Below are 55,647 nucleotides of genomic sequence, written 5' to 3' on the forward strand. Positions count from 1 at the left end.
ACCCGGGCCCACTACGGACCCGCCGCCCCGCGGGTTGTCGGCCCCCCTGTGGCCCCCCCGCAGCGCCCCAATCCCCCCCGGGGGGGGGGCCCCGGGGGGGCCGCGCCGCCGAGGGGCCTCAGGCGTCCAGCGTCCCCACGTGGTGGACGCGGACGAGGTTGGTGGAGCCGGCCAGGCCGGGGGGTGAGCCGGCGGTGATGACGACGATGTCGCCCTTCTGGCAGCGGCCGAGGGAGAGGAGGGCCGCGTCGACCTGTTCGACCATCTGGTCGGTGGTCGGGGCGAACGGGCCGAGGAAGGTCTCCACGCCCCAGGTGAGGGCGAGTTGGCTGCGTACGGCCGGTTCGTAGGTGAAGGCGAGGACGGGGATGGGCGAGCGGTAGCGGGTGAGCCGGCGGGCGGTGTCGCCGGACTGGGTGAAGGCGATCAGGTACTTGGCGTGCAGGAAGTCGCCGATCTCGGCGGCCGCGCGGGCGACGGCGCCGCCCTGGGTGCGCGGCTTGTTGCCGGTGGTGAGCGGCGGGAGGCCGGCGGCCAGGATGTCGTTCTCGGCGGCCTCGACGATCCGGGCCATGGTCTTGACCGTCTCGACGGGGTACTTGCCGACGGAGGTCTCGCCGGAGAGCATCACCGCGTCCGTCCCGTCGAGGACGGCGTTGGCGACGTCGGAGGCCTCGGCGCGGGTCGGCCGGGAGGTGTTGATCATCGAGTCGAGCATCTGGGTGGCGACGATGACCGGCTTGGCGTTGCGGCGGGCGAGCTTGATGGCGCGCTTCTGGACCAGCGGGACCTGTTCGAGGGGCATCTCCACGCCCAGGTCGCCGCGGGCCACCATGATCCCGTCGAAGGCGTCGACGACGGACTCCAGGTTGTCCACCGCCTGCGGCTTCTCGATCTTGGCGATGACCGGGACGTGCCGCCCCTCCTCCGCCATGATCCGGTGGACGTCCTCGATGTCCCGTCCGCTGCGGACGAACGAGAGCGCGATGAGGTCGGCCCCGGTCCGCAGTGCCCACCGCAGGTCGGCGACGTCCTTGTCGCTGAGTGCGGGGACGGAGACGGAGACGCCGGGGAGGTTGAGGCCCTTGTGGTCGGAGACCAGGCCGCCTTCGATGACGAGGCACCGTACGTGCGGCCCGTCGACGGCGACGACCTCCAGGGTGACCCGGCCGTCGTCGACCAGGATGCGCTCCCCGCGGCCGACGTCCCCGGCGAGCCCGGAGTAGGTGGTTCCGCAGCGGTCCTTGTCCCCCACGACGTCCTTGTCGGTGGAGATGGTGAACTCGTCGCCGCGTTCGAGAAGTACCGGCCCGTGGGCGAAGGTGTCGAGCCGGATCTTCGGGCCTTGAAGGTCGACGAGGACGCCGACGCTGCGGCCGGTCTCGTCGGCGGCCTTGCGGACGCGGCGGTAGCGTTCCTCGTGCTCGGCGTGCAGGCCGTGGCTGAGGTTCAGTCGGGCGATGTCCATCCCGGCGTCGACCAGGGATTTGATCTGGTCGTACGAGTCGGTGGCGGGCCCGAGGGTACAGACGATTTTTGCTCGGCGCATAGTGCTGAGACTAGGCATTACCGACGCGTAACCTCGACGCGGGTCCGGACTGCGGGATGACCGTTGCCGTAAGGCGAGTTGAACAATCTGACACATCCTCGGACCGCTGTGCGAACACCCTTCCCCACGCCCCTCCCGCGCTCCCTCCGCACGCCTCCCGCGCCGCCCGCCGCCGCGATGCCGATGCGATTCCGTGAAGGCCTGTTCACCCCTGGTTCATCGCCGCTTCCGCCCCCGCTCCCCGCCCGGCGGGACGCTCGTCACCCCCGGGTCGCGGCCCGGGCGTCCGGGCCACCACCCGGACGAAGGAGCGGGCGAGGGGGAGGCGTTCGGTATGCGACGCGCACTGGGGGTGGTCGCGGCCCTGGTCCTGCTGGGCGGGGTCGGCTACGCGCTGATCGACCACAACGGACCGGACACCAAGACGGTCACCGTCACCGGCCTGATCGGCTCGGAGAAGCGCGCCTTCTTCGAGAACGACGAGGTCAAGGCCGAGTTGGCCAAGCAGGGCCTGCTGGTCCGGGCGGACTCGACCGGCTCCTGGACGATGAGCGACCAGGCGGCCAAGACCCCGGGGCTGGACTTCGCCTTCCCGGCGAGCGCGGCACCGGCCCGGGAGATCCAGCGCATCTGGAAGCTGCAGGACTCCCCGCTGGTGCCGTTCTACTCGCCGCTGGTGATCGTGGCCCACCCGTCGGTGGCCGAGGTCCTGCAGAACAACAAGCTGGCCGAGCTGGACCCCGTCAGCGGCGTCTGGACCTTCCGGATGGACGAGTACGTCAACGCCCTGAAGGGCGGCCGCAGATGGGAGGGCCTGTCCGGCGCCGACAAGCACCCCGAGCTGTCCGGCCAGCTCTTCGTGACCACCACCGACCCGGAGAGTTCGTCCTCCGGCGCGATGTACCTCGCGCTGCTCTCCTACGTCGCCAACAACCACCAGGTGGTGTCGGACGACGCCGGCGTCGCCGCCGTCAAGGACGTCCTGCACACCGCGAACGCGCTGCAGGGCATCCAGAAGAGCAGCAGCGACGAGCCGTTCCGGGACTTCGGCGCGGGGATCGGCAACCCGCTGATCTTCGCGTACGAGTCGCAGGCCGCCACCCTGGCGCTGCAGAACAAGCCGACCGGGGACATGGTGGTGCTGTACCCGGACACCACGGTCTACTCGGACCACACCCTCGTGGCCCACACCGACAGCGGCCGCAAGCTCGCCGACGTCCTCCAGAACGACGAGGTGCTGCGCAACCTGGAGGCCCGGTTCGGCCTGCGGCCGCAGGCCAAGCCGGAGGCCTTCGCGAACCTGATGCGGGAAAAGAAACCGACCTTCGCACCCGATCTGACCGCCGCCAGGATCAAGCAGGCGACCCTGCCCTCGCTGGACAACCTGCAGAAGCTGACCGCCGCGGCGAAGGGGACCAAGTGACCAACCCGACGAAACGCCGCGGCTGGCTCACGGCCGCGCTGGCCGCCGTGCTCGCCGCGGCCACCGCCTGCACCTCCACCGGCGGCGGCGACCCCGCCCCGAAGCCCACCGACCCGCCCGCCGAGACGGCCCGCCCCGGGGTGCTGCGCGTCCTGGCCGGCAGTGAACTCCAGGACCTGGCACCGGTCCTGGAGGACGCCCGGAAGGCCACCGGGGTGACCGTGCAGTTCTCCTGGACGGGCACCCTGGACGGCGCGGACACCGTCGCCTCGGGCCGGGCCGACGGCAAGTACGACGCCGTGTGGTTCCCGTCCAACCAGTACCTGCGGCTCGATCCGGCCGGGAAGTCCAAGCTGGTCTCGGAGACCCCGGTGATGGTGTCGCCGGTGGCGATCGGCGTGCGCTCCTCGGCGCTCGGCGAACTCGGCTGGGGCGACGGCTCGAAGGTCACCTGGGCGCAGGTCGGCGCCGCGGCCTCGGCCGGCAAGCTGCCGTACGGGATGGCCGACCCGTCCCGCTCCAACTCGGGCTTCTCCACCCTCGTCGCGGTGGCCTCGGCCTTCTCCGGCGCGGGCGCTGCGCTGACCGACGCGGACGTGCAGAAGGCCGCCCCGCAGCTGAAGGAGTTCTTCAAGGGCCAGAAGCTGACCTCGGGTTCGTCCGGCTGGCTGGCGCAGGCGTACACCCGGGCCGAGTCGGGCGTGGTGGGCGCGCTGGTGAACTACGAGTCGGTGCTGCTGTCGCTGAACCGGACGCTGTCGCCGCAGCAGCAGCTGACCGTGGTGCGGCCGGTGGACGGCGTGGTGTCGGCGGACTACCCGCTCTCGCTGATGTCCTCCGCCGCGCAGGAGCAGCGCGACTCCTTCCAGCGGCTGACCGCGTACCTGCTCAAGGAGGACGTGCAGAAACGCATCTCCGAGGTGACGCTGCGCCGCCCGGTGACGGCGGGCGCGGCCCCGGCCGCCGGGCTGCCCGCGGACCGCCGCCGGGAGCTGCCGTTCCCGGGCACCAGGGCGGTCGCGGACGGCCTGCTGGCCTCGTACCAGAACGAGCTGCGCCGCCCGTCCCGGACGGTGTACGTGCTGGACACCTCGGGCTCGATGGAGGGCTCGCGGATCGCCGCGCTGAAGAGCGCGCTGGGCCGGCTGACCGGGTCGGACGACACCCGCGGGGTGCGCCGCTTCCGGGACCGCGAGGAGATCACGCTGCTCTCCTTCGCCTCCGCGGTGAAGTGGACCAGGACCCACGTGGTGCCGGCCACCGGCGGCAGTCCGGGCCCGGAGGCGGAGCTGGCCTCGATCGACGCGGACGTGCAGTCGCTGGCCGCCTCCGGCGGGACGGCGGTGTACTCCTCGCTGGAGGAGGCGTACCGGGTGATCGAGCGCCAGCAGGCCGCGGCCGGCGACGACCGGTTCACCTCGATCGTGCTGATGACCGACGGGGAGAGCAACGCCGGTGCGACGGACGGCGACTTCAAGCGCTTCCACGACGCGCTGCCGGCCGGGGAGAAGGCGATCCCGGTGTTCCCGATCAGGTTCGGGGAGGCGGCGGTGAACCAGCTCCAGGGGATCGCGGACCTGAGCGGCGGCAAGCTGTTCGACGGGACGGGCTCGCTGGACGGGGTGTTCGAGGAGATCCGTGGCTACCAGTAACGGGTTCGGCCCCCGGGCGCTGCGCTACCTGGAGTCGGCCCGCAACCTGGTCGGCTGCGCGGGCGGCGCGGTCGGCCTGGGGCTGCACTTCGCCGGGCTGGGCGGGGTCTGGTGGCCGGGGGTCGTGGCGGGACTGTACGGGGTGGGCGCGCTGCTGACGCCCGCCCCGAAGCCCCGGCCGCCGCTCCCGCCGCGGCCGGAGCCGCAGCCGCTGCCGCCCGAGGTCTCCGCTCCTCCGGCCCCCAAGCCGGAGCCGGTCCCCGCACCGGAGCCCGCCCCCGCGCCCGACCCGGAGCTGGTGGCGCTGGCCGCCTACCTGGACACCGTGCCGCTGCCGCCCTCCGCCGGGGTGGACGGCCTGCTGGCGGCGCTGCGCGCGGCCGGCCCGGGCCCGGTGGCGGAGCGGATCGTCCGGGACCGGCTGCCGGTCGCGGTGGCCGGCTACCTGCGGGCGCGGACCTGGCAGCCCTGGGCGGGGCCGGACGATCCGGACCCGGCGGTCCAGCTGGGCCGCGAGGTCGACCGGTTGGCGGGCGAGCTGGCCTGACCGGGCGTCGGCCGGCCCGCGCCCTTCGCACCTCCGCCCCTCAGGCCTCCGCGCCTCCGTACCACCCCACGTCTCCCCCACGCCCGTCACGAACGAGTCGCCAAGATCTCACCTCCTGGACAGGTCAGGGGGCTATTCAGCACCCCGGCTCGCACGGCACACTTCTACGCGCGTCCCTCTACGCGCGTCGACGCGTGCACGCACACTTTTGTTCACGAACACCAGTTGACGGTCCATCCGCCGTCGTCCCACTCGGGAGAGTCGTCCATGACCCTGAACCGCCGTGACTTCGTCACCCGGTCCGCCGCCACCGCCGCCGGCGCAGCCCTGGCCGGCGGTGCCGCCCTGGCCGCCGCCCCCTCCGCCGCGGCCGCCCAGCCGGACGCGGCGGCCGCCAAGGGCCAGCAGCGCAAGCCGCGCACGCAGGCCTTCACCGTCATGGGCACCACCGACCTGCACGGCCGGGTGCTCAACTGGGACTACTTCACCGACGCCGAGTACACCGACAAGGCCCACAACGCGGTCGGCCTCGCCAAGATCTCCACGCTGGCCAACCAGGTGCGCGAGGAGAAGGGCTGGGACCGCTGCCTGCTCATCGACTCCGGCGACACCATCCAGGGCACCCAGCTGTCCTACTACTACGCCCGGATCGAGTCGATCGACACCGAGGCCAACACCGTGCCGGACCACCCGATGGCCGTCGCCATGAACCTCATGGAGTACGACGCCGCCGCGCTCGGCAACCACGAGTTCAACTACGGCATCCCGCTCCTGAAGGCCTACGAGGAGCAGCTGGAGTTCCCGTTGCTGGGCGCCAACGCGCTGAACGCGAAGAACGAGAAGCCGGCCTTCAAGCCGTACGTGATCAAGGAGCTGCGCCTGGGCGGCGGCCGTCCGGTGCGGGTCGGCATCCTCGGCCTGACCAACCCGGGCATCGCGATCTGGGACAAGGCCAACGTCAGCGGCAAGATGGTCTTCCCGGGCATCGTGGAGACCGCCGCCACCTGGGTGCCGAAGATGAAGGCCGCGGGCGCGGACGTCATCGTGGTCTCGGCGCACTCCGGCTGCGACGAGGCGACCACCTGGGGCGACCAGCTGCCGTGGGCCGAGAACGTCTCGGTCGCGCTGGCGGAGACCGTCCCGGACATCGACGCGGTACTGGTGGGCCACGCCCACAAGGAGGTCCCGCAGCGCCTGGTCGTCAACAAGAAGACCGGCCGCACGGTCGTCCTCTCCGAGCCGCTCTGCTACGGCCAGCGGCTGACCTGCTTCGACTTCGAGGTCGAGTTCACCGGCGGCGCCTGGAAGGTCGCCTCGGTCTCCTCCCGGCTGCTGAACTCCAACACCGTGCCGGAGAACCCGGAGATCACCGACGCGATCGCCGGGCAGCACAAGAAGGTCGTCGCGTACGTCAACCAGAACATCGGCACCAGCAAGATCGCGCTGTCGATCGCCGACGCCCCCTTCAAGGCCACCCCGATCATCGACCTGATCGGCCGGGTCCAGGCCGACGCCGTCAAGGCCGCGCTGGCGGGCGGGCAGTACGCCAACCTCCCGGTGCTGGCCCAGGCCGCCCCGTTCAACCGCACCGCCCTGATCCCGTCCGGCCAGGTGAAGCTGCGCGACGCCGCGGGCCTCTACATCTACGAGAACACCCTGGAGGCCCGCATCCTGACGGGCGCCCAGCTCAAGGACTACCTGGAGTACTCGGTCAAGTACTACAACCAGCTCGCCCCGGGCGCCCCGGTCGACAAGGACAAGCTGACCGGCGCCGAGGCCACCCCGGACTACAACTACGACTCGCTCTACGGCCTGAGCTACGACATCGACATCGCCCAGCCGAAGGGCTCGCGGATCGTCAACCTGTCCTTCCAGGGCAAGCCGATCGACCCGGCCGCCGAGTTCGTCCTGGCCGTCAACAACTACCGCGCCAACGGCGGCGGCAACTTCCCGCACGTCGCCAAGGCCAAGGTGGTCTGGGCGAACTCCGACGAGATCCGCAACACCATGATCGCGTGGGTGAAGGCCAAGGGCGTCATCGACCCCGCCGACTTCTTCACCGACTCCTGGCGCCTGGTCCGCGCCGGCCAGCCGGTCTTCTGACCGACGCCCCGATCGAAAGGCCGTCGCCCCGTCCGGCGACGGCCTTTCGGCCTGCCCGGTGGAAGAATGGCGCCATGAGCGAGTTCCAGGTCCCCGAGCGCCACGCGAGGCTGCTGGCCTACGCGGAGAGCCTGACGCCTCCGGCCGGGTGGAAGATCGAGATCTCCGGCGACGAGATCATCATGACGGCCGGCCCCTCGGTGATCCACCAGCGCAACCTGCTGCTCATCCGCAGGCAGTTCGAGGCCCACGAGCCCACCGACCTGATGCCGAGCGAGAACACCGACCTCGCCTCCCCGAACGTCGGCAAGCTCCGCAACCCCGACCTGACCTACATCCCCCTCTCGGCGCTGGAGGAGGGCGGCAACCAGGTCCCCGCCGAGCAGGCGGCCATCGCGGTGGAGATCGTCTCCCCGTCGAACCCGGAGAACGACCTGGTCGGCAAGGTCCGCGACTACCCACTGATGGCCATCCCGCTGTACCTGCTGATCGACCCGCGCGAGGGCGACCTGACGCTCTACGCCGAGCCGTCCGACAGCGGCTACCGCTGGCGCTGGAACGGCAAGTTCGGCGACCCGGTCCCGCTCCCGGCCCCCTTCGGCTTCGAGCTCGCCACCGACGCCCTGCTCCGCTACCCCGCCTGACGCGAGGGCCTCCCGGCGGCAGCCGCCGGGAGGCCCTCGCGTCCGAACCGCGGGTCAGAAGGGGAAGACCGCGCGCTCGTGCTGGACGGAGATCCACTTCAGGGTGGTGAAGGCGTCCACCGTGGACTCGCCGTTGAGGCGGCCGACGCCGGAGTTCTTCTCGCCGCCGAAGGGCACGCCCGGCTCGTCGGCTATGGTGCCGCCGTTGACGTGGATCATGCCGGTCTCGATCCGCTGGGCGAGCTTCACGCCGCGCTCGGTGTTCCCGGTGTGCACCGCGCCGCTGAGGCCGAAGGGCGTGGCGTTGGCGAGCCGGACGGCCTCGTCCTCGCCGTCGAAGGGCACCAGCAGGACGACCGGGCCGAAGAGTTCGGTCCGCAGGATCGGCGCGTCCTCGGCGAGGCCGGTGAGGACCACCGGCTCCATCAGGCTGCCGACCGTGTCGCCGCGCAGCAGCGCGGTGGCGCCGGCCGCGACGGCCTGGTCGACCTGGGCGCGCAGGCCGTCGGCCTGGACGGGGTTGATCAGCGGGCCGATGTGGGTGGCCGGGTCCCGCGGGTCGCCGACGGTGAGCGAGGCGACCTTGGCGACGAACTTCTCGGTGAACTCGGCCTCGACGGACCGGTCCACCAGCACCCGGTTGGCGGCCATGCAGACCTGCCCCTGGTGGACGAAGCGGCTGAACACCGCGGCGTCCACGGCGTGGTCCACGTCGGCGTCGTCCAGCACGATCAGCGCGCTGTTGCCGCCGAGTTCCAGGACGGTGCGCTTGAAGTGCCCGGCGGCGACGGTGGCGACGTGCCGGCCGACCTTGTCGGAGCCGGTGAAGGAGATCACCTTGGGCACCGGGTGCTCCAGGAAGCTGTCGCCGATCTCGGCGATGTCGGTGATCACCACGTTCAGCAGGCCGGGCGGGAGCCCCGCGTCCTCGAAGAGCTTGGCGATCAGCCCGCCGCCGACCACCGGGGTCTCCTGGTGCGGCTTGAGGACGACGCCGTTGCCGAGCGCGAGCGCCGGGGCGACGGCCTTGAGCGCCAGGAACAGCGGGAAGTTGAACGGGCTGATCACGCCGACCACGCCGACCGGCAGCCGGTAGAGGCGGTTCTCCCGGCCCTGGGCGGGCGAGGTCAGCAGCCGGCCCTCGGGGGCCACCGACTGGTGCAGGCAGTCCCGCAGGACGTCCTTGACCAGCGACAGTTCGAAGCCCGCCTTCAGCGCGGTGCCGCCGAGTTCCGCCATGATCGCCTGGACGATCTCCGGCTCCCACTCCTCCAGCAGCCGCAGCGCGCGCTCGAAGACCGTCCGCCGCTGGTAGGGGTTGGTGGCGGCCCACTGCTTCTGGGCTCGCTCGGCGGCGCGGTAGGCCAGGTCGACCTCGGCGACGGTGGCGACGGTGATGGTGGCGAGCTTGTCGCCGGTGTAGGGGTCGACGTCGACGATGTCCCAGGAGCCGCTGCCGCTGCGCCACTCACCATCGATGTACTGCAGGGCCAACTCGGAGAAGTACGACATCTGATCCCTCTCATGCACCCGACCTGATGGGGGATCATCGTACTGACGTCTTACAGTTCCTGGCGCACGGAATGGAGCAGGTCGCGGGTCAGTGCCGGGCTCAGGCTGTCGGCGACCAGGTCGTCCATCGCGTGCCGGTACTCGGCCACCTCGGCGGGCTTGTCGAGGTAGAGCGCGGTGGTGAACTGCTCCAGGTACACCACGTCCGACAGTTCGGCCTCGGCGAAGCCCAGGACGGTGAACGCGCCGCTCTCGGCGCTCAGCCCGGCGTTGCCCAGCGGCAGCACCTGGAGCCGGACGTTGGGCAGTTCGCTCAACTCCAGCAGCCGGTCCAGCTGGCCGCGCATCAGCTCCGCACCGCCCCAGGGCCGGCGCAGCGCGGCCTCGTCCAGTACCGCGACCAGCCGCGGCGCCCGCTCGCCGGTCAGCACCGCCTGCCGCTTGAGCCGTACGTCGACCCGGCGCTCGATCTCCTCCGGCCCGGTGGTGTGGCAGCCGGCGGTGACCACGGCCCGGGCGTAGTCGGCGGTCTGGAGCAGCCCGTGGACGAACTGGACCTCGTAGCTGCGGATCTCGGCCGCGGCCTCCTCCAGTCCCAGGTAGTTCTGGAACCAGCCGGGCAGGACGTCCCCGTACTCGTGCCACCAGGAGCTGGCGTTGGCGTCGCGCAGCAGTCCGAGGACGGTGGCCCGCTCCTGTTCGACCTCGACCCCGTACAGGGTGAGCAGGTCGGCGACGTCGCGCTCCTTGAAGCCGACCCGGCCGAGCTCCATGCGGCTGATCTTGGACTCGGAGGCCCGGATCGAGTACCCGGCCTCCTCCCGGCTGACGCCTCTGGCCTCGCGGAGCTTGCGCAGCTGGGTACCGAGCAGCAGGCGCCGTACCGTGGCGCCCCCGCCTGCCTGAGTCGTGCCCATCGACGTCATCCTCCGCGCTCGCCCAGCCCCCCGGCCGTCGGCCGCAGTCTGCCACCTGGCACCGACGAACAACAGCCCACTGTCCCGGAACCCGCCGGGCGCCGAACAACTCCGGCCGTTTGTCCGAGAGTTGCCGCGGCCCGGGGAGGGCTCAGGGGCCGCCGCGGGGGTACGCGACGGCGCCCGCCCTCCAACTGGTCGGGGAAGAGGGCAGGCGCCAGGAGACCGCGTTGGCCCGGCGACTCTGACGGGGGCAGCGGGTTGAGCTCCCGGCGATGCGGCGCCGGGGGTTCGGGGTGGGCCGGTCGGAGCGTCCGGGGCCCGTCAGACCACCAGGGGGCGGTCGGTGGGCCGGATCGGCGCGGGAAGCGGGGTCTTGCCGCCGAGGTACTTGTCCACCGCCGCGGCGGCCGAGCGGCCTTCCGCGATGGCCCAGACGATCAGCGACTGGCCACGGCCGGCGTCTCCGCAGACGTACACGCCATCGACATTGGTGGCGAACCGGCCATCGCGGGCAATGTTACCGCGCGCGTCGAGGTCCGCTCCCAGCTGCTCGACCAGCCCGTTGCGCACGTCCGTCCCGGTGAAGCCCATGGCCAGGGTGACCAGCTGGGCCGGGATGGCCCGCTCGGTGCCGGGGACCTGCTCGAAGCGGCCGTCCCTGAACTCCACCTCGACGAGGTGCAGCTCCTGGACGTTGCCGTCCTCGTCGCCGCTGAAGTGGGTGGTGCTGACCGAGTAGATCCGCTCGCCGCCCTCCTCGTGCGCGGAGGTGACCTTGTACGTCATCGGCATGGTCGGCCACGGCTGGTGCCCGGGCCGGTCCTCGCCGGGCCGCGGCATGATCTCCAGCTGGGTGACGGAGGCCGCCCCCTGCCGGTGGGCGGTGCCGACGCAGTCCGCGCCGGTGTCGCCGCCGCCGATCACGACCACGTGCTTGCCCTTGGCGCTGATCGGGGACTCCACGAAGTCGCCCTCCTGCACCTTGTTGGCCAGCGGCAGGTACTCCATGGCCTGGTGGACGCCCTTGAGCTCGCGCCCGGGCACCGGCAGGTCGCGGGCGGTGGTGGCGCCGGCCGCGACGACCACGGCGTCGAAGCGCTCGCGCAGCTGCTGCCCGGTGATGTCCTCGCCGACGTGCACGCCGGTGCGGAACCGGGTGCCCTCCGCCCGCATCTGCTCGATGCGGCGGTTGATGTGGCGCTTCTCCATCTTGAACTCGGGGATGCCGTAGCGCAGCAGTCCGCCGATCCGGTCGGCCCGCTCGTACACGACGACGGTGTGCCCGGCGCGGGTGAGCTGCTGGGCGGCGGCGAGGCCGGCCGGGCCGGAGCCGACGACGGCGACGGTCTTGCCGGAGAGCCGCTCCGGGACCTGCGGGGTGACCCCGCCGCGGTCCCAGGCCTTGTCGATGATGGTGACCTCGACGTTCTTGATGGTCACCGCGTCCTGGTTGATGCCGAGGACGCACGCGGACTCGCACGGGGCCGGGCACAGACGGCCGGTGAACTCCGGGAAGTTGTTGGTGGCGTGCAGCCGCTCGATCGCGCCGACGAAGTCGTCCCGGTAGGCCAGGTCGTTCCACTCGGGGATGAGGTTCCCGAGCGGGCAGCCGTTGTGGCAGAACGGGATGCCGCAGTCCATGCAGCGGCCGGCCTGCTTGGTGATGATCGGCAGGAGGCTGCGCTCGACGTAGACCTCGTTCCAGTCCCGCAGACGGACGTCCACGGGGCGGCGCTCGGCCAGCTGCTTGGGCGTGGTCAGGAAGCCCTTGGGGTCAGCCATTAGCCGCCTCCATCATCTTGCGAGTGGTCTCGGCCTCGGAGAGGCCATCGCGCTCAGCGGCGTCCTTGGCGGCGAGCACTGCCTTGTAGTCGGTCGGCATGATCTTGGAGAAGCGGGAGACCCCGCTGCCCCAGTCCGCCAGGAGCTCGGCGGCGACGGTGGAGCCGGTCTCCTCGTAGTGCTGCTGCACGGTCTCGCGCAGCCAGTCGCGGTCGGCGGCGGTGGGGGCCTCGATGCCCACCATGCCGTCGTTGACGTTCGCGGGGCGCAGGTCCAGGACGTACGCGATGCCGCCGGACATGCCCGCCGCGAGGTTGCGCCCGGTCTCGCCGAGGACGACGACCCGGCCGCCGGTCATGTACTCCAGGCCGTGGTCGCCGACGCCCTCGACCACCAGGGTGGCCCCGGAGTTGCGGACGGCGAAGCGCTCGCCGGCCTTGCCGCGCAGGTGGACGCGGCCCGCGGTGGCACCGTAGCCGATGGTGTTGCCGGCGATGACGTGGTTCTGCGCGTCGTTGCCGATGGCGGCCGCCTCGCGGGCCGGGCGGACGATCACCACGCCGCCGGAGAGGCCCTTGCCGACGTAGTCGTTGGCGTCGCCCTCCAGCCGCAGGGTCACGCCGCGCGGCAGGAACGCGCCGAAGGACTGCCCGGCGGAGCCGGTGAAGGTGACGTCGATGGTCCCCTCCGGCAGGCCCTCGCCCCGGTACCGCTTGGTCACCTCGTGGCCGAGCATGGTGCCGACGGTGCGGTTGACGTTGCGGATCGGCAGCTGGATCCGGACGGTCTCGCCGCGCTCCAGCGCGTCCTCGGCGAGGGTGATCAGCTGGTTGTCCAGGGCCTTGTCCAGCGCGTGGTCCTGGGTGGTGGTGCGGTGGCGGGCGGCTCCCTCGGGCAGCGCCGGCACGTGGAACAGCGGGGCGAGGTCCAGCCCGGCGGCCTTCCAGTGGTCGATCGCGGCCCGGGCGTCGATGTGCTCGGCGCGGCCGACGGCCTCCTCGATCGAGCGGAAGCCCAGCGAGGCCAGGATCTCCCGGACCTCCTCGGCGATGAACTCGAAGAAGTTGACCACGAACTCGGGCTTGCCGGAGAACCGCTCGCGCAGCACCGGGTTCTGGGTGGCGACGCCGACCGGGCAGGTGTCCAGGTGGCAGACCCGCATCATGATGCAGCCGGAGACCACCAGCGGGGCGGTCGCGAAGCCGAACTCCTCGGCGCCGAGCAGCGCGGCGATGACCACGTCGCGGCCGGTCTTCAGCTGGCCGTCGGTCTGGACGACGATGCGGTCGCGCAGCCCGTTGAGCAGCAGGGTCTGCTGGGTCTCGGCGAGGCCGAGCTCCCAGGGGCCGCCCGCGTGCTTCAGCGAGGTGAGCGGCGAGGCGCCCGTCCCGCCGTCGTGCCCGGAGACCAGGACGACGTCGGCGTGCGCCTTGGACACGCCGGCCGCGACCGTGCCGACGCCGACCTCGGAGACCAGCTTCACGTGGATGCGGGCCGCCGGGTTGGCGTTCTTGAGGTCGTGGATCAGCTGCGCCAGGTCCTCGATCGAGTAGATGTCGTGGTGCGGCGGCGGCGAGATCAGGCCGACGCCCGGGGTGGAGTGCCGGGTCCGGGCGACCCACGGGTAGACCTTGTGGCCGGGCAGCTGGCCGCCCTCGCCGGGCTTGGCGCCCTGGGCCATCTTGATCTGGATGTCGTCGGCGTTGACGAGGTACTCGGAGGTGACGCCGAACCGGCCGGAGGCGACCTGCTTGATCGCCGAGCGGCGCTCCGGGTCGTACAGGCGGTCCGGGTCCTCGCCGCCCTCGCCGGTGTTGGACTTGCCGCCGAGGCGGTTCATCGCGATGGCCAGGGTCTCGTGCGCCTCGCGGGAGATCGAGCCGTACGACATGGCGCCGGTGGAGAAGCGCCGGACGATCGCGGAGACCGGCTCGACCTCCTCGACCGGGATCGGCTCCCGCTCCAGGCCGTTCAGCCGGAACAGGCCGCGCAGCGTCATCAGCCGCTCGGACTGCTCGTTCACCCGGTCCGTGTACTGCTTGAAGATGTCGTACCGGCGGTTGCGGGTGGCGTGCTGGAGGCGGAAGACGGTGTCCGGGTCGAACAGGTGCGGCTCGCCCTCGCGGCGCCACTGGTACTCGCCGCCGATCTCCAGCGCGCGGTGCGCGGCCGGGATGCCGGAGGCCGGGTACGCCTTGGCGTGCCGGGCGGCGGTCTCGCGGGCGATCTCCTCCAGGCCGATGCCGCCGAGCTTGGTGGTGGTGCCGGAGAAGTAGCCGTCGACGAGGTCCTGGGAGAGGCCGATGGCCTCGAAGACCTGGGCGCCGCGGTAGGAGGCGACGGTCGAGATGCCCATCTTGGACATGACCTTGAGCACGCCCTTGCCGAGCGCCTTGATCAGGTTGCGGATCGCCTTCTCGGGCTCGACGCCCTCGATGAACACGCCCTGGGCGACCAGGTCCTCGACGGACTCCATCGCCAGGTACGGGTTGACCGCCCCGGCGCCGTAGCCGATCAGCAGCGCGACGTGGTGCACCTCGCGGACGTCGCCCGCCTCGACCAGCAGCGACACCCGGGTGCGCTGCTTGGTGCGGATCAGGTGGTGGTGCACGGCCGAGGTGAGCAGCAGCGAGGGGATCGGCGCGTGCTCGGCGTCGGAGTGCCGGTCGGAGAGCACGACGATCCGGGCGCCGTCGGCGATCGCCGCGTCGGCCTCGGCGGCGATCTCGGCGAGCCGGGAGGCCAGGCCCTCGCCGCCGGAGGCGACCTTGTAGAGGCCGGAGAGCGTGACGGCCTTCAGGCCGGGCTGGTCGCCGTCGGCGTTGATGTGGACGAGCTTGGCGAGCTCGTCGTTGTCGATCACGGGGAAGGTGATCCCGACCGAGCGGCAGGACGCGGCCTCGGCGGCCAGCAGGTTGCCCTCCGGGCCGAGGTTGGACAGCAGCGAGGTGACGAGCTCCTCGCGGATGGCGTCCAGCGGCGGGTTGGTGACCTGCGCGAAGAGCTGCACGAAGTAGTCGAACAGCAGGCGCGGCTTCTCGCTCAGCGCGGCGATCGGCGAGTCGGTGCCCATCGAGCCGAGCGCCTCGGCGCCGGTGCGCGCCATCGGCGCGAGGATGACCCGCAGCTCCTCCTCGGTGTAGCCGAAGGTCTGCTGGCGGCGGGTGACGGAGGCGTGGGTGTGGAAGATGTGCTCGCGCTCGGGCAGCTTGGCGAGCTGGATCTGCCCGCCGTCGACCCATTCCTGGTAGGGGTGCTCGGCGGCGAGGGCGGACTTGACCTCCTCGTCCGGGACGATCCGGCCCTCGGCGGTGTCCACCAGGAACATCCGGCCGGGCTGGAGGCGGCCCTTCCGGACGACCTTCTCCTGCTCGATGTCGAGGACGCCGACCTCGGAGGAGAGGACGACCAGGCCGTCCTCGGTGATCCAGTACCGGGCCGGGCGCAGGCCGTTGCGGTCGAGCACGGCGCCGATCTGGTTGCCGTCGGTGAAGGTGACGCAGGCCGGGCCGTCCCAGGGCTCCATCAGGTTGGAGTGGTACTGGTAGAAGGCGCGGCGGTCCGGGCTCATGGTGGCGTGGTTCTCCCACGCCTCCGGGATCATCATCAGCACCGAGTGCGGCAGCGAGCGGCCGCCGAGGTGGAGCAGCTCCAGGACCTCGTCGAAGGAGGCGGAGTCGGAGTGCTCCGGCGTGCAGATCGGGAAGATCCGCTCCAGGCCCTGGCCCTTGCTGTTGGCGGGGATGAGGTCGGTCGCGAGCTGCGACTCCCGGGCGTGCATCCAGTTGCGGTTGCCCTTGACCGTGTTGATCTCGCCGTTGTGGGCGACAAAGCGGTACGGGTGGGCGAGCGGCCAGCTCGGGAAGGTGTTGGTGGAGAACCGCGAGTGCACCAGGCCGATCGCGGACGCGTAGCCGCGGTCCGACAGGTCGGGGAAGAAGGGCTCCAGCTGGCCGGTGGTCAGCATGCCCTTGTAGACGATGGTGCGCGCGGACAGCGACGGGAAGTACACCCCGGCCTCGCGCTCGGCCCGCTTGCGGACCACGAAGGCGGTCCGGTCGAGCTCGATGCCGGCCGTGCCGTCCTTCGCCAGGAAGAGCTGCCGGAACCGCGGCATCACGCTGCGCGCGGTGGCGCCGAGCAGGTCCGGGGTGACGGGGACGTCGCGCCAGCCGAGGACGGTCGTGCCCTCCTCGGCCGCGATCGCCTCGATCCGCGCGACGGCGGCGGCGTCCTTCTCGTCGTCCTCGGGGAGGAAGGCGATGCCGACGGCGTAGGAGCCGGCCGCCGGGAGCTCGAAGGGGACCTTCCCGCGCAGGAAGGCGTCCGGGACCTGGGTCAGGATGCCGGCGCCGTCGCCGGAGTCCGGCTCGGCGCCGGTGGCGCCGCGGTGCTCCAGGTTGCGCAGGACGTTCAGCGCCTGCTCGACGATGGTGTGGTCGGCGATGCCCGTCAGCGTGGCGACGAAACCGACGCCACAGGCGTCGTGCTCGTTCCGCGGGTCGTACAGGCCCTGGGCAGCAGGTCGCGCATCCGGCACGAGCGCGTACGGCTGGCGGGCGGCGCCGGCCTGGGGCTCGTTGGCGGAGTGCATGGATGCAGACAGCATCGGCTCTCCCGTCGTCGTCTTTCGGCAAGGTGGTGCAAGGAGGGACGACGTTGGCCCTGATGCGATGGTGCGGTGTCGTGCGAGTTACATGATGCCCACGATCCCGAGAAGCGGAATATCCCGTCCACATGGCGGGACGGCGCGCAGGTCGGGGGGCGTGTGAGAGGACGTGCCACAGTGCACGTCCCGACGATTGTGCCCAACCGTCCACCGCCTGAAACAGGGGCGAAACCGGGCCGCCACAGAAGCCGATCATGGACGCCTGGGAATCCATCCCGGGAGCCCGTCCGCGGATGCGAATCCGCGGCTCGGAGGCCCGGATGGTGAGACACTGCCAGGCGCCGCCCGAGGCCCATGTGTGAAACGTCACCCACTCACCAGCATAACCATGCACGCCATGGTCACCCCAGATGGCCGCCGATCAGCCACCCGAGCAGGTAGGTCACCCCGGCCGCCGCGCCGCCCAGCACCAGCTGCCGCAGCCCGCTGAACCACCAGCTGCGCGCCGTCACCCGGGCCACCACCGCGCCGCACAGGAACAGCCCGGCCCCCGCCAGCAGCATCGCCGGCAGCAGCGCGGTCGCCCCCAGCAGGTACGGCAGCAGCGGCAGCAGCGCACCGAGCGCGAAGCACAGGAACGACGAGCCGGCCGCCACCAGCGGCGAGGGCAGGTCGGTCGGGTCGACGCCCAGCTCCTCGCGGGCGTGCACCTCCAGGGCCAGCTCCGGGTCCGCGGACAGCTGCCGGGCCACCTCGTGGGCCAGCTCCGGGTCCACCCCGCGCGAGACGTACAGCTGGGCCAGCTCGGCCAGCTCCCCGTGCGGGTTGCGGCTCAGCTCCAGCCGCTCGGCCTCGATCTCGGCCTGCACCAGCTCCCGCTGCGAGGCCACCGAGGTGTACTCCCCCGCCGCCATCGAGCAGGCACCGGCCGCCAGGCCCGCCAGCCCGGTCAGGATCACCGTCCCGTTGGACGCCGCCCCGCCGACCACGCCGGTCATCAGCGCGAAGTTGGACACCAGCCCGTCCACCGCGCCGAACACGGCCGGCCGCAGCCAGCCGCCGTTGACGTCCCGGTGGTGGTCCGCCGCGGGTATCCGGGGCTGGTGCCCGGCGTCGGCCTCCATCATGGTCGCACTCATCGTCGTTCCCCTCCGTCGTCGTTCGTCAGCCCTGAACGTAGCCCGTCTGACCTGGGCATTTCCAGCAAAGTAAGGCTGTCCGAACACCACTGAGGCCACCCTTCGCGAGCCTCGCGAAGGGTGGCCTCAGCCGGGGGAACTCCCAGGTCAGATCGGGTTCTTGACGTCCTCGCCGGCCGTCTCGGCGGCCGGCTTCCCGTCCACGGGCCCGGCCGGCTTCCGCAGAACCGGCTTCCCGTCGGCCTTCTCCTCGGCCTTCCCGGCCTTCTCGTCGGACTTCTCGGCCTTCTTGCCGCCCTTGCCCTCGCCCCGGGCGGCCTCCGTCGCGGCACCGCCCGTCGCGGCGGCCTCCGCCGCGGCGTCCCGCTCCTCCTGCGCGGCCGGATCGATGCTCGCCGGGTCCTCCCGCCCGGGGCGCTTCCTGCCCACGATCACGAAGTACGCCACCGCGCCCACGAACACCGCGATGGACACCCAGTCGTTCAGCCGCAGGCCGAAGTAGACGTGCGCGTCGTCGATCCGCAGCCACTCGATCCAGAACCGGCCCACCGTGTACGCGGCCACGTACAGCGCGAACGCCCGGCCGTGGCCCAGCGTGAAGCGGCGGTCCGCCCAGATCACCAGCAGCGCGACACCGACGCACCACAGCGACTCGTACAGGAAGGTCGGCTGGTAGACGCCCTTCACGACCTCGCCGTTGGGCAGCGTCTTGTCGATCTCCAGGCCCCACGGCAGGGTGGTCGACCGGCCGTACAGCTCCTGGTTGAAGTAGTTGCCCCAGCGGCCCAGCGCCTGCGCGAGGGCGATGCCCGGCGCGATGGCGTCGGCGTACGCGGGCAGCGGCACGCCCCGGCGGCGGGCGCCGATCCAGGCGCCGACCGCGCCCAGCGCGACGGCGCCCCAGATGCCGAGGCCGCCCTCCCAGATCTTGAGGGCGTCCCAGGGGTTCTTCCCCTCGGCGAAGTACAGGCGGCCGCCGTCGGTGATCACGTGGTAGAGGCGGCCGCCGACCAGGCCGAACGGCACGGCCCACACGGCGATGTCGCCGACGGTGTGCTTGGCACCACCCCGGGCGACCCAGCGCTTGCTGCCGAGCCAGACGGCCACGACGACACCGAGGATGATGCAGAAGGCGTAGGCGCGCAGCGGGATCGGTCCGAGGTACAGGACGCCCCGCGACGGGCTGGGAATGTAGGCGATATCCATGGCAGTTCCGACGCTACAGGGTCCGAAGGCCCGCTCGGACACCCTTGGGGTCACAGAAACCGAACAACGGGCCGCGCCGCCGCCTCCGGACGGGGAGGGGCGGCGCGGCCCGGCGGGCTCAGCCGGCCGTCGGCGACGGGTTGTTGGCCTCCGAGGCGGTGCCGGTCGGCGCCGGGGTCTGCCCGTGCGAACCCGCCGTGCCCAGCTGCTTGCCCTGGTTCGCGGCGTCCACCCACTTCGCCAGGTTCGCCGGGGTGATCTCCTCGCTGCCGTTCTTCGGGTAGACCGGCTGGCCGTTGAGCAGCACCGTCGGCGTGGACTTGAAGCTGGACTTGTCGAAGTCCTGCTGCACCGCGGACACCCAGCCGCCGAACCTGCTGTCCTTGACGCAGGACTGGAACGCGGGCGTGTCCAGGCCGTTGACCTGCTTGGCCAGGCCGAGCAGCACGGCCTTGTCGCCGAAGGCGTCGTTGGTCTCGTCCGGCTGGTTGCGGTACAGCACGTCGTGGAAGTCCCGGAAGTGCCCGGCGTCCTGGGCGCAGCCCAGCGCGTTGGCGCCGTTCCGGGAGCCCTTGCCCGCCACGGCCCGGTCGATGAACGACACGATGTGGTAGTTCGTGTAGATCTTCCCGGCGTCCTCCAGCTGGTCGATGGTCGACGAGAACTCGCGCTCGAAGGTGCCGCAGGCGGGGCAGCGCGGGTCCTCGTAGACGGTGAGGACGGAGGGCGCGTTGTCGGCGCCGACCGGGATGACCAGGTTCTTGTCGCCGATCGTCCCGGCCGGGGCGGCGACCGGCGTCTCCGGCTTGGAGCGCTGGTTCTGCACCACGACGCCGACGATCACCGCGGCGGCGATCACCGCGAGCACGGAGCCGCCCACGATCAGCTTCTTCTTGCGCCGGGAGGAGGCCTCGTCGGCCGCCCGCTGCTCCAGCATCCGCTCACGGGCGGTGCGCTTGCCTTCTCGGTTCTTCTCGCTCATTGCGTTGACATCCACGGTCGGGGCCTTCGTCGGGGTGCAGGGATGTGGGGGTCAGCTCGCCAGCCAGCCGTCCGCCGACAGCCGGGTGCGGGGCCGCCACAGCAGCCACCCGGCCAGCAGCAGGAACCCGGTGTCGCGCAGGATCTCCTGGAGGTACTCCGTCTGGGACGCGTCGACGTGCCCACCGCCGCCGAAGCAGCCGCAGTCGATCGAGATGCCGCGCGCCCAGGCGGAGGCGATCCCGGCGATGAAGGCCAGCAGCAGGAGCGCGGAGACCCCGGCCACCAGCCGGACGCCGAGGCCCACCACCAGCAGCAGGGCCAGCGCCAGCTCCAGGAACGGCAGGCCGTAGCCGATCGGCTTGACCAGGCCCTCGGGGAGGATCTCGTAGGCCCGGACGGCCTGCGCGGCCTCCGCCGGGTCGGAGATCTTCGCCAGCCCGGCCCACCCCCAGACCACCGCGAGGCCGAGCCGGACGACCGTGCCGAGCCACTCGCTCCAGGCCGGCACCGGCCGCCCCGCCGTCGGCGTGGGCGCGGAGCCACCGGGCTGCGCGGTCATCAGGGAACCCCCCTCGGGAAACTCGTTCACTCCCTGAGGAACCGTCGGGGGCGGAGGGGGGTTTCTCCGCGGTCGGGAATGACGCCGGATGAGTGACGTTCCGTCCGAACAGTCCGAACACCCGTGCGTCAGCGGCACCCCGCCAACCACCCCGCCTCGAACAGGTCGGGGTGCCGGGCCGCCTCCGCGCACGCCACCGCCTCCCGCTCCGCCCGCTCGGCGCCCCGCTTCGCCAACGCGTGGCCCACCTCCACGTGCACCCCGACCGCGCCGACGAGCACCACCACGGCCGCCGCCGCCCGCAGCAGGACGGCCCGCTGGACACTCCGCACCGGCTCACCCCTTCCCGCTCGCCCCGGCAACCGTTCGTGCACTCCTCCCTCCACTCAACGTCCGCCAACCCCGCCTGATGCGTGTCCCCACCCCTTGTTCACCCGTTCGGGTCCGCACTCCGGTCGGCGCGCACGGCAAATGCCGCGCGCCCGGGGCCGCGCCCCTCAGGAGCGCGGCCCCGGAAACACACCCACGAAAGACCGGCGGCCCCCCACTCCCGAGGGGTGGAGGGCCGCCGGCCTGATGGTCCTACCGCGCGTCAGCTCCGCCGCACGCCCGAGGCCAGTTCCCCGGCCAGGGCCCGCACCGCGTCCAGCGCCGCTTCCTCGTCCTCGCCCGCGGCCAGGATCCGTTTCACGAACGCCGACCCCACGATGACCCCGTCCGCGAACCGGGCGACCTCCGCCGCCTGCACCGCGTCCGAGACCCCGAGCCCGACGCAGACGGGCAGGTCGGTGGTGGCCCGGGTCCGGGCGACCAGGTCCTCGGCCATCGAGCCGACGGCCGACCGCGTCCCGGTCACGCCCATCACCGCGGCCGCGTACACGAACCCGCTGCCCGCCGCCGTGACCTCCGCCAGCCGCGCGTCCTTGCTGCTGGGGGCGACCACGAACACGGTGTCCAGACCGTGCTCGTCCGCCGCCTTGCGCCACTCCTCGGACTCCTCCACCGGCAGGTCCGGCAGGATGCAGCCGGCCCCGCCCGCGGCCGCCAGGTCGGCGGCGAACCGCGCCACCCCGTAGCGGTCGACCGGGTTCCAGTACGTCATCACCAGCACCGCCGCCGCGGGGTGCGCGGAGGCGGCCTCCTGGACGGTGCGCAGCACGTCCTTGATCCGCACGCCGCCCCGCAGCGCGATGTCGTCGGCGGTCTGGATGACGGCGCCGTCCAGCACCGGGTCGGAGTGCGGCAGCCCGACCTCGACCACGTCGCAGCCGCCCTCGATCAGCGCGTTGACCGCCCGGATGCCGCCGTCCACGGTCGGGAACCCGGCCGGCAGGTACCCGATCAGCGCGGCCCGGTCCTCGGCCTTGGCCGCGGCCAGGATGTCGCTCAGCTTGGAAGCCATGATCACTTACCCCCCTCGGCGGAGTCGGCCGACCCGGCGGACCCGGCCCCCGGCTCGTCGTACAGCCCGAAGTACTCGGCCGCGGTGTGCATGTCCTTGTCCCCGCGTCCCGACAGCGAGACCAGGATGGTCGCCTCCGGCCCGAGCTCGCGCCCCAGCTCCAGCGCCCCGGCGAGCGCGTGGGCGCTCTCGATGGCCGGGATGATCCCCTCGGTGCGGGACAGCAGCCGCAACGCCTGCATCGCGGCGTCGTCGGTGACCGGACGGTACTCGGCGCGCCCGGTGTCCTTCAGCCAGGCGTGCTCCGGCCCGACGCCCGGGTAGTCCAGCCCGGCCGAGATCGAGTGCGACTCGATGGTCTGCCCGTCCTCGTCCTGGAGGACGTACGTCCGGGAGCCGTGCAGCACGCCCGGGTCCCCCTTGGTGAGGGTGGCCGCGTGCCGGGGCGTCTCGGCGCCCTCGCCGGCCGCCTCGCAGCCGATCAGCCGCACCCCGGCGTCCGGGATGAACTCGTGGAAGATCCCCATCGCGTTGGAGCCGCCGCCGACGCAGGCCACGACGGCGTCGGGCAGCCGGCCGGTCCGGTCGAGCACCTGCTGCCGCGCCTCGACGCCGATGACCCGGTGGAAGTCCCGGACCATCATCGGGAAGGGGTGCGGCCCGGCGACGGTGCCGAACAGGTAGTGGGTGGAGTCGACGTTGGCGACCCAGTCCCGGAACGCCTCGTTGATGGCGTCCTTGAGCGTCCGGCTGCCGGACTTGACGGCCACCACCTCGGCGCCGAGCATCCGCATCCGGGCGACGTTGAGCGCCTGGCGCTGGGTGTCGACCTCGCCCATGTAGATGGTGCAGTCGAAGCCGAACAGCGCGCAGGCGGTCGCGGTGGCCACGCCGTGCTGGCCGGCGCCGGTCTCGGCGATGATCCGGGTCTTGCCCATCCGCTTGGTGAGCAGCGCCTGGCCCAGCACGTTGTTGATCTTGTGCGAGCCGGTGTGGTTGAGGTCCTCGCGCTTGAGCAGGATGCGCGCGCCGCCCGCCTCGGCGGAGAAGCGGTGCACGTCGGTCAGCGGGCTCGGGCGCCCGGTGTAGTCCTTGAGCAGCGCGTCGAGCTCGGCGGTGAAGGCCGGGTCGGTCTTGGCCTTCTCGTACTCCTCGGCGACCTGCTCGACCGCGGCGACCAGCGCCTCGGGGATGAAGCGGCCGCCGTACGCGCCGAAGTAGCCGCGCGCGTCCGGCACCTGGGCGCCGGGCAGGTAGTCCTTTTCGGACATGGTGGTTTCCCTTGAACGGAGATGGACGACAACGACGTCTTCCCGGCTGGGCTTCAGCCGGACGTCACGCGCCATCGCCGTCCCGGCACCTGCCCGGGCTCGCACCCGATGACGTACCGCACCCGACGCCCCAGCACCCGGCGTGCGGGCGCGCGGCAGCCGCGCGGGCGGCAACCGGGGGCGAGTCGGGCGGCGATCTTCATGGGGTGGGGGTCAGTCCTTGTGCCGGACGGCGGGGTGGGCCCCGGCGGCGACCAGGTCGGCGACCGCGGCGCGCGGGTCCTTGCCGGTCACCAGCGACTCGCCGACCAGCACCGCGTCGGCGCCGAGGTTGGCGTAGTTGATCACGTCCAGCGGGCCGCGCACACCGGACTCGGCGATCTTGACGATGCCGTCCGGGATGGCGTGGGCGACGTTCTCGAAGGTGTTGCGGTCCACCTCGAGCGTCTTCAGGTTGCGGGCGTTGACGCCGATGATCCGGGCGCCGGCGTCCACCGCGCGCTTGATCTCCTCCTCGTCGTGCACCTCGACCAGCGGGGTGAGGCCGATCGACTCGGCGCGCTCGATCAGCGACACCAGGGCCGGCTGGTCGAGGGCCGCGACGATCAGCAGCGCGAGGTCGGCGCCGTGCGCACGGGCCTCCCACAGCTGGTAGGCGGTGACGATGAAGTCCTTGCGCAGCAGCGGGGTGTCCACCGCGGCGCGGACGGCGTCCAGGTCGGCCAGCGAACCGCCGAAGCGGCGCTGCTCGGTCAGCACGCTGATCGCGGCGGCACCGCCGGCCGCGTAGTCCACCGCCAGGGCGGCCGGATCGGCGATCGAGGCCAGGGCGCCCTTGGACGGGCTGGAGCGCTTCACCTCGCAGATCACCCGGACCCCGTCGCCCCGGAGGGCGGCGACGCCGTCCTTGGCCTCCGGAGCCTTGGCGGCCAGCGCCTTGAGCTCGTCCAGGGAGACCCGGGCCTGCCGCTCGGCGAGGTCCTCGCGGACCCCTTCGATGATCGAGTCGAGCACACTCACTCAGGAGCCCCCATCTTTTCTGCCAGTTGGCCGGCGTGAGCCGGCGGGCGACAGCCCACCGACTCTTCGATGGTATCGGCACCCGGGGGCGGGGGGCGCACCGGTTCGAACCGCGTCTCGCGGACCGGACTCCCGCTCCGGCGGTCCCCAGCTGCGGCTTCACCGGGCGTGCACCGGTTTTCGGACGGTCTTCGCACCGGTTTTCGGACGCTCTCCGAGCCGGCCGCGACCGGTGGCCGGGACGTGGCGTCAGGGCGTACGGGAAGCGGCGGCCGCGCGGTCGAGGACCACGGTCAGGGGTCGCGGTACGGCAGCCGGGACGCGGCGGTCAGGCGGCCCGGTCAGACCAGCGGCGGCGCCAGCCCGGCACCGACCCCCGAGTTGCGCACCACTGTGAACACCAGCACCAGCAGGGCGATCAGCGCCCACCGCCGGCCCCCGACGGTGATCCTGGGCGGCGGCCCGCCGGTCAGCGCGGCCCAGCCCCAGCGCAGCCACAGCACCGCCAGCACGCCGAACAGCAGGACCACGACGGCGTTGTCGTGCAGGGCGCCGGTGAGGTCCCCGTGGCTCAGCGCGTGGACGCAGCGCAGCCCCCCGCAGCCGGGGCACCACCAGCCGGTGGCGGTCAGGAACGGGCACTCGGGGTAGTGCCCGGGGGTGTTCGGGTCCACCACGGCGACGTACGCGGCGGGGACGGCCACCGCCGCCAGCGCGGTCAGCGGCGGGCTCAGCCGGCGCCGCACGGGCGGCGGGGCGGAGGCGGTGGAAGCGGTGGGGGCGGCGTTCACGCCCCGATTCTGCCCGGGTCGGGCCCGGACACGACGAAACGGCGGGCGTGGCGCGCCCGCCGTTCCGATGTACGACAAACGTGTGGTCGTGTGGTGCGACGAGCCCGTCGTCAGGCGGCGACGGCGGCGCGGGCCTCACGGGCCGCGAGCTGCTCCTCGGCCGACTTGTAGACGTTGGCGCTGGGCTGCTTGCCCATGCCCGCGAGGGACATGGCCTTGCCGACCACGCCGCCGGCCAGGATGACCGCCAGGCCGACCCAGACGAGCAGAACCGACGGCAGGATCATGGCGACGCCCGCGACGCCGAAGCCGACGAAGGAGATGACGACGCCGGTCCAGGCGGCGGTGGTGTGGCCGTGTGCTGCTGCTGCCATCTGAGTGGTGCTCCTTGGCTCTCGGGGCCCGGCCGGGCCTGCGGGGCCGCCGGCGGGTTGACGGGTTCCATTGTGCCGGGCCACACACCGACGGCCCAAAGCGGGTGGCGGGTCTATCGCGTCACATGCGCGCGGGCCGCGTCACATGCGCGCGGCTCACACCGCGGTCGGGTCCTCGCCCCGGTCCAGGGCCTTCCACAGGTCGCCCGGCGTCTCGGTCCGCGCCGGGGCCTTGCGGGTCGGCGCCTCGTAGCGGCTGCCCATGGCCGGCCAGCCCCGGCCGTAGCGCAGGGTGAGCAGTCCGGCCAGGGCCAGCAGGACCCCGCCGACCAGCGCGACCCAGGGCCAGGCGGTGTGCGAGACCTCGGTGGCCGCCGAACCGGTCAGCGCCAGCTTGCGGGCGGCCTCGGCGTCCAGCGCGGCGGTGTCGCCGGCCCCGGCCACCGAGGCGGCGGCCGCGCCGAGCCCGGCCAGCAGGGTCAGCGCGCCGACCGCCAGCCGGCCGGCGCCGCGCACCGCGAACACCGCGACGGCCGCGGCGAGGCCCACCAGGGCCAGCCCGCCGGGCAGTTCGGAGATCCTGCCGCCGGTGACGGACACGTCCAGGGTGCCGGCCCGGCCCTCGGCCCAGGTCCGCCCGACCGCGGTCAGCACCAGCACGGCGCTCAGCACGGTCAGCAGCAGCATGATGCCGAGGGTGCGGCGGCTGGGGGCGGCGGGGGCGGGGGTCTGCTCAGCGGTCACCCGTCCACTATCCCCCGACCGACGCCGGGGTCCGTACCCGGGGTGGGGAACGGGCCGTCGGGCGGGGCGGTCGGCGCGGTGGCGGGCGGCGCGGCCGGCGGGGTGGGTTACGGCGTGGGGAACCCGTCCGTCCGCAGCACCACCGTGCGGCCGCCGAGCGGCAGGAACAGGTCGTTGCCGAACGGCACCCGCTCCGCCTCCCGGTACACCCCCTCGGGGGACGGCGCGGTGTGCACGGTGCAGACCGCCGCCGCCGGATCGACCACCACGTACAGCGGCACGCCGCTCTCCGCGCAGGCCCGCGCGAAGACGTGGTCACGGCCCGGGTGCGCCACCTCCAGCACCGCCTCGGCGTCCGCGGCCCCGTACCGGCCCCGGGCGGTGCGGGCGGCGCCGGGGGCGACCACCACCAGGTCCGGGGCGAGCGGGCCGTGCGCGGCCGGGAAGTCGATCAGGACCCCGGACAGCACCCGCCCCGCGCCCGCGAGCCCTTCCCGGATCTGGGAGGCCGTCCCGAAAACGGCCTCCCAGCGCAGCTCGTCGTACGGCGCCTCGGGCATCCCGGCCGCCTCCTCACACGTCAGGACAGTTCCGGCGTCCGCAGCGTATTGGCGGTGGCGACCGCCCGCAGCACGGCGGCCGCCTTGTTGCGGCACTCGGTGTCCTCGCCGTGCGGGTCGGAGTCGGCGACCACGCCCGCGCCGGCCTGCACGTACGCGGTGCCGTCGCGCAGCACCGCGGTGCGGATCGCGATCGCGGTGTCCGAGTCCCCGGCGAAGTCCAGGTAGCCGACGCAGCCGCCGTACAGGCCGCGGCGGGTGGGCTCCAGCTCCTCGATGATCCGCATCGCCCGCGGCTTGGGCGCGCCGGAGAGGGTGCCGGCCGGGAAGCAGGCGGTCAGCACGTCGAAGGCGGTCCGCCCCGGGGCGACCGTGCCGGTCACCGTCGACACGATGTGCATCACGTGGCTGTAGCGCTCGATGTGCATGAAGTCGACCACCTCGACGCTGCCCGGCTCGCAGACCCGGCCGAGGTCGTTGCGGCCGAGGTCCACCAGCATCAGGTGCTCGGCCCGCTCCTTGGGGTCGGCGAGCAGCTCGGCGGCCAGCTCCGCGTCCTCCTGCGGGGTGTCGCCGCGGTGCCGGGTGCCGGCGATCGGGTGCAGCATCGCCTCGCCGTCGGTGACCTTGACCAGCGCCTCCGGGCTGGAGCCGACCACGTCGAAGCCGCCCTCGGCCCCGCCGTCCGGCCCGGGGAAGCGGAACAGGTACATGTACGGGCTGGGGTTGGTGGTGCGCAGCACCCGGTAGACGTCCAGCGCGGAGGCGGGGCAGGGCGCCTCGAAGCGCTGTGAGGGCACCACCTGGAAGGCCTCGCCGGCCCGGATCCGCTCCTTGATCGTCTCCACCGCGGCCCGGTACGGCTCGCCGCCGAACGGCGAGTGCACCTCGCCGGGGCCGGCCGGGGTGAAGGTGGCCAGGCCCGGGTCGACCGGCTTGGACAGCTCGGCCTCCATCGCGTCCAGCCGGGCCACCGCGTCCGCCCAGGCCTCGTCCGCGCCGCTGGCCAGGTCGTTGTGGTTGACGGCGTTGGCGATCAGCAGCACCGTGCCGTCGACGTGGTCGAGCACCGCGAGGTCGGTGGCGAGCAGCATGGTCAGCTCGGGCAGGCCCAGGTCGTCCGGGTTGAGGTCGGGCAGCTTCTCCAGCCGGCGGACGATGTCGTAGCCGAGGTAGCCGACCAGGCCGCCGGTGAGCGGGGGCAGGCCGTCGTCCTCCAACCGCGGGGTGTGCAGCGCCTGGAGGGTGGCGCGCAGCACCTCCAGCGGGTCGCCGGCGGTGGGGATGCCGACCGGCGGGGTGCCGAGCCAGCGGGCCCCGCCGTCCGGGCCGACGGTCAGCGCGGCGGCGCTGCGCACCCCGACGAAGGAGTAGCGCGACCAGCTGCGGCCCTGCTCGGCGGACTCCAGCAGGAAGGTGCCGGGCCGCTCCTCGGCGAGGGTGCGGTAGAGGCCGATCGGGGTGAGGCCGTCCGCGAGGAGCCTGCGGGTGACCGGGATGACCCGGGTGTCGACGGCGAGCTTGCGGAAGGCTTCGAGATCCATGACGGGCGGCACCTTCTTGAGTTCTTCGAGTGGACTGGGGTCAGGAGAGCGGGAGCACGTCGGCGTCGAAGCAGGTGCGGTCGCCGGTGTGGCAGGCCGCGCCGCTCTGGTCGACCCTGACCAGCAGGGTGTCGCCGTCGCAGTCCAGGGCCACCGACTTGACCGCCTGGACGTGGCCCGAGGTGTCGCCCTTCACCCAGTACTCACGGCGGCTGCGGCTCCAGTAGGTGCAGCGGCCCGTGGTGAGGGTGCGGTGCAGCGCCTCGTCGTCCATCCACCCGAGCATCAGCACCTCGCCGGTGTCGTACTGCTGGGCGATGGCCGGGACCAGCCCGTCCTCGGAGCGCTTGAGCCGCGCGGCGATCTCGGGGGCGAGGGCGGTGCTGCCGGGAGCGGCGGGTGTGGTGGACATGCGCCCCATTGTGTCAGCCCGCCCCGCCGCACCCGCCTCGCTCCCCCGCCGGAGCCGCTACGGGTGCAGCTGCGCGGTGAGCTTGGGGCCGCCCTGCTTGTTGCTGGCGGCCAGGGTGCAGGTGTAGTCACGCCAGCCCTGCTGGTAGTTGGCCATGGCAGGGCCGAACTGGCGGCCGTAGTAGGTCTTTCCGTCGCCCTGGCGGGCCTTGGCGGCGGCTTCGACCTCCTTGCAGCCGTCGCGCATGGCAAGCGCCAGCGGGATGTCGCCGGTGATCCCGTCCGCGAGCTTGAGGTCGGCGATCACCTCACCGTCGTGGTCGCCTACGCAGGGGCGTTCCTCCGGCTTGGTGATCACCGGGCTCAGCTGCGGGTGATCGAAGCAGGCGCCGACCGGGAAGAACGCGTACGGCGGCTGCGGCGTGGGCGTAGGGGTGGGTGTCGGCGCCTGGGTGGCCGTGGGAGTCGGCGTGGGCGGCGGCGGCGCGGCGGCCGGCTTCTTGTCGTCCGGCCACAGCACCGCGGTGGCCACCACCGCGAGCAGGACGACCAGCACGGCGGCAACGGTGAGGACCAGGCCGCGGGACGGGCGGGAGCCGACTGCGGACGGCGGCTGCTCGGAGGTCATGGCCACGAGGATGGCCCACCCGACCCCCACCTGGCAGCCGCTTCGCCAAACTCGCCCCGTACGGGCGGCCCGCCGGGACCTGAAGGTCGGTAGACCCGCCATCCGAGACCGGCTCACCAACCGGCTGCACCCTGGGGTGACGCCGCAGGAAATCTATCCTGGATAGAGAAAATTCAAATAAAAGAAAATTGTTTCTTCCGACCCCTTCCCACACAGGGGAAGGGGTCGGAAGAAACAAAGAATCCCCGAGAGAAAAGCTTCCCGCGCCTCGCTGCCTCGCCCGGACGGCGAGGCAGCGAGGCGTGCAACGGGAAAATCGGTGCGGCCTCTCGGAGCACCGAGAGGCCGCGTCAACGAAAAAGCCGCGTCTGACTTCGATGCCCCCGGCACGGTCTCGCCATCAAGCGGGAGGCGCCGGCCGGGCCATCACCTTCGCCGCGTCCGCTCCCTCGATCGGCGTCCACTCGTGTTCCAAGATCGAGTAGGTGATGGAGTCACGCCAGGCGCCGTGGACGAAGACGTGGTCCCGGATCCGTCCCTCCTCGGTCATCCCCGCCCGCAGCAGAGTGCGGGCCGAGGCCTCGTTGAGCGGTGATCGGGCGGCCCAGATGCGGTGCAGGCCAAGGGCGTTGAAGCCGAGGGCGCACAGCAGGTGGACGGTCTCGGTGCCGAGGCCCTTGCCCCACGCGGCCTGGTGGAGGGCGAACCCGATGGTCGCGGCCTGTTGTGGCTCGGTGGCCAGCCGCGCGTAGCCGATCAGCCGGTGTTCACCGCGCCGGGTGACGGCGAGGCAGTACTCGGTGCGCGGGGTGGCGCGCGCGGAGTCGATGGACCGGGCGGTGATCGCTTCGACCTGTTCACGGGTGCGGGGTTCGAAGCTGAGGTGCCGGGTGGCCCCAGGGTCGCCGTAGATCGCCAGGAGGGCATCGGTGTCCTCGGGTTCGACCTCGCGGAGTTCCAGGTTGGCGCCGGCCAGGTGGAGTGGGGTCATGGCTGCGGAGCCTATCCGCGGGGTCACCGGATGAGGGCCGAGGTGGGGGTGGCGGTGAAGGCCTCGATCTCCTCGCGCAGACCGGCCGCCGCACCGCCGTTGCGGCGGCCGTCGCCTCGCAGGGCGGCGTGGACGCGTTGGGCACTGCTGACGATGCCGAAGTTCCTCTGTTCGGTGGGGAGGTCGAGCACGGGACGGACGGCCTCAGCGGCGCCTTCGATCTCGCCGCGGGCGATACGGGCGAGGGCGAGGTCGGTCTGGGCACCTGCCTGGTCGCCGAAGGCCCACTCGTCCTCAGTGGCGTTGCGGTAGGCGGTGACGGCGACTTCGGACTGGATCTCGCCGAGGGGCGCGTCTTCCCCGAGCTGCACGGTGGCCTCGGCGACGTAGTAGAGCTGGCGGGGCACCGGGAAGGTCATGATGCCGCCGAAGGCGTCCAGATCGTCGGGCTCGACGGATGCGCGAGCGTCCTCGGCCCGCTGGATGGCCGTGCGGGTGGCCTCACCATCGCCGAGAAGGGAGTGGGCACGGGCGGAGAGGCAGGCCAACCAGACGCCGGTGGTGCCGTGAATCTCGCCGGCCGCGCTCTGCCCGAGGGCGGCGTAGTCGGCGGCCTCGCCGGGGCGGCCGGCCCAGTAGGAGATCAGCGACTGGAGCGAGCGGACCCAGGCGCGCATGGCGTGGTGGTCAGCGTTGTCGGCGCAGACGAAGGCGGTGCGGGCCTGCATCATGGCGGCGCTCGGGTTGCCCAGGTCGTGGCTGGCCTTGGCGAGCATGCCGGAGGTGATACCGGCGAGCAGGTACAGCTCGCGGGCCTGCGACGGCTTGGCCCGTCCGTGTTCCAGCAGTTGGAAGGTGAGGTCCTGGACCTCGACCAGGTCGCCAAGCAGGGTAGGCAGCGCCGACTTCGGGTAGGCGGCGGTCAGCCGCCGTACCTCGTCGTTGATCTGCCCCAGGGTCTCCGGACCGATTCTGCTGCCCTCCGCCATCGCGGTGAACCGAAGTGCACGACGAGCCGCCATCGTGACCTGCCTTTCCAATTCCGTGGTGCCCGCGTCGAAGCGGGGCTCGCTGTTGGACGGGCCACCGACAGGCAGTGCCGCTGCCTGCTCGGATGGAAGGAGGACAGGGACCGGCCGTGGCGGCGGGACGGCGAACAGGGCGGTGGCGGCGGGCACGGGTCCGGGGCCTGCCAGGGCGGGCGCGAGGAGTTGGTCCACGCCGACGCCGAACATGGCCTCCAGCACCCGGCACTGGTCCGGGTAGGGGCGGGTCTTCACCGCACCGCCGTACCAGCGCTCGAACTGCCGCTTGGAGACCGACAGGCCCCGGAGCCGGGGGTCGTGCTCCTGCTCAGCGGCCGAGTTCGCCGTCGCCTCGAACCGGAGACGGAAGGTCTCATAGACCTGCCAGTGCCGCTGAAGCGTCAAAACCCTTAGGAGTGTGGGAGTTTCAGCCACCGCGGATCCTCTCCATCCCCGTTCGCCTGCTCTGACGATAGCCATGGCCGCTCGACAGGAAACCCGTTCGAGGCCGTCCCGGACCAGATGGCGGCGACCGTGACGGCAGTCATGACGCACGACGCCGTCTGCCGCGCAAACCAGCTCCGGCGACGACGCCGCCATGACGGCGGCGATGTCGTATCCATGCCCAACCGCCCGCCGCCATGCTGAACAGCCTTCGCAATCCGCGCACAACCGACAGCAAAGCGTGAGATCGAGGTGGTAGGGATCCGATGGACAACGCCACGACCGGGCACACCGCCGAAGCGCGGTCCCTGGCGGATACCGAGACGAACGGAACCGCCGAAGAGGGCCGCGTCACTCGCACTGAGCGTCGCCCGGGTCTGACCGTCCGCACGTTCAGCGTCGCCCAGGACGGCACCCGCTACGACGACTCCGGCGTGACCAGCGCCTACCCGGGCCCCGACGAGTACGTCGCCCGGATCGAGGTCTGGCCCGCCTGCGCCTGCCCGCAGCATCGCGCCGGCTGATCCGCGCGAGTCGCACCCGCCAACACGGGGGCGCAACAACGCCCCAACCCTTTTCCACTCGCTCGCCCGAGAGGAGAACCAGCCATGCACCGGCTGACCGACGCGCCCGCGCTGCACACCGAACTGGAGCGCATCGACTACCGCACCACCCCCGCGTACTACTTCGACACCGAGCAGATCACCGACCCGGTGGTGCTGCACCTGCTGAGCCGCTGCCCGACCGTTTTCGGCATCAAGAAGGCCATCACCGACCTGCTGGCCGGCAACCTGGACATCCCGCTGCCGGAGGCCACCGGGGCCATCGAGCCGGGCGCCACCGTTCGGGGCCACGTGATCGTGGCGCCCGGGGCCGTCATCGCCGAAGGCGCGTTCGTCACCGGCCCGGTGCTGGTCTGCCCCGGCGCGGTGATCGAGGCCGGCGCCCGGGTGCGCGACAACACCGTCGTCGGCCCCGGCTGCCGCATCGGCTTCGGCGCCGAGGTCACCCGCTCCTTGCTGACCGGTGGCGTCTTCATGAAGCACACCAGTTTCGTCGGGGACTCCGTGCTCGGCCTCGGCGTCAACATCGGCGCGTTCGTGTCCACCACCGGCCTTCGGGTCACCTCCGGGCCGGTCACCGAACCGGCCACCGAAGAGGTCTGCGCTCACCTCGACGGCCGGCGAATCGCCACTGGCCAGACGAAGTTCGGCGCGGTGGTCGGCGACGGCGTGATCGTTCCCGCCGGCACCGTGCTCCAGCCCGCCACCCTGATCGGCGCGCACACCCTGCTCTACCCGAAGACCCAGGTCGGGGGCTTCTTCCCGGCCGGAAGCCAGGGAAGGTGACCATGCCCACCACCGGCACCACCACGACGACAGACCAGCGGGCCGTACGGATCACCGGAGGCCGCCGCCTGTCCGGCACCGCCACCGTCCAGGGCAGCAAGAACATCGCCCTGCACCTGTACGCCGCCGCGATCCTCGCCGACGACCCGCTCACCCTGGCCGGCGCACCCGAGATCCTGGACACCCTGGTCGTCGCCGACATCCTGCACCGCACCGGCACCCGCGCCACCGTGGCCGGCGACGAGTTCGCCACCCGACCGGCCGACTCCTGCTTCCCCGTCATCCCGGACGCCCTCGGACGGCGCATCCGCACCACCGCGGTGATGGGCGGCGCCCTGCTGGCCCGCACCGGCAAGGTCACCTTCCCGACCCCCGGCGGGGACGCCTTCTGCGCCCGCTACATCGACCGGCACCTGGCCGCGATGGAAGCCGCCGGGGCCGAGGTCGAGGTGAACCGGGGCCGGGTGCGGGCCCGGTTCACCGGCAAGCGGCTGCCGTTCATCACCGACGCCGAGACCCGCTCCTGGGGGCCGAGCCTGGGCGCGACGGTCACCGCGATGCTGCTGGCCGCCCGCACCCCGGGCACCTCCGCGATCCTCAACCCCAGTGTGGAGCCCGAGGTCACCCACACCGCCGCCCTGCTCTCGCAGGCCGGCGTCGGCATCGAGTGGCGGGGCAGGACGGCCCTGAACGTCACCGGCACCGACCGCATCCGGGGCGGGATGTTCACCGTGCCGCCGGACCGGCTGGAGGCCGCCACCCTCGCGCTGGCCGCCGCCATCACCGGCGGCACCGTCCACCTGGACGGATTCCCGCCGGCCGCCTTCCCGGGCGGCCTGGTGTCGGTGTTCGCCGACGCCGGAATCCAGCTCGACCCGCTGGATGGCGGAACGGCCGTCAGCACCCCGGCCGGGCCTCGGCCGGTGCAGATGGCCACCGGCCCGCACCCGGGCTTTCCGACCGACGTGCAGCCGCAGCTGACCGCCTTCCTCACCCAGGCCGAGGGCACCTCCCGCATCAACGAGCGGATCTACACCCAGCGCGACACTCACCTGCCTGCCCTGGCAGCGTTCGGCGCCGCCGTCAACGCGACCGGCTCGGTCATCACCGTCCGGGGCCGGTCCGCCCTCACCGGCGTCGGCGTGGCCGGGGAGGACATCCGGGCGGTGACCGCTCTCGTGATCGCCGCCCTCGCCGCCGAGGGCACCTCTACGATCCGGGGGATGTATCACCTGCGGCGCGGATACGGCAGCCTGCTGCCGAAGTTGGCCGCGCTCGGTGCCGACCTGACGATCGACCAGGAGTAGCCGTGACCAACACCGTGCCGTGGACCCCGAACGCGCTCGCCGACCTGCGCGAGTGCCTGGACCTGATGACCGCTGACGGCACCGTGCCCGGCGGAGTCATCGCCCACGGCACCTTCGACACCGAGCCCGGCTACCTGGTCTCCGGCGTCGTCGCCCCCGAGTGCGGCGACGCCCGGCCGGGGCCGGACACGGTGTACGACGTGGCCTCGCTGACCAAGGTCCTGGCCACCTGGCCACTGGTCGGCACCTCCCTCATGGACGGCTTCACCCTGGACACCCCGATCCGCGAACTGCTGCCCGGTATCCCGACCGAGGCGCCCGGAGGCCAGGTGACGGTCAGCCAGATCCTCGCCCACACCTCCGGCCTGCGGGCCGACACCCGCCTCGACCAGTACCGGAACCGTACCGAGCCCCTGGCTGAACTGATCTGCGGCGAAGACCTGATCGCAGAACCTGGCGCCGGTCACCGCTACATCAACCGTGGCTTCATCCTCCTCGGCTTGGCCCTGGCCCACTACCGCTGCCGACGCCTGGACGAGCTGGCGGCCGAGCTCTGGCAGCACCTCGACATGACCAGCACGACCTACGGACCGGTGCCCCGCTCCGCTCAGGTCGCCCCGACCGAGCAGCGGCTGACCGGCGGTCCCCGGCTGTGGGGGATGCCGCACGACGACAACGCCGCCCTGCTCGGCGGAGTCGCCGGCCACGCCGGGGTGTTCACCACCCCGGCGGACCTCGCCGCCTTCGCCACCCACCTGCTGGCAGCCCACGCGGCCAGCGCTCCCCTGGGCCGCTGGCTCGCCCACAGCATGCAGCCGCAGGCCGAAATCGAGCCCGGCCTCGACCGGGGCCTGGCCTGGATCCTCGCCGACGAGGGCCAGGTCGCCTACCACCACGGCTTCACCGGCACGAGCCTCTACCTCGCCCCGGCCACCGGCCGCTACCTGGCCATCTGCACCAACGCCGTCTACCACCACCAGGACAACCGCACCCGCCTCGCCCCGCTGCGGACCCTCGCTCTGAAGGCGATCACCAACGAACCCTAGGAGGGCCACCCGTGCCCAGCACCACGCTCGCGTCCCTCACCACCCTGCGGCTCGGCGGCCCGGCCAGCGACGTCCTGCAGGTCGCCGACCCCGACGACTGGTTCGAACTGGTCCGTACGATCGGCGACCGGCAGGAGGACGCGCCCCTCACCCTCGGCCACGGCAGCAATGTCATCGCCTCCGACACCGGCCACGAGGGCACCGTCGCCGTGATGAACACCCAGGGCATCACCGTGAAGCGAGTGGACGACGACACGGTGGCCGCGACCGTCCAGGCCGGCCACCCGCTCGCCGACCTCGTCCAGTGGGCCGCAGCCGAACACCTCGCCGGAATCGAGTGCCTGGCCGGAATACCCGGCACTGTCGGGGCAGCCCCCGTCCAGAACGCCGGAGCCTACGGCCAGCAGGTCTCCGACACCCTCGACCACCTCACAGCCTGGGACTGGGACATGGGCCGCCTGCGGACCCTGCCCGCCCAGGCTTGCCGCCTCCGTCACCGCGACAGCCGCTTCAAGAACGACCCTGGCCGCTGGACCATCCTCACCGCGACGTTCCACCTCACCCGCTCACTGGCCGCCCCGATCAGCTACCAGCCGCTCGCCGACGAACTCGGCGTCCACGGCGGCGCCCGCCCGCCCGTGGCCGAGGTGACCACCGCAGTCCTCGCCAACCGCCACCGCCGCGGACTCCTCCTCGACCCCCACGGACCCGACGCCCGCCAGGCCGGATCGGTCTTCCTCAACCCACCCGTCACCGCCGCCCAGGCCGCCCGTTGGTCGGCTGCCGACTGCCCAGTCCACACCGACAGCGACGGGCAGTTGCGGGCCAGCGCCGGCTGGCTGCTGGAGCACACCGGCTACCGCCCCGGCTACAAGATCGCGGACGGCATTCACTGCTCGGAACGCCGGACCCTCACGCTCACCGCCCACGACGGGGCAAGCGCGACGGGCTTCGCCCAGGCCCTCACCGAACTCTCGGCCCAGGTCGAGATCGCAACGGGAATCATGCTCCAGCCCGAGCCGGTGCTGGTCGGCACTTGGTCATGATGACAGCCACCGAGCCCGGATCTCCGCAGCCTGCGCCTCTTCGACAACTGCGGCCCAGTCCTCCGGCCACGAGTCGAAGAATCCGGGGACGTCCTCCGCCGTCAGCTCCACCCAGTTGTTGGGCCAGTAGCGCTCGGCCTGGTCGACAGCCACGCAATTGCCGACACTTGGTGGCGAGGTGAACTGTACCCCTCGGAAATCGACACCTGCCCGGAAGGAGTCAAGCCAGAACGTCGCACCCTTGGCCTGGGCTTTCTGAAAGGTGACCGAGCCATGGAAAACAGCATGGGTATACCAGGCGTGGTTCTGTACCATCATGCGGTCGAAGTAGGCATTTTCGCTGAACTGCGATCGTGAGAACTCGGCGTTGAATCCGAAGTAGGCATCCTGGAAGTAGGTGTAGCCATGAAAGGCCACCCACCGAAACCAGCTGAGCGTCTCGAAGCGTGCACTCTGGAACGAGACCTCATATCCCAGAAAAACAGCTCCGACAAATCTGGCCTCCCCTACGAAACGCGCACCATTGAAGTAGGCCTCTCCCTCGAACTGTGCTTCGTCGAAGTCGGCGCGGCGGAACTCGCAGCCGCTGAAGTTCACGTCACAGAGATATCCCCGCTTCAGGTCGACATCCATGTCCAGCCAGAAGGCCGGGTTCATGCCATCACCGCGTTGAGGCCTCAGTCTGGCAGCCAGCACCATCTGGGCCGTGCGCCTGACTTGACCCTCGCCCGCGTCGCTCGTGTCCGGCGGGATACGAAGGTAGTCGCACAGTTCATTGACAATTCGCTGCCGCTTCTCGGGGTACTCGTCCCCCAGATCTCCAAGCGTGCGCAGAGCGGCCATGCGCACGTGCGGCGAACGGTCGGCCAGATGATCGACCGCTTTCTGATGCAGTACCTCGAAGGGGATCGGGTGGGGCTCGCGCCCGTGGCTGAGGGCCGCAGTCGCGGCGGGAGCGACAGATTCGGAGCTGATCGGCCTCAGGCGCAAGTTTTCGTAGAGACGCTCTAGTTGACCGTGCTCTTCCCGCCACCAGTCGAGCTCCACCGGGATCGAGAACGATCCGCTGCGCCCGTCCACGTGATTCACGCAGGCCGCGACCCACTGCTTGACGACGTAGAAGTCCTGCGGCCTCGCGTAGCCTCCGTTCTCGGCCTTCGAGACAGTGGCGGGGGCGACCCCGATGGCCCCGGCAAGCTCGCGCATGGTCAGCCCTGCCTCCCCGCGCAACCGGCCTAGCAAACCGCCAAATCGTCGGACGGCCTCCTGCCAGTCCGTAGCCACCTCGTTCACCCCTGCATCCTCCCAGAATCTCAACCCCGATCTCGGCGATCCCCAGGAAACCCCCGATACTCCTGTTCGGGGTGCGTTCGCGATCGGTCTGCGATCACCACTGGCCAGGACTTGCAGTGACCACCCTCATCCCATCAGCGTCTGGATGAGGAGGAGTTAGCCATGAGAACGAATGGCCAGGTGGTGCGAGTCAAGGTGAGCGGAGCGACTAAGGGAACGACGGTGATCGTCGAACTGGTGGGCCGGGCTGGTGAGGTGTCCCTACCGACACCGGAGCCACGCCGTAGCCGGCGGCTGGGCGTACTGCTGGCAGTCATGCTGATCCGAGCCTTCAGTGGTTCCGCCGCCCTGGCGCTGATGCACTGGGCTCAGCGAATCCGCTGGGCTGAGGCCTTGCACTGGCTGACGCCCTGACCCGAGCGACTGCGGGCCTCCCACCTGGACTGGCCGGGGCCCGCTACTTGTGACGCTCCTGCTCGCCCAAAGTAGGCGCATGCGGGGAGTCGACCGTGGTCTCAGTTTTGATCTCATTCACCCCCCGTCCAGCGGGGTTCGGCCGCCGTCCAGCGGTTCGCTCCGTCACAGGTCAGGATGGGCGTGAACCCCGGCGGACGGGGTTCGTGAGAATTGGAAAGCGTGTTGGGGGCAACCCCTCACGAGTTCGAATCTCGTATCCTCCGCCTTGCTCGAAGGCCCGGACCGTTTCGACGGTCCGGGCCTTCGTCGTTTCCGCGTCCTCGGGCTTCTGTCCCGTCAGCGGTTTGATCCGCCCCGATTGCGCGGGGCGGCCGTACACGGGATGTCGGGCCCGTCGCGGTTGCGGGGCCGGGCCCGGGGTGCCTCAATGGCCCCTGCGGCGGCCGCCGTCTGCGGGCGAGGAGGGCGGACATGCCACGGGTCGCGGTGAACGGGGTCGAGCTCTTCTACGAGGTGGGCGGGGACGGCGAGCCGCTGGTCCTGGTGCACGGCTCGTGGGGCGACCACGGCAGCTGGGGGCCGGTCCTGCCCGCCCTCGCGCCGAGGTTCCGGGTGCTCGCCTACGACCGGCGGGGGCACAGCCGCAGCGAGCGCCCGCCGGGGCGGGGGTCCCGGTTCGAGGACGAGGAGGACCTGGCCGCGCTGATCGAGGCCCTCGGGTTCGCGCCGGCGTACGTCGCGGGCAACTCCTTCGGTGCCTCGACCGCGCTCGGCCTGGCGGCCCGGCGGCCCGAGCTCTTCCGGGGCCTCGTCGCCCACGAGCCCCCGCTCCTGGGCACCGTCGCCGACGACCCCGGGCTGCTGCCGCTGATGGCGGCCACCGGGGAGAGGATCGAATCCGTCCTCGCCCTCCTGGCGGCCGGCCGGCCCCTCGCGGGAGCACGCCGGTTCGTGGAGGAGGTCGCCCTGGGGCCCGGCACCTGGGACCGACTGCCGGAACAGCTCCGCGAGACCTTCGTCGCCAACGCCCCCACCTTCGCGGACGAGCAGGCGGACCCGCAGTGGGCGAACCTCGACCTCGGCCGCCTCTCCCACTACACCGGGCCCGCCCTGCTGACGAAGGGAACCGAGAGCCCGCCCTGGTTCGCCGCGATCGTCGCCCGGCTCTCCGCGGCACTGCCCCAGGCCGAGACCCACACCTTCGAGGGAGCCGGGCACGTCCCCCACCTCAGCCACCCCGACGCCTACGCACAGCGCGTGACCAGCTTCATCGAAGAAGTCGGCCGAACTCCCTAGGTACCGCCCGGTCTGCCGAGCCGGCGTCGGAGGGACTGGCGAGGTCAGGCCGGGCGGAGCCGCCGGTACCAGGAGCACAACGGGACCACTCCAAGCGGTGTTCGGAGGGCCCTTATCCGAACGGGTCGGCGATGCGCCGCAACCGACCGGGCCCGGTGGGCAGCTGAGCCCATAGGCTTCCACCATGTCGAACCACGCCCTCGCCGAACGCCACCGGCTCGCCCAACTCCTCACCGCTGCCGGGCCGGACGCCCCCACCCTCTGTGAGGGGTGGACGACCCGGGATCTGGCCGCGCACCTGGTGGTCCGGGAGCGGCGGCCCGATGCGGCGGCGGGGATCCGGGTCGGGGCGCTGGCCGGCTGGACGCGGCGGGTGCAGGACGGGTACGCCGAGCGGCCGTACGAGGAACTGGTGCGGCTGTTCCGGGCCGGGCCTCCGGTCTACTCGCCGTTCGCCCTGCCCGGCGCCGACGAGGCGGCGAACACCGTCGAGTACTTCGTCCACGCCGAGGACGTGCTGCGCGCGGCCGACGACTGGACCCCGCAGCCGGTCCCGCCCGGCCGCGCCGAGGCCCTCTGGCGGCGCCTCCCCATGATCGCCCGCCTGGAGGCCGGCCGCCGCTCCCCCGTCCGGCTGGCGCTCGTCCACCCCGACGGCCGTTCCCTCACCGTCGGCCCCGCCGGCTCCCCCACCGTCCGCCTCACCGGCGAACCCGCCGAGCTCGTGCTCTTCACCTACGGCCGCGGCGCCCTGACCACCCTCACCGTCGACGGCGACCCCGACGCCCTCGAAGCCCTCCGCCACGTCCTGCCGCTGCCCCCGAAGTAGCAGAGCAGCGGAAGCCGGTGTGGCCTCTCGGCATGCCGAGGGGCGACGCTCGCGGGCGGGACCGCGGGCGCGGGCGGTCAGCTTCCGGGGCGGCCCTTGGAGATGAAGAGCTGGACGGGGGTGTCCGTCGCCGTGGTGTGCCCGGGCAGGGGCGCGGAGTTGATGACCGAGCCGGCGGGCAGCTTCCAGTCGGTGAGTTCGTGGACCTCGTAGTGCAGTCCGGCCGCGTCGAGCAGCCGGGTGGCGGCGTCCCGGGTCAGGCCGGCGACCGGGGGGACGGTCACGGTCGTGGCGCCGGGTGCGGGCGGGGCGACGGGGGACGGGGTGCCTTTGGTCGCGGAAAGGGAGGAAGGGGAGGCGGAGGGGGACGGGGGCGCGGAGTGGACGGCCGGGGCCGGCGCGGTCCCGGCCGGGCGGTCGCCGCCGCTCGGCGATCCGGGCAGGAGCAGGGCCGCGCCCGTGGCGATGGCGGCCACCGCCGCCACGGCCGCGGCCCCGGTGAGGGCGGTGCGCCGGCGGACCGTGCGCCGGATTCCGGCGGCGTCGATCACGGGGGTGGCGGTGGTGTCGGCGAACGCGGTCATGGCGGCGAGGAGTTCCTTGTCGAAGTCGGAGTCGGGGTCGGGGCCTGGGGTGGGGACGGGGTCCTGGGGCGGGAAGCGGATCATCACGCACCTTCACGCGGGGTCGACGACGCGGACGGGGCGTCCTGCCTGGGCAGCGCGGCCCGCAGTTTCGCGAGCCCGCGGGAGAGTTGCGAGCGCACGGCGCCCGGGGAGATGTCGAGGGTCTGCGCGATCTCCCGGTCCCCCAGGTCGTGGAGGTAGTACAGGACGACCACGGTGCGCATCCCCATCGGCAGGGTGTGCAGCGCCGCGACGAGTTCGGCGCGCAGTTCCACCGACCGGTAGGCGTCGCGGGGGTCGGGGTGTTCGACGGCGGGCTCCGGCGCGGGGCGCTCGCCCGAGCGGTGCAGGCGCCGCCAGCGGTCGTTGGCCAGGTTCACGAGGATCCGGCGCACGTACGCCTCGGGCACCTCGGCGCGCGCGACCCGCCGCCAGTGCCGGCAGGCCCGTTCCAGGGCCTCCTGTACGAGGTCCTCCGCGGTGTGGGCGTCCCCGGTGAGCACGTACGCCGTGCGGAACAGCGCGCCCGAACGCTGTTCCACGAACTCGACGAAGTCGATCCCGGGACTGCCCCTGCGCAGCCTCACCCGTGGCCTCACTCTCTGCCGCCGTCTTTTCCACCCCCTTGACGGCGCCCGCCCGCCGGCTGCTGCACGGCGGGCGGGGAAGTGACGCGGCTCACAGCGGGCCCCGGCGGCCTCCCCCGGCTGCGGATGTCAGACCCCGGGTGCAGACTCGCAGGTGGCCGGGGTCCGACCCGGGCACGCCCGGCCGTCCCTCCGTCGAAGGGCACCCCGCACATGCTCACCACCGACTTCCCCATCGGCTCGCCCTGCTGGATCGACCTGGGCAGCCCGGACATCCCCGCCACCGCCGGGTTCTACAACCAGGTGTTCGGCTGGACGTTCCTGGAGATCCCCGGGACCGGCGGCTACGGGTTCGTCCAGCTGGACGGCAGGACCGTCGGCGCCATCGGCCACCTCGACCAGGGCGCGCGGTCCGCGTGGACGACGTACTTCCGCACCGCCGACGCGGACGCCACCGCCAAGGCGGCCGAGCAGGCCGGCGCCGGCGTCCGGGTGCCGCCGTCGGACGTCATGCAGGAGGGGCGGTTCGCCGCGCTCACCGACCCGCAGGGCGCCGATTTCGCCGTCTGGCAGGCGGGGAGCACCAAGGGGCTGGACGCGGTGTCCGAGGAGGGCGCCCTGGTCTGGGCCGAGCTGCACACCTCCGCCCCGGACGTCGCCTTCGCCTTCTACGAGAAGCTGTTCGGCTGGCGGGTGGAGAACTTCGAGCCGTCGCCGGGGATGAGCTACCGGGTGGTCTCCACCGCCGAGGGCGACCAGCAGGCGACCAGCTTCGGCGGCATCGCGCCGACCATAGCCCCGGCGCAGCCGTCCGCCTGGACGCCGTACTTCGCGACCGCGGACGTGGACGCGCGGGTGACCAAGGCGACGGCGGCCGGTGGCTCGGTGCTGATGGGGCCCGAGAATGTGAAGAACGTCGGCCGGATCGCGTGGGTCGCGGACCCGAACGGCGCCCCCTTCGCGCTGATCAAGGGCGACCCGAACCAGGCCTGAGCGAAGGAACAACGGACACGGTGCCTGTTCGCGTTCGCAAAACGCGCTCGCGAACAAGCACCGCGAAAAATCACCGCACCGGGTGCCCGGCCTCCCGCAGCGCGCCCTTGACCTCGCCGATCCGCAGGTCCCCGAAGTGGAACACGCTGGCGGCCAGCACCGCGTCCGCGCCCGCGTCGACGGCCGGCGCGAAGTCCGCGAGCTTGCCCGCGCCGCCGGAGGCGATCACCGGCACCGAGACGCTCTTGCGCACGGCCCGGATCAGCTCCAGGTCGTAGCCGTCCTTGGTGCCGTCCGCGTCCATCGAATTGAGCAGGATCTCGCCCGCGCCCAGCTCGGCGGCGCGGCCCGCCCAGGCGACGGCGTCGAGCCCGGTGCCCTGCCGCCCGCCGTGGGTGGTGACCTCGAAGCCGGACTCGGTCTCCGTCCCGGGCGGGCAGCGCCGGGCGTCCACCGAGAGCACCAGGACCTGCCGCCCGAACCGCTGGGCGATCTCGCGGACCAGCTCCGGCCGGGCGATGGCCGCGGTGTTGACGCCGACCTTGTCGGCGCCGGCCCGCAGCAGCTTGTCGACGTCCTCGACGGCACGGATGCCGCCGCCCACCGTGAGCGGGATGAAGACCTGTTCGGCGGTGCGGCGGACCACGTCGTAGGTGGTCTCCCGGTCGCCGGAGGAGGCGGTGATGTCGAGGAAGGTCAGCTCGTCGGCGCCTTCGGCGTCGTAGAGCTTGGCCATCTCGACCGGGTCGCCGGCGTCGCGCAGGTTCTGGAAGTTGACGCCCTTGACCACCCGCCCGGCGTCCACGTCCAGGCAGGGGATGACACGTACTGCGAGGGTCACGGCTGTTCGCCTTCCACAACTTCCAGGGCTTCCGAGGCTTCCGGGACGTCCGAAACTTCCGGGGCGTCCGGGATTTCCGGGGCTTCCAGGGTCTTTGCCAGTCCGGACCGGTACGCGTCGAGTTCGACCTCGACCAGCATCCGGGAGTCGATCAACCCGTCGACCACCACCATGGTGGCCACCGGGCGTGCGGTGTCGAAGAGTTCGCGGTGGGCGCGGCCCACCTCCTCGGCGTCGCGGACGTGGGTGATGTACATCCGGGTGCGGACCACGTCGTCGGTGGTCAGACCGTACGCGGCCAGGGCGGTGAGCCCGACGCCGAACGCGGCGAGGGTCTGCCGGTACGGGTCGCCCTCGTGCTCGATCCGGCCGTCCACCCAGGCGGTGGAGCCGGCCACGTGCACGTGGTCGCCCGCGGCGACGGCCCGGGAGTAGCCGAACTCGTCCTCCCAGGGGGAGAATCCGCCGACCCGACCGGCCACGACCCGACCGGCCACGACCTGCCCGGCGACGACCCGACCCGCTACGACCTGCCCGCGTACGATCCGACCGTCCGTCATCCTGAAACCGCCTCCAGGGCCTCTTCGAGGGTGAACTTCTGCTCGTAGAGTGCCTTGCCCACGATGGCGCCCTCGACACCCTCGCCCACGAGCGAGGCGATGGCGCGCAGGTCGTCGAGCGAGGAGACGCCGCCGGAGGCGACCACGGGCCGGTCGGTCGCGGCGCAGACGTCGCGCAGCAGCTGGAGGTTGGGGCCGGTCAGGGTGCCGTCCCGGTTGACGTCGGTGACGACGTAGCGGGCGCAGCCCTCCGCGTTCAGCCGGGCCAGCACGTCGAAGAGCTGGCCGCCGTCGCGGGTCCAGCCGCGGCCGCGCAGGGTGGTGCCGACCACGTCCAGGCCGACGGCGATCTTGTCGCCGTGCTCGGCGATGGCCTTGGCGACCCACTCCGGGGCCTCCAGGGCGGCGGTGCCGAGGTTGACCCGGGTGCAGCCGGTGGCGAGCGCGCGGGCGAGCGACTCGTCGTCGCGGATGCCGCCGGACAGCTCGACCTTGACGTCCAGCTGTCCGGTGACCTCGCGCAGCAGCTCGTAGTTGCTGCCGGTGCCGAAGGCGGCGTCGAGGTCGACCAGGTGCAGCCACTCGGCGCCGGCGTTCTGCCAGGCGAGGGCGGCGGCGAGCGGCTCGCCGAAGGAGGTCTCGGTGCCGGAGGCGCCCTTGACCAGGCGGACGGCCTGGCCGTCACGGACGTCGACGGCGGGCAGCAGTTCGAGGCTCATCAGAGATCCAACTCTCAGAAAGTCAGAGGGTGTTGACCCAGTTGGTCAGCAGGGCGGCGCCGGCGTCGCCGGACTTCTCGGGGTGGAACTGGGTGGCCCACAGCGGGCCGTTCTCGACGGCCGCGACGAACGGCTGCCCGTGGGTGGCCCAGGTGACCAGCGGCGGGTTGATCCGCGCGCTGTGGGTCTCCAGCTCCCAGTGCCGCACCCCGTAGGAGTGCACGAAGTAGAAGCGGGTCTCCGGGTCGAGGCCGGCGAACATCCGGCTGCCCTCGGGGACGTCCACGGTGTTCCAGCCCATGTGCGGGACGACGGGGGCCTCCAGCGGCTCGACGACGCCCGGCCACTCGTCGCAGCCGGCCGTCTCCACGCCGTGCTCGACCCCCTTCTCGAAGAGGATCTGCATGCCGACGCAGATGCCCATGACCGGTCGGCCTCCGGAGAGCCGGCGGCCGATGATCCAGTCCCCGCGGACGGACTTGAGCCCGCGCATGCAGGCCTCGTAGGCGCCCACGCCGGGGACGAGCAGGCCGTCCGCGGCCATCGCGGTGTCGTAGTCGGAGCTGACCGTGACGTCCGCCCCGGTCCGCTCCAGGGCGCGCTGCGCGGAGCGGAGGTTGCCGGAGCCGTAGTCGAGGACGACGACGTTCTTGCCCATGTTCAGGTGTCCAGTCTCTCTACGGCGGGTGTTACAGGCGCATGAGGCCGGAGGCCAGGCACATCACGGCGCCGAAGGCCAGCACCAGGATGACGCTCTTCGACTGCTTCTGCTTCCAGAAGGAGATGACTCCGCCGGCCAGGAAGAGGCCGACGAAGATGAGGATCATCGCAGTATTGCTCACAGCGCACCCTTGGTGGACGGGAGGATTCCGGCCGCGCGCGGGTCGCGCTCGGCGGCGTAGCGCAGCGCCCGGGCCAGCGCCTTGAACTGGCACTCCACGATGTGGTGCGCGTTGCGCCCGTACGGCACGTGGACGTGCAGCGCGATCTGCGCCTGGGCCACGAAGGACTCCAGGATGTGCCGGGTCATCGTGGTGTCGTACGAGCCGATCATCGGGGCGATGCCCTCGGGCTCGGTGTGCACCAGGTACGGCCGGCCGGAGAGGTCCACGGTGACCTGGGCGAGCGACTCGTCCAGCGGCACCGTGCAGTTGCCGAAGCGGTAGATGCCCACCTTGTCGCCGAGCGCCTGCTTGAAGGCGGCGCCGAGCGCGAGGGCGGTGTCCTCGATGGTGTGGTGGGTGTCGATGTGCAGGTCGCCGTCGGTCTTGACGGTGAGGTCGAACAGGCCGTGCCGGCCGAGCTGGTCGAGCATGTGGTCGTAGAAGCCGACGCCGGTGGAGATGTCGGTCCTCCCGGTGCCGTCGAGGTCTATCTCGACCAGGACCGAGGTCTCCTTGGTGGTGCGCTCGACGCGTCCGATGCGGGACATGGGGTTAGAGCTCCTTGATCACAGAACGGACGGCGTCCAGGAAGGCGTCGTTCTCGGCGGGCGTGCCGGCGGTGACGCGCAGCCACCCGGGGACGCCGTTGTCGCGGACCAGGACGCCCTGGTCGAGGATGGCCTGCCACACCGCGTGGGTGTCGGCGAAGCGGCCGAACTGGACGAAGTTGGCGTCCGAGTCGGTGACCTCCAGGCCCATCCCCCGCAGCGCGTCGACCAGCCGGTCGCGCTCCTGCTTGAGCCGCCCGACGTACCCGAGCAGGGTGTCGGTGTGCTCCAGGCAGGCCAGCGCGGTGGCCTGGGTGACGGCCGACAGGTGGTACGGCAGGCGCACCAGCTGGACGGCGTCCACCACGGCCGGGTCGGCGGCCAGGTAGCCCAGGCGCAGCCCGGCCGCGCCGAAGGCCTTGGACATGGTGCGGCTGACCACCAGGTTGGGGCGGCCCTCGATCAGCGGCAGCAGCGAGGCGCGGTGCGAGAACTCGACGTACGCCTCGTCCACCACCACCAGGCTGGGCCGGGCGGCCTGCGCGGCCTCGTAGAGCCGCAGCACGGTGTCGGCGTCCACGGCGGTGCCGGTCGGGTTGTTGGGCGAGCAGATGAACACCACGTTCGGCCGGTGCTCCGCGATGGCGGTGACGGCGGCGTCCACGTCGATGGTGAAGTCGTCGTTGCGCGGGCCGGAGATCCAGGCGGTGCCGGTGCCCCGGGAGATCAGCGCGTGCATCGAGTACGAGGGCTCGAAGCCGAGCGCGCTGCGGCCGGGGCCGCCGAAGGTCTGCAGCAGCTGCTGGAGCACCTCGTTGGAGCCGTTGGCGGCCCACACCTGCTCCCGGGCGACCGGGAAGCCGGTGGTCTTCCCGAGGTACGCGGCGAGGCCCTCGCGCAGCTCGACCGCGTCCCGGTCGGGGTAGCGGTTCAGCCCGCGGGCGGCCTCGGCGACGCGCTCGGCGATCCGGGCGACCAGCTCCTCGGGCAGCGGGTACGGGTTCTCGTTGGTGTTCAGCTGGACGGGCACGTCCAGCTGCGGCGCGCCGTACGGGGACTGGCCGCGCAGCTCGTCCCGGATCGGGAGGTCGTCGATACGAATGGTCACGATCCCGGAACCGTCCAATCGAAGCGAGCCTTGATGGCGTCCCCGTGCCCCGGCAGGTCCTCGGCGTTCGCCAGGTTGACCACGTGCGCGGCGACGTCCGCCAGCGCCTCCCGGTCGTACTCGACGACCTGGACGCCGCGCAGGAAGGTCTGCACCGACAGCCCGGAGGAGTGGCAGGCGCAGCCGCCGGTCGGCAGCACGTGGTTGGAGCCGGCCGCGTAGTCGCCCAGCGAGACCGGGGTCCAGCGGCCGATGAAGATCGCGCCGGCGTTGACCACCCGGGCGGCCACCGCGTGGGCGTCGCGGGTCTGGATCTCCAGGTGCTCGGCCGCGTACGCGTTGACCACGGCGAGGCCCTGCTCCAGGTCGTCGACCAGGATGATGCCGGACTGCCGGCCGCCGAGCGCCTCGGCCACCCGCTCGCCGTGCTTGGTCCGCGCGACCTGTACGGCCAGCTCGGCCTCGACCGCGTCGGCGAGCGCCGGGGAGTCGGTGACCAGCACCGAGCCGGAGGTCGGGCCGTGCTCGGCCTGGCTGATCAGGTCGGCGGCGACGTCGGACGGCAGCGCGCTGTCGTCGGCGAGGACGGCGATCTCGGTCGGGCCGGCCTCGGAGTCGATGCCGATCCGGCCGGCGAAGTAGCGCTTGGCGGCGGCCACGTAGATGTTGCCGGGGCCGGTGACCACGTTCACCGGCGCGCACTCCTCGGTGCCGAGGGCGAACATCGCGACCGCCTGGGCGCCGCCGACGGAGTAGACCTCGTCCACGCCGAGCAGCGCGCAGGCCGCCAGGATGGCCGGGTGGACGCTCCCCCCGAACTCCTTCTGCGGCGGCGAGGTGACGGCGATGCCCCGGACGCCCGCCTCCTGGGCCGGCACCACGTTCATCACCACGGAGGACGGGTAGACCGCCAGCCCGCCCGGCACGTACAGGCCGACCCGCTCGACCGGCACCCAGCGCTGGGTGACCGTGCCGCCCGGCACCACCTGGGTGGTGTGCCCGGTACGGCGCTGGTCGGCGTGCACGGCGCGGGCCCGGCGGATCGACTCCTCCAGGGCGGCCCGGACCTTCGGGTCCAGCGTCTCCAGGGCCTCGGTCAGCTGCTCGGCCGGGACCCGGGTCGACTCCAGCCGGACGCCGTCGAAGCGTTCGGTGATCTCGATCAGCGCCGCGACCCCGCGATGGCGTACGTCCTCGGCGATCGGCCGCACCTTCTCCAGGGCGGCGGCGACGTCGAACTCGGCACGGGGCAGCAGGTCACGCGGGTCGTCCAGCGAGCCGCGGAGGTCGATTCGAGAGATCACGCCACCCAGTGTAAGGAGTGGCCGGAACCGCTGGTCCCGCATTTCAGTCCGTGATACGAAAGGCGAGACGACCGGGGGGACGGGGAAAACCATGGCGGAGCGCGCTCCAGAGGGCTGGACGGACACGGAACGCGCGCTCTGGGAGGCCTACCGCCAGGGCGAGATCCTGGACCTCCGCAGTGGCGAAGCCAACACCGACGACCCCTTCGGCGACGCCCCCTGGGGCCCCGACCGCACCGTCCGCGCCGAGGTGCTCGCCCATCTGCTGCTGGTAGGACCGGAGCCCGCCCCCGGGCGGGTCGCCTCGCTGCGGTTCAGCGGCGTCCTGGTCACCGGCGCGCTCAACCTGGCCGGGGGCGCCATCGACGACTACGTCGAGCTGCACGACTGCCGCTTCGCGCACAAGATCCTCATCTCCGAGGCGGCGGCCTCCACGCTGCGCTTCGTGAACTGCCTGATCCCCCGGCTGGAGGCCTCCCGGCTCTCCACCACCGGCGACCTCCACCTCGCCCGCTGCCGCGTCCCCGACGGCATCCGGCTCACCGACGCCCGGATCGGCACCGACCTGCTGCTCAACCAGACCGTCGTCGGCGGCGACCGCCACGGCCGCGCCGTCTCCGCCGACGGGATCACCGTCAACCAGGACTTCGAGGCCGAACGTCTGGAGACCCGGGGCGAGCTGAGCGTGCGCACCGCCCGGATAGGCGGCCGGCTCTCGCTGCGCGGCGCCCAGCTGCGCGCCGACCGGCGGCACAACCCCACCTGCCTCAACGCCGTGCGGGTCACCGTCGGCCACACCCTCTACCTGACCGGCTCCGCCGACCTCGGCTGGGTCGGCTCCCGCGGCTACTACGGCTCCGGCTACGGCGAGAACCCGCCGCCCGACGGGCCCGTCACCCCGTTCCGCGCCTTCGGCCGGGTGCGGCTGTCCGACAGCCGCTTCGACGGCGCCTGCCTGGTCTCCGGCGAGTTCCACCTGGAGGGCGAGGACGAGCTCTCACTGCGCCGCATCCACACCCCGGAGCTGCGCTTCACCTGCAGGGTCCGCCCGACCGGCACCGTCTCGCTCTCCCGGGCCCGGGTCGGCAACCTGGTCGACACCCCGGAGGCCTGGCCGCTCGGCAAGCACCTGGGCCTCACCGGCTTCGTCTACGAGAACCTGCGCCCGGTCGGCGCCTTCCCCGTCCAGCAGCGGATCGCCTGGCTGGAGGGCTCCTCGGTGGACTTCCAGCCCGAGTCCTACGAGCAGCTCGCGGCCGCCCTGCGCCGCGACGGCGCCGACGACGACGCCCGCGAGGTGCTGTACGCCAAGCAGCGCCGGCGCCGCCGCACCCTGCCGCTGCCGGCCCGGGTCTGGGGCGCCGTCCAGGACGCGACCGTCGGCTACGGCTACCGCCCGGGCCGGGCGGGCCTGTGGCTGCTGCTCGCCTGGATCCTCGGCAGCCTCTGGTTCGCCACCCACCCGCTGGATCCGCTCAAGGCCGACGAGCGCCCGCACTGGAACCCGGTGCTGTACACCCTCAACCAGCTGCTGCCGATCGTGGACCTCAACCAGGGCGGCTGGAACCCCGGCGGCCTCACCCAGTGGATCTCCGCCGGTCTGGTCGTGGTCGGCTGGCTGCTCGCCTCCACGGTCGTGGCCGGCGCCACGCGGATGCTCCAGCGCGGTTGAGCCCTCCGGTGGACGGGCCCGGCGAGCGGCCGGGCCCGTCAACCGTGCGACAAGGCCCCCGTCCGGGGAACTACGCTGTCCGCCGTGACAGAACGGCTGCCGCTCTTCCCGCTGAACACCGTGCTCTACCCGGGCCTGGTGCTGCCCCTGAACGTCTTCGAGGAGCGCTACCGCCGTCTCGTCGCCGATCTGCTCGAACAGCCCGAGGACACCCCCCGGCGGTTCGGCGTGCTCGCGATCAGGGACGGCCGGGAGGTCGCCCGGGTCAGGCCCGAGGAGGGCCCGGCCGGTCCGCTGGACGGCCTCGGCACCGTCACCGGGGACCCGCTGGAGGCGGTCTTCCAGGTCGGCTGCGTCGCCGACATCGCCTCCGTCCAGCACCAGCCGGACGGCCGCTACGAGCTGCTGGTCACCGGCACCACCCGGTTCCGGCTGCGCTCGGTGGACGTCTCCGGCCCGTACCTGACCGGGGAGACGGAGCTGATCGAGGAGCGCCCGGGCGAGGGCTCCGGCGCGCTGGCCTCCGAGGTCGAGCGGGCGTTCCGGGTCTACCAGAAGCGCCTGGCCGGCGCCCGCGAGGCGAGCACCGTCGGCCACCAGGAGCTCCCGGACGACCCCCAGGTGCTCTCCTACCTGGTCGCCGCCGCCTCGGTGTTCGAGACCCCGGTCAAGCAGCAGCTGCTCGCCTGCCCGGACACCGCCCAACGGCTGCGCGCCGAGCTCGACCTGCTGCGCCGCGAGTCGGCCGTCCTCAGCTGGCTGCCGTCGCTGCCCGCCGTCGACCTCACCCGCCAGTCCTTCAGCCCGAACTGACCGAGGACCCCAAGGACCTCAAGGACCCCGAGGACCCCGCATGGCCAAGAAGACCAGGAAGGGCGGCCAGGGCACACCCGCCACCGTCGCCCTGGAAACCGCCGCCGTCCCGTTCACGGTGCACGCCTACGACCACGACCCGGCCGCCGCCTCGTACGGCGGCGAGGCCGCCGAGGTCCTCGGCATCGCCCCCGAGCGGGTCTTCAAGACCCTCGTCGCCGACGTGGACGGCACCCTCACCGTCGGCGTGGTCCCGGTCGCCGGCCAGCTCGACCTCAAGGCCCTGGCGGCGGCCGTCGGCGGCAAGCGCGCCGCCATGGCCGACCCGGCCGCCGCCGAGCGCAGCAGCGGCTACGTCCTCGGCGGCATCTCCCCGCTGGGGCAGCGCCGGCCGCTGCGCACCGTCGTCGACGTCAGCGCGCTCGGCCACCCCACCGTCTACGTCTCGGCGGGCCGCCGCGGCCTCGAAGTCGAACTGGCCCCCACCGACCTCGTCGCCCTCACGAGGGCCGACACCGCCCCCATCGCCCGCTGAGCCCCCTCCCCGGGGGAAAAGCGAGGGCGCGGGGCCGGCGCGGGACGACCCGCACCACCCCGCGCCCGACCACGCTCAGCGCTCCGTACCGCTCCCCGGACCGTTTCCGGCGCCGCTCCCCGCACCCGGCCCGGCCCACGGCCCGGTCGGTGCCTGCGCAGAAGGCCCCGCCGAGGGCCCCGCCGAGGGCCCCACCGGAGGCATCACCGGGGGCCCCGCCAGCGGAGCCTGCGCCACCGGCGCCCAGTACGGCGGCGGGTCCTCCTCCCGCTTCCCGAACGCGGCCGAGAGCAGGAGCAGCACCACCATCGCCGTCATCGGCCAGACCAGCAGCGCCCCCAGCGCCCCCAGGTCGATGCCCGCGTCGAAGTGCCCGCCGTTGCCGACCCGCCGGGCCTCGCCGATCAGGTCGCCGCTCGGCCCGAGCCACCGCCCGATCCGCCAGGCCCCGATCGATCCGAGCAGCCCGCCGACGGCCAGTCCCAGCGCGACCGCGATGCCGCCGCCGCGCCGCCGGGTCACCAGGAAGGCGCCGAGCGCGGTCAGGATCCCGGCCCCCAGGCCGATCAGCACGAACACCGCGTCGGCCCCGGCCCGCTGCTCGCCCTCGGGGTCGGCGTAGAGGATGCGGTCGCCGTCCACCAGCAGCGGCACCTTCGGCGCCAGCCAGGCCCACAGCCCGGCCATCACCAGACCGGCCACCAGGCAGGCGACCACGACACCCGCCCCGACCCGGACCTCCGGCAGCAGCCGCCGCCCCAGCGGAATCGTCCCGTGCCCGAGGGCGGTGGCCCCGTACGGCGGCGCGAACGGGTCGGGCGCTGCGTCCGGCACCGCCTGCACATCGGCGGGCGCGGGATCCGGAGGTGTGTTCGGTACGGTCACGCGCCCCATCGTTTCACGACGGCCACCCGAACGACCCACCCGTACCCGCCACCGCGCCCACCGGTCGCGGGCCCGCTACGCGACGCCCGGCCGCGGGACGCCCTACCGCGAGACCGCCCGCCGGTACGCCCAGGTGGCGACGGCCAGCGACACCACGCCCACCCCCGCGCAGACCGCCAGGTCCACGAGCACCAGCGCCCAGTCCGGGTCCGGCGCGAAGGTCCGCGCGAAGGCGTCCACCCCGTACGTGGACGGCAGCAGGTCCCGCAGCCACTGCACCGGCTGCGGCAGGTGGTCCACCGGCAGCACGCCCAGCAGCAGGGCGGCCGACATCCCGAGCTGCCCGAGCATCGTCGCGAGCTCCTGGCGCGGCGCCAGCAGCCCGCAGGCCGCCCCCAGCCCCGACAGCGCGGCCCCGGCCAGCGGCACGACCGCCAGCAGCACCCACAGCTGCCCGAGCGGCAGCCCGAACATCACCGCCCCGAACGCCGCCGTGGCGAGCGTCCCGGGCAGTGTGAAGGAGGCGTACGCGGCGGCCGTCCCCAGCACCACCGAGGCGGCCGGCACCGGCAGCGTCGCGTAGTGGTCGAGCCCGCCGGTGGCCCGCAGCTTCCCGAAGTACTGGGCGAGCAGGTTCAGCGCGACGAACGCCACCACCAGCACGCTGGACCCGGCGACCACCGACCGCGCCGCCGAGGACTGCCCGGCGTCCACCACGCCCCGCATCATCACCAGGATGCCGACGGACTGGAAGGTGGCCACGAACAGCAGCGGGATGCGCGCCACCCGTGCCCGGGCGAGCTGCGCCCGGTACACGGCCGCGAGCGCCGGCAGCAGCCTGGCCGCGGGGGCGAGCGGGGCGGGGGCGGCCGTGGACCGGTCGGTCCGCGGCGGCACCGAGAGCAGCGTCACTTGGCCAGTCCTCCGTGGCGGCCGCCCAGCTTGAGGTAGGCGTCCTCAAGGCTCGGGGTGGCGAGGGTGAAGTCGTCGAGCGCGGCGAAGGCCGGGCCGGTGGTGACGGCGGCGACCAGTTCGCGGGCCTGCTCGGGGGTGGTGCGGACGGTCCAGCGGCGCCCGGTGCACTCGGCCCGTTCGCGCAGCGCGGCGACGGCGGGCACGCCGAGCGGCGCCTCGTCCCGCCAGACCAGGTCGAGCCGGACGTCGCCGTCCACCAGCGCCTTGAGCCCGCCGGGCGTGTCGCAGGCGATCACCCGGCCGTCGTCGACCACGGCGACCCGGTCGAGCACCGTCTCGGCCTCGATCACGTTGTGGGTGACCAGCAGCACCGTCGTCCCGTGCTCGGCGCGCCGCCGGTCCACGGCGCTCCATACGGCCCGCCGGGCGACGGGGTCCATGCCGGTGGTGGGCTCGTCCAGGACGAGCAGCGGGCGCTCCCCCACCAGGGTGGCCGCGAAGCAGGCGAGCCGCCGCTGTCCGCCGGACAGCTTGGCGAGCGGCCGGGCGGCGAGCGGCTCCAGCCCGAGTTCGGTCAGCACGTCGGCGGCCGCGCCGCGGGCCTGCGCCCTGGTGAGTCCGCGCAGCCGTCCGGTGGTCTCGGCGGCGAGCGCGACCGTCAGCTCGTCCAGCGCGGTGGATTCCTGCCCGAGGTAGCCGAGCAGCCGGGCGGCCCGCTCGGGGTGCCGCACGATGTCGTGGCCGAGGAGTTCGACGGAGCCCGAGTCGGGGCGCAGCAGTCCGGTGAGCTGGCGCACCAGCGTCGACTTGCCGGCTCCGTTCGGCCCGAGCAGCCCGAAGACCTCGCCCTGGCGGACGGTGAGGCTGATCCCGTCGTTGGCCCGGATCTCGGTGGCGGCCGCGCCGCGTCCGCTGCGGTAGGTCCTGACCAGGTCGCGCACGGCCACGCACGGCAGGGGTTCCTCGGGTGCTCGCCCCGCCGTCTCGCTCACGACCGAAGACTCTACGCGCTCATACGGGCGAACCGGACAACGGGGCCCCGCCCGCGCCCGGGCCGCCGACCTGGCGGGTCGTCCGCCGGGCCGCCGCGGCCCTCGGACCCCCTCGGTCGTCGCGCCGCCCCGGCCGTCGGGCCCGCTCGGTCCGCCGCCCGGCTCAGTCGTCGACGACCATCGACCCGCCCGGCACCCGCGCCGCCAGTTCCTTCCAGAACCCGGCCCGGATGGCGTAGCGGTCGTGCTCGTCGATCTGGTCGTCCTTGTGCGCCAGCAGCCCGAAGCGGGCGGCGTAGCGCAGCAGCTCGCCGTCCACCCGGTGCGGGATGCGCGGGTAGTCGGGCCAGAGCATGGTCAGTCTTTCCGCGTCGCCGACGCGTTCGCTCCAGCGGCGGGCGAAGACCTGCCCGACCTCGTGGGCGTCGCCGCCGATGGAGGTGATGTCCTCCTCGCGGTCGGCCCAGCGCTGCTCGGCGGTGGTGAGCTGGGCGAGGGTGGGCAGGCTGTCGCCGGCGGTGACGGCGGGCTCCGGGACGGGCCGGTCCACCCAGCCGCGGTCGGAGGACCAGCGCAGCACCGGCCCGGTCTGCGCGACGGCCCCGTTCCCGTTCACGCCGTGGCCGTTGCTGCCGTTCGCCACCGGGGTGAGCGCGGTGACCGGGGTGACGGAGGAGGCCCGCCCGGCCAGGTCCTTCGGTGTCGGTACGACCTTGAGCGCGGCCGCGGCCGGCTGCGGCTGTCCGTCGGTGGCGGAGGTGTCCGCCGGGGCCGCGGCCGTGGCCGCCGGGCGGACCACCGGCGGCACCACGGTGGGCAGCGGGGCGGCCGGCGGGGCGGCGAGGATCTTGGCGATCTCCTGCCGGGCCCCCGGGGCCGGGAACATGCTGGAGTGCTCCCGCAGGGAGAAGGACCCCTCGATCCACTCCCGGTCGAGCACCCGCCGCTCGTCCGCCTCGCCGACCAGGTCCTCGGACTGGTTGAAGTCGCCGTCGGCGGCCTGGAGGGCCCACAGGTGGACGGCCACCCCGTGCTCCTTGGCGGTCATCATGCCGGGCAGCAGGTCCCCGTCGCCGGTGATCAGCACGACGTCGGCGCAGGCCCGGTTGCGGGCGAGCTCGGAGAGTTCGGCGTGCATCGCGGCGTCCACGCCCTTCTGCACCCAGCGCCCCTCGGCCCGGGTGAGGGCGCCGAGCCGTACGGTGACCCGGGGCAGCACCCGCAGCCGCCGGTGCTCGGGCATCGGGC

Annotated in this window: 55 protein-coding genes (1 of these 55 only partly in view); 17 read left to right on the forward strand and 38 right to left on the reverse strand. The window is 72.6% G+C overall.

Going from position 1 to position 55,647, the window contains the following annotated elements; genetic code table 11:
- Positions 1-118: 118 nt before the first annotated feature.
- A complete protein-coding gene (gene pyk, locus ACFVXH_RS01620; RefSeq protein ID WP_049651553.1) occupies positions 119-1,549 on the reverse strand; it encodes a pyruvate kinase in 1,431 nt (476 codons plus the stop codon).
- A gap of 334 nt (positions 1,550-1,883) precedes the next feature.
- Here pyk and ACFVXH_RS01625 point away from each other — a divergent pair, with 334 nt between their 5' ends.
- The 5 genes from ACFVXH_RS01625 to ACFVXH_RS01645 all read left to right on the forward strand — a co-directional run bounded on the left by ACFVXH_RS01625 (position 1,884) and on the right by ACFVXH_RS01645 (position 7,918).
- The gene (locus ACFVXH_RS01625; protein WP_049651552.1) at positions 1,884-2,972 is read left to right on the forward strand and encodes a substrate-binding domain-containing protein; all 1,089 of its coding nucleotides are present in this window, start codon (positions 1,884-1,886) and stop codon (positions 2,970-2,972) included.
- Complete coding sequence (locus tag ACFVXH_RS01630; RefSeq protein WP_387819565.1) at positions 2,969-4,624, forward strand: VWA domain-containing protein; 1,656 nt, start codon at positions 2,969-2,971, stop codon at positions 4,622-4,624. The genes ACFVXH_RS01625 and ACFVXH_RS01630 overlap by 4 nt, the downstream gene beginning before the upstream one ends.
- A complete protein-coding gene (locus ACFVXH_RS01635) occupies positions 4,611-5,171 on the forward strand; it encodes a hypothetical protein (protein ID WP_387819567.1) in 561 nt (186 codons plus the stop codon). Before ACFVXH_RS01630 ends, ACFVXH_RS01635 begins: the two co-directional genes overlap by 14 nt.
- 267 nt (positions 5,172-5,438) lie before the next feature.
- A complete protein-coding gene (locus ACFVXH_RS01640; protein ID WP_387819569.1) occupies positions 5,439-7,274 on the forward strand; it encodes a bifunctional metallophosphatase/5'-nucleotidase in 1,836 nt (611 codons plus the stop codon).
- Between the two features lie 74 nt (positions 7,275-7,348).
- Positions 7,349-7,918 carry a Uma2 family endonuclease gene (locus ACFVXH_RS01645; RefSeq protein WP_387819571.1) on the forward strand — a complete coding sequence of 190 codons (570 nt, stop codon included), beginning with the start codon at positions 7,349-7,351 and terminating at the stop codon, positions 7,916-7,918.
- Between the two features lie 54 nt (positions 7,919-7,972).
- On the opposite strand, the gene ACFVXH_RS01650 is transcribed toward ACFVXH_RS01645, so the two are convergent.
- The 22 genes from ACFVXH_RS01650 to ACFVXH_RS01755 all read right to left on the reverse strand — a co-directional run bounded on the left by ACFVXH_RS01650 (position 7,973) and on the right by ACFVXH_RS01755 (position 31,795).
- Positions 7,973-9,430: an aldehyde dehydrogenase family protein gene (locus tag ACFVXH_RS01650; protein WP_117487397.1), complete on the reverse strand. Its 1,458-nt coding sequence runs from the start codon at positions 9,428-9,430 to the stop codon at positions 7,973-7,975.
- Between the two features lie 50 nt (positions 9,431-9,480).
- Positions 9,481-10,347, reverse strand: coding sequence for a helix-turn-helix transcriptional regulator (locus tag ACFVXH_RS01655; protein ID WP_074000955.1), 867 nt, complete (start codon positions 10,345-10,347; stop codon positions 9,481-9,483).
- A 324-nt stretch (positions 10,348-10,671) separates the two neighbouring features.
- Positions 10,672-12,132, reverse strand: a complete 1,461-nt coding sequence (locus ACFVXH_RS01660) for a glutamate synthase subunit beta (protein WP_049651209.1) — start codon at positions 12,130-12,132, stop codon at positions 10,672-10,674.
- On the reverse strand, positions 12,125-16,726 hold the full coding sequence (gene gltB, locus ACFVXH_RS01665; protein WP_387819884.1) for a glutamate synthase large subunit: 4,602 nt from the start codon (positions 16,724-16,726) through the stop codon (positions 12,125-12,127). Before gltB ends, ACFVXH_RS01660 begins: the two co-directional genes overlap by 8 nt.
- Positions 16,727-17,142: 416 nt before the next feature.
- Positions 17,143-17,868 carry a VIT1/CCC1 transporter family protein gene (locus ACFVXH_RS01670; RefSeq protein WP_107418648.1) on the reverse strand — a complete coding sequence of 242 codons (726 nt, stop codon included), beginning with the start codon at positions 17,866-17,868 and terminating at the stop codon, positions 17,143-17,145.
- Positions 17,869-18,027: 159 nt separating this feature from the next.
- On the reverse strand, positions 18,028-19,086 hold the full coding sequence (gene lgt / locus ACFVXH_RS01675) for a prolipoprotein diacylglyceryl transferase (protein WP_387819574.1): 1,059 nt from the start codon (positions 19,084-19,086) through the stop codon (positions 18,028-18,030).
- 118 nt (positions 19,087-19,204) lie between these two features.
- Complete coding sequence (locus ACFVXH_RS01680) at positions 19,205-20,068, reverse strand: thioredoxin domain-containing protein (protein ID WP_074000950.1); 864 nt, start codon at positions 20,066-20,068, stop codon at positions 19,205-19,207.
- A 51-nt stretch (positions 20,069-20,119) separates the two neighbouring features.
- Entirely contained in the window at positions 20,120-20,629 is a 510-nt protein-coding gene (locus ACFVXH_RS01685; RefSeq protein ID WP_053112044.1) for a MauE/DoxX family redox-associated membrane protein, read from the reverse strand.
- Between the two features lie 128 nt (positions 20,630-20,757).
- Positions 20,758-20,961: a hypothetical protein gene (locus ACFVXH_RS01690; protein WP_049651214.1), complete on the reverse strand. Its 204-nt coding sequence runs from the start codon at positions 20,959-20,961 to the stop codon at positions 20,758-20,760.
- Positions 20,962-21,221: 260 nt separating this feature from the next.
- A complete protein-coding gene (gene trpA / locus ACFVXH_RS01695; RefSeq protein WP_049651221.1) occupies positions 21,222-22,031 on the reverse strand; it encodes a tryptophan synthase subunit alpha in 810 nt (269 codons plus the stop codon).
- 2 nt (positions 22,032-22,033) lie between these two features.
- Entirely contained in the window at positions 22,034-23,302 is a 1,269-nt protein-coding gene (trpB, locus tag ACFVXH_RS01700; protein ID WP_049651215.1) for a tryptophan synthase subunit beta, read from the reverse strand.
- 53 nt (positions 23,303-23,355) lie between these two features.
- Positions 23,356-23,505: a tryptophan biosynthesis modulator TrpM gene (trpM, locus tag ACFVXH_RS01705; RefSeq protein WP_188296911.1), complete on the reverse strand. Its 150-nt coding sequence runs from the start codon at positions 23,503-23,505 to the stop codon at positions 23,356-23,358.
- Between the two features lie 10 nt (positions 23,506-23,515).
- The gene (gene trpC / locus ACFVXH_RS01710; protein WP_049651216.1) at positions 23,516-24,322 is read right to left on the reverse strand and encodes an indole-3-glycerol phosphate synthase TrpC; all 807 of its coding nucleotides are present in this window, start codon (positions 24,320-24,322) and stop codon (positions 23,516-23,518) included.
- Positions 24,323-24,663: 341 nt separating this feature from the next.
- The gene (locus ACFVXH_RS01715) at positions 24,664-25,113 is read right to left on the reverse strand and encodes a DUF2752 domain-containing protein (protein ID WP_049651217.1); all 450 of its coding nucleotides are present in this window, start codon (positions 25,111-25,113) and stop codon (positions 24,664-24,666) included.
- A gap of 110 nt (positions 25,114-25,223) precedes the next feature.
- The gene (locus ACFVXH_RS01720) at positions 25,224-25,487 is read right to left on the reverse strand and encodes an HGxxPAAW family protein (protein ID WP_049651218.1); all 264 of its coding nucleotides are present in this window, start codon (positions 25,485-25,487) and stop codon (positions 25,224-25,226) included.
- Between the two features lie 156 nt (positions 25,488-25,643).
- Entirely contained in the window at positions 25,644-26,231 is a 588-nt protein-coding gene (locus ACFVXH_RS01725) for a TIGR02234 family membrane protein (RefSeq protein ID WP_074000947.1), read from the reverse strand.
- 107 nt (positions 26,232-26,338) lie between these two features.
- On the reverse strand, positions 26,339-26,791 hold the full coding sequence (locus ACFVXH_RS01730; RefSeq protein WP_053111997.1) for a Uma2 family endonuclease: 453 nt from the start codon (positions 26,789-26,791) through the stop codon (positions 26,339-26,341).
- A gap of 20 nt (positions 26,792-26,811) precedes the next feature.
- Entirely contained in the window at positions 26,812-28,335 is a 1,524-nt protein-coding gene (locus ACFVXH_RS01735) for an anthranilate synthase component I (protein ID WP_049650355.1), read from the reverse strand.
- A 40-nt stretch (positions 28,336-28,375) separates the two neighbouring features.
- On the reverse strand, positions 28,376-28,747 hold the full coding sequence (gene hisI / locus ACFVXH_RS01740; protein ID WP_074000946.1) for a phosphoribosyl-AMP cyclohydrolase: 372 nt from the start codon (positions 28,745-28,747) through the stop codon (positions 28,376-28,378).
- Positions 28,748-28,804: 57 nt separating this feature from the next.
- A complete protein-coding gene (locus ACFVXH_RS01745; protein ID WP_387819579.1) occupies positions 28,805-29,374 on the reverse strand; it encodes a hypothetical protein in 570 nt (189 codons plus the stop codon).
- A 400-nt stretch (positions 29,375-29,774) separates the two neighbouring features.
- Entirely contained in the window at positions 29,775-30,365 is a 591-nt protein-coding gene (locus ACFVXH_RS01750; RefSeq protein ID WP_387819581.1) for a GNAT family N-acetyltransferase, read from the reverse strand.
- A 23-nt stretch (positions 30,366-30,388) separates the two neighbouring features.
- Complete coding sequence (locus ACFVXH_RS01755) at positions 30,389-31,795, reverse strand: hypothetical protein (RefSeq protein WP_387819583.1); 1,407 nt, start codon at positions 31,793-31,795, stop codon at positions 30,389-30,391.
- A 305-nt stretch (positions 31,796-32,100) separates the two neighbouring features.
- On the opposite strand from ACFVXH_RS01755, the gene ACFVXH_RS01760 reads away from it, so the two are divergent.
- The 5 genes from ACFVXH_RS01760 to ACFVXH_RS01780 all read left to right on the forward strand — a co-directional run bounded on the left by ACFVXH_RS01760 (position 32,101) and on the right by ACFVXH_RS01780 (position 36,582).
- On the forward strand, positions 32,101-32,358 hold the full coding sequence (locus tag ACFVXH_RS01760; RefSeq protein WP_387819584.1) for a hypothetical protein: 258 nt from the start codon (positions 32,101-32,103) through the stop codon (positions 32,356-32,358).
- Positions 32,359-32,442: 84 nt separating this feature from the next.
- Positions 32,443-33,183 (forward strand): hypothetical protein, encoded by a 741-nt coding sequence (locus tag ACFVXH_RS01765; protein ID WP_387819586.1) that lies wholly within the window; start codon positions 32,443-32,445, stop codon positions 33,181-33,183.
- Positions 33,184-33,185: 2 nt separating this feature from the next.
- Positions 33,186-34,490: a UDP-N-acetylglucosamine 1-carboxyvinyltransferase gene (locus ACFVXH_RS01770; RefSeq protein WP_387819588.1), complete on the forward strand. Its 1,305-nt coding sequence runs from the start codon at positions 33,186-33,188 to the stop codon at positions 34,488-34,490.
- Between the two features lie 2 nt (positions 34,491-34,492).
- Positions 34,493-35,536 (forward strand): serine hydrolase domain-containing protein, encoded by a 1,044-nt coding sequence (locus ACFVXH_RS01775; protein WP_387819590.1) that lies wholly within the window; start codon positions 34,493-34,495, stop codon positions 35,534-35,536.
- Positions 35,537-35,547: 11 nt separating this feature from the next.
- Complete coding sequence (locus tag ACFVXH_RS01780; RefSeq protein ID WP_387819592.1) at positions 35,548-36,582, forward strand: UDP-N-acetylmuramate dehydrogenase; 1,035 nt, start codon at positions 35,548-35,550, stop codon at positions 36,580-36,582.
- On the opposite strand, the gene ACFVXH_RS01785 is transcribed toward ACFVXH_RS01780, so the two are convergent.
- The gene (locus ACFVXH_RS01785; protein ID WP_387819594.1) at positions 36,577-37,875 is read right to left on the reverse strand and encodes a pentapeptide repeat-containing protein; all 1,299 of its coding nucleotides are present in this window, start codon (positions 37,873-37,875) and stop codon (positions 36,577-36,579) included. The genes ACFVXH_RS01780 and ACFVXH_RS01785 overlap by 6 nt on opposite strands.
- A 162-nt stretch (positions 37,876-38,037) precedes the next feature.
- Between ACFVXH_RS01785 and ACFVXH_RS01790 the strand changes: the two genes are divergently transcribed.
- The 3 genes from ACFVXH_RS01790 (at position 38,038) to ACFVXH_RS01800 (ending at position 40,417) form a co-directional block, all read left to right on the forward strand.
- The gene (locus ACFVXH_RS01790; RefSeq protein ID WP_387819596.1) at positions 38,038-38,289 is read left to right on the forward strand and encodes a hypothetical protein; all 252 of its coding nucleotides are present in this window, start codon (positions 38,038-38,040) and stop codon (positions 38,287-38,289) included.
- Positions 38,290-38,763: 474 nt separating this feature from the next.
- The gene (locus tag ACFVXH_RS01795; RefSeq protein WP_387819598.1) at positions 38,764-39,588 is read left to right on the forward strand and encodes an alpha/beta fold hydrolase; all 825 of its coding nucleotides are present in this window, start codon (positions 38,764-38,766) and stop codon (positions 39,586-39,588) included.
- Positions 39,589-39,772: 184 nt separating this feature from the next.
- Positions 39,773-40,417: a TIGR03085 family metal-binding protein gene (locus ACFVXH_RS01800; RefSeq protein WP_380744673.1), complete on the forward strand. Its 645-nt coding sequence runs from the start codon at positions 39,773-39,775 to the stop codon at positions 40,415-40,417.
- Between the two features lie 77 nt (positions 40,418-40,494).
- Here the strand turns inward: ACFVXH_RS01800 and ACFVXH_RS01805 are convergent, their stop codons facing one another.
- Together ACFVXH_RS01805 and ACFVXH_RS01810 are read right to left on the reverse strand one after the other, a co-directional pair.
- Positions 40,495-41,085: a PASTA domain-containing protein gene (locus ACFVXH_RS01805; protein WP_387819600.1), complete on the reverse strand. Its 591-nt coding sequence runs from the start codon at positions 41,083-41,085 to the stop codon at positions 40,495-40,497.
- Entirely contained in the window at positions 41,085-41,624 is a 540-nt protein-coding gene (locus tag ACFVXH_RS01810; RefSeq protein WP_255357401.1) for a SigE family RNA polymerase sigma factor, read from the reverse strand. Before ACFVXH_RS01810 ends, ACFVXH_RS01805 begins: the two co-directional genes overlap by 1 nt.
- Positions 41,625-41,843: 219 nt before the next feature.
- Between ACFVXH_RS01810 and ACFVXH_RS01815 the strand changes: the two genes are divergently transcribed.
- Complete coding sequence (locus tag ACFVXH_RS01815; protein ID WP_387819602.1) at positions 41,844-42,623, forward strand: VOC family protein; 780 nt, start codon at positions 41,844-41,846, stop codon at positions 42,621-42,623.
- A gap of 70 nt (positions 42,624-42,693) precedes the next feature.
- On the opposite strand, the gene hisF is transcribed toward ACFVXH_RS01815, so the two are convergent.
- From hisF to hisD, 8 genes are read right to left on the reverse strand one after another with little or no spacing between them, the layout of a single operon-like run.
- The gene (gene hisF / locus ACFVXH_RS01820; RefSeq protein ID WP_049650364.1) at positions 42,694-43,464 is read right to left on the reverse strand and encodes an imidazole glycerol phosphate synthase subunit HisF; all 771 of its coding nucleotides are present in this window, start codon (positions 43,462-43,464) and stop codon (positions 42,694-42,696) included.
- Positions 43,461-44,024, reverse strand: coding sequence for a RidA family protein (locus tag ACFVXH_RS01825; protein WP_387819605.1), 564 nt, complete (start codon positions 44,022-44,024; stop codon positions 43,461-43,463). Before ACFVXH_RS01825 ends, hisF begins: the two co-directional genes overlap by 4 nt.
- On the reverse strand, positions 44,021-44,746 hold the full coding sequence (gene priA / locus ACFVXH_RS01830) for a bifunctional 1-(5-phosphoribosyl)-5-((5-phosphoribosylamino)methylideneamino)imidazole-4-carboxamide isomerase/phosphoribosylanthranilate isomerase PriA (protein ID WP_107086387.1): 726 nt from the start codon (positions 44,744-44,746) through the stop codon (positions 44,021-44,023). The genes ACFVXH_RS01825 and priA overlap by 4 nt, the downstream gene beginning before the upstream one ends.
- 19 nt (positions 44,747-44,765) lie before the next feature.
- Entirely contained in the window at positions 44,766-45,401 is a 636-nt protein-coding gene (gene hisH, locus ACFVXH_RS01835) for an imidazole glycerol phosphate synthase subunit HisH (RefSeq protein ID WP_117487410.1), read from the reverse strand.
- Positions 45,402-45,432: 31 nt separating this feature from the next.
- Positions 45,433-45,570 (reverse strand): hypothetical protein, encoded by a 138-nt coding sequence (locus ACFVXH_RS01840; RefSeq protein WP_049650367.1) that lies wholly within the window; start codon positions 45,568-45,570, stop codon positions 45,433-45,435.
- 11 nt (positions 45,571-45,581) lie between these two features.
- Entirely contained in the window at positions 45,582-46,175 is a 594-nt protein-coding gene (gene hisB / locus ACFVXH_RS01845; RefSeq protein WP_049650368.1) for an imidazoleglycerol-phosphate dehydratase HisB, read from the reverse strand.
- A gap of 4 nt (positions 46,176-46,179) precedes the next feature.
- Complete coding sequence (locus ACFVXH_RS01850) at positions 46,180-47,283, reverse strand: histidinol-phosphate transaminase (protein ID WP_387819607.1); 1,104 nt, start codon at positions 47,281-47,283, stop codon at positions 46,180-46,182.
- On the reverse strand, positions 47,280-48,587 hold the full coding sequence (gene hisD / locus ACFVXH_RS01855) for a histidinol dehydrogenase (protein WP_074000935.1): 1,308 nt from the start codon (positions 48,585-48,587) through the stop codon (positions 47,280-47,282). The genes ACFVXH_RS01850 and hisD overlap by 4 nt, the downstream gene beginning before the upstream one ends.
- A 91-nt stretch (positions 48,588-48,678) precedes the next feature.
- Here hisD and ACFVXH_RS01860 point away from each other — a divergent pair, with 91 nt between their 5' ends.
- From ACFVXH_RS01860 to ybaK, 3 genes are all read left to right on the forward strand, one after another.
- Complete coding sequence (locus ACFVXH_RS01860) at positions 48,679-50,259, forward strand: oxidoreductase (protein ID WP_387819609.1); 1,581 nt, start codon at positions 48,679-48,681, stop codon at positions 50,257-50,259.
- A 75-nt stretch (positions 50,260-50,334) separates the two neighbouring features.
- On the forward strand, positions 50,335-51,072 hold the full coding sequence (locus ACFVXH_RS01865; RefSeq protein WP_181970799.1) for an LON peptidase substrate-binding domain-containing protein: 738 nt from the start codon (positions 50,335-50,337) through the stop codon (positions 51,070-51,072).
- Positions 51,073-51,112: 40 nt separating this feature from the next.
- Positions 51,113-51,607, forward strand: coding sequence for a Cys-tRNA(Pro) deacylase (ybaK, locus tag ACFVXH_RS01870; RefSeq protein WP_074000932.1), 495 nt, complete (start codon positions 51,113-51,115; stop codon positions 51,605-51,607).
- 75 nt (positions 51,608-51,682) lie between these two features.
- On the opposite strand, the gene ACFVXH_RS01875 is transcribed toward ybaK, so the two are convergent.
- From ACFVXH_RS01875 to ACFVXH_RS01890, 4 genes are all read right to left on the reverse strand, one after another.
- A complete protein-coding gene (locus ACFVXH_RS01875; protein ID WP_387819611.1) occupies positions 51,683-52,492 on the reverse strand; it encodes a hypothetical protein in 810 nt (269 codons plus the stop codon).
- 102 nt (positions 52,493-52,594) lie between these two features.
- On the reverse strand, positions 52,595-53,404 hold the full coding sequence (locus ACFVXH_RS01880) for an ABC transporter permease (RefSeq protein ID WP_074000930.1): 810 nt from the start codon (positions 53,402-53,404) through the stop codon (positions 52,595-52,597).
- Positions 53,401-54,399, reverse strand: a complete 999-nt coding sequence (locus ACFVXH_RS01885) for an ABC transporter ATP-binding protein (RefSeq protein ID WP_380743866.1) — start codon at positions 54,397-54,399, stop codon at positions 53,401-53,403. Before ACFVXH_RS01885 ends, ACFVXH_RS01880 begins: the two co-directional genes overlap by 4 nt.
- 163 nt (positions 54,400-54,562) lie before the next feature.
- Positions 54,563-55,647: the 3' portion of an NYN domain-containing protein gene (locus ACFVXH_RS01890; protein ID WP_387819614.1), read on the reverse strand. The gene runs 196 nt beyond the window's last position; only the last 1,085 of its 1,281 coding nucleotides appear in the window; its start codon lies beyond the right edge, outside the window; the stop codon is at positions 54,563-54,565.

Origin of the sequence: Kitasatospora sp. NPDC058184, from assembly GCF_042883725.1 — a bacterium.
GTDB lineage: Bacteria > Actinomycetota > Actinomycetes > Streptomycetales > Streptomycetaceae > Kitasatospora.

What these genes read in the sequence shown, in the direction of transcription:
- ACFVXH_RS01730 (WP_053111997.1), bottom strand. Translation starts at nt 26,791, where the DNA reads ATGCCCGAGGCGCCGTACGACGAGCTGCGCTGGGAGGCCGTTTTCGGG.
- ACFVXH_RS01720 (WP_049651218.1), bottom strand. Translation starts at nt 25,487, where the DNA reads ATGGCAGCAGCAGCACACGGCCACACCACCGCCGCCTGGACCGGCGTC.
- ACFVXH_RS01760 (WP_387819584.1), top strand. Translation starts at nt 32,101, where the DNA reads ATGGACAACGCCACGACCGGGCACACCGCCGAAGCGCGGTCCCTGGCG.
- ybaK (WP_074000932.1), top strand. Translation starts at nt 51,113, where the DNA reads ATGGCCAAGAAGACCAGGAAGGGCGGCCAGGGCACACCCGCCACCGTC.
- ACFVXH_RS01795 (WP_387819598.1), top strand. Translation starts at nt 38,764, where the DNA reads ATGCCACGGGTCGCGGTGAACGGGGTCGAGCTCTTCTACGAGGTGGGC.
- gltB (WP_387819884.1), bottom strand. Translation starts at nt 16,726, where the DNA reads ATGCACTCCGCCAACGAGCCCCAGGCCGGCGCCGCCCGCCAGCCGTAC.
- ACFVXH_RS01640 (WP_387819569.1), top strand. Translation starts at nt 5,439, where the DNA reads ATGACCCTGAACCGCCGTGACTTCGTCACCCGGTCCGCCGCCACCGCC.
- ACFVXH_RS01680 (WP_074000950.1), bottom strand. Translation starts at nt 20,068, where the DNA reads ATGAGCGAGAAGAACCGAGAAGGCAAGCGCACCGCCCGTGAGCGGATG.
- trpA (WP_049651221.1), bottom strand. Translation starts at nt 22,031, where the DNA reads ATGGCTTCCAAGCTGAGCGACATCCTGGCCGCGGCCAAGGCCGAGGAC.
- ACFVXH_RS01645 (WP_387819571.1), top strand. Translation starts at nt 7,349, where the DNA reads ATGAGCGAGTTCCAGGTCCCCGAGCGCCACGCGAGGCTGCTGGCCTAC.
- hisB (WP_049650368.1), bottom strand. Translation starts at nt 46,175, where the DNA reads ATGTCCCGCATCGGACGCGTCGAGCGCACCACCAAGGAGACCTCGGTC.
- ACFVXH_RS01735 (WP_049650355.1), bottom strand. Translation starts at nt 28,335, where the DNA reads ATGGATCTCGAAGCCTTCCGCAAGCTCGCCGTCGACACCCGGGTCATC.
- ACFVXH_RS01790 (WP_387819596.1), top strand. Translation starts at nt 38,038, where the DNA reads ATGAGAACGAATGGCCAGGTGGTGCGAGTCAAGGTGAGCGGAGCGACT.
- ACFVXH_RS01655 (WP_074000955.1), bottom strand. Translation starts at nt 10,347, where the DNA reads ATGGGCACGACTCAGGCAGGCGGGGGCGCCACGGTACGGCGCCTGCTG.
- trpB (WP_049651215.1), bottom strand. Translation starts at nt 23,302, where the DNA reads ATGTCCGAAAAGGACTACCTGCCCGGCGCCCAGGTGCCGGACGCGCGC.
- ACFVXH_RS01685 (WP_053112044.1), bottom strand. Translation starts at nt 20,629, where the DNA reads ATGACCGCGCAGCCCGGTGGCTCCGCGCCCACGCCGACGGCGGGGCGG.
- pyk (WP_049651553.1), bottom strand. Translation starts at nt 1,549, where the DNA reads ATGCGCCGAGCAAAAATCGTCTGTACCCTCGGGCCCGCCACCGACTCG.
- ACFVXH_RS01625 (WP_049651552.1), top strand. Translation starts at nt 1,884, where the DNA reads ATGCGACGCGCACTGGGGGTGGTCGCGGCCCTGGTCCTGCTGGGCGGG.
- ACFVXH_RS01800 (WP_380744673.1), top strand. Translation starts at nt 39,773, where the DNA reads ATGTCGAACCACGCCCTCGCCGAACGCCACCGGCTCGCCCAACTCCTC.
- ACFVXH_RS01765 (WP_387819586.1), top strand. Translation starts at nt 32,443, where the DNA reads ATGCACCGGCTGACCGACGCGCCCGCGCTGCACACCGAACTGGAGCGC.
- ACFVXH_RS01650 (WP_117487397.1), bottom strand. Translation starts at nt 9,430, where the DNA reads ATGTCGTACTTCTCCGAGTTGGCCCTGCAGTACATCGATGGTGAGTGG.
- hisI (WP_074000946.1), bottom strand. Translation starts at nt 28,747, where the DNA reads ATGTCCACCACACCCGCCGCTCCCGGCAGCACCGCCCTCGCCCCCGAG.
- hisH (WP_117487410.1), bottom strand. Translation starts at nt 45,401, where the DNA reads ATGGGCAAGAACGTCGTCGTCCTCGACTACGGCTCCGGCAACCTCCGC.
- ACFVXH_RS01770 (WP_387819588.1), top strand. Translation starts at nt 33,186, where the DNA reads ATGCCCACCACCGGCACCACCACGACGACAGACCAGCGGGCCGTACGG.
- ACFVXH_RS01805 (WP_387819600.1), bottom strand. Translation starts at nt 41,085, where the DNA reads ATGATCCGCTTCCCGCCCCAGGACCCCGTCCCCACCCCAGGCCCCGAC.
- ACFVXH_RS01860 (WP_387819609.1), top strand. Translation starts at nt 48,679, where the DNA reads ATGGCGGAGCGCGCTCCAGAGGGCTGGACGGACACGGAACGCGCGCTC.
- ACFVXH_RS01750 (WP_387819581.1), bottom strand. Translation starts at nt 30,365, where the DNA reads ATGACCCCACTCCACCTGGCCGGCGCCAACCTGGAACTCCGCGAGGTC.
- ACFVXH_RS01815 (WP_387819602.1), top strand. Translation starts at nt 41,844, where the DNA reads ATGCTCACCACCGACTTCCCCATCGGCTCGCCCTGCTGGATCGACCTG.
- ACFVXH_RS01670 (WP_107418648.1), bottom strand. Translation starts at nt 17,868, where the DNA reads ATGATGGAGGCCGACGCCGGGCACCAGCCCCGGATACCCGCGGCGGAC.
- lgt (WP_387819574.1), bottom strand. Translation starts at nt 19,086, where the DNA reads ATGGATATCGCCTACATTCCCAGCCCGTCGCGGGGCGTCCTGTACCTC.
- trpM (WP_188296911.1), bottom strand. Translation starts at nt 23,505, where the DNA reads ATGAAGATCGCCGCCCGACTCGCCCCCGGTTGCCGCCCGCGCGGCTGC.
- ACFVXH_RS01825 (WP_387819605.1), bottom strand. Translation starts at nt 44,024, where the DNA reads ATGACGGACGGTCGGATCGTACGCGGGCAGGTCGTAGCGGGTCGGGTC.
- ACFVXH_RS01745 (WP_387819579.1), bottom strand. Translation starts at nt 29,374, where the DNA reads ATGACCTCCGAGCAGCCGCCGTCCGCAGTCGGCTCCCGCCCGTCCCGC.
- ACFVXH_RS01660 (WP_049651209.1), bottom strand. Translation starts at nt 12,132, where the DNA reads ATGGCTGACCCCAAGGGCTTCCTGACCACGCCCAAGCAGCTGGCCGAG.
- ACFVXH_RS01840 (WP_049650367.1), bottom strand. Translation starts at nt 45,570, where the DNA reads ATGATCCTCATCTTCGTCGGCCTCTTCCTGGCCGGCGGAGTCATCTCC.